Annotated in this window: 48 protein-coding genes, 1 tRNA gene and 3 pseudogenes; 12 read left to right on the forward strand and 40 right to left on the reverse strand. The window is 72.3% G+C overall.

Annotated features, from left to right (window positions below; all coding sequences use genetic code 11):
• Positions 1 to 192, forward strand: a pseudogene (locus IE251_RS41400) (site-specific integrase); the annotation flags it as partial.
• 102 nt (positions 193 to 294) lie between these two features.
• Here IE251_RS41400 and IE251_RS35050 read toward each other — a convergent pair.
• A tRNA-Pro gene (locus IE251_RS35050) sits at positions 295 to 368 on the reverse strand.
• A 126-nt stretch (positions 369 to 494) separates the two neighbouring features.
• Here IE251_RS35050 and IE251_RS35055 point away from each other — a divergent pair.
• Together IE251_RS35055 and IE251_RS35060 are read left to right on the forward strand one after the other, a co-directional pair.
• The gene (locus tag IE251_RS35055) at positions 495 to 1,202 is read left to right on the forward strand and encodes a thiamine pyrophosphate-binding protein (RefSeq protein WP_189756979.1); all 708 of its coding nucleotides are present in this window, start codon (positions 495 to 497) and stop codon (positions 1,200 to 1,202) included.
• Between the two features lie 33 nt (positions 1,203 to 1,235).
• Positions 1,236 to 2,180, forward strand: a complete 945-nt coding sequence (locus IE251_RS35060) for a transketolase family protein (RefSeq protein ID WP_189756980.1) — start codon at positions 1,236 to 1,238, stop codon at positions 2,178 to 2,180.
• A gap of 65 nt (positions 2,181 to 2,245) precedes the next feature.
• Here IE251_RS35060 and IE251_RS35065 read toward each other — a convergent pair whose 3' ends face one another.
• From IE251_RS35065 to IE251_RS35135, 15 genes are all read right to left on the reverse strand, one after another.
• Positions 2,246 to 3,571, reverse strand: a complete 1,326-nt coding sequence (locus tag IE251_RS35065) for an MFS transporter (protein ID WP_229897065.1) — start codon at positions 3,569 to 3,571, stop codon at positions 2,246 to 2,248.
• A 149-nt stretch (positions 3,572 to 3,720) separates the two neighbouring features.
• A complete protein-coding gene (locus IE251_RS35070) occupies positions 3,721 to 4,080 on the reverse strand; it encodes an MmcQ/YjbR family DNA-binding protein (protein WP_189756981.1) in 360 nt (119 codons plus the stop codon).
• Between the two features lie 30 nt (positions 4,081 to 4,110).
• Complete coding sequence (locus IE251_RS35075; RefSeq protein ID WP_189757022.1) at positions 4,111 to 4,638, reverse strand: GNAT family N-acetyltransferase; 528 nt, start codon at positions 4,636 to 4,638, stop codon at positions 4,111 to 4,113.
• A 2-nt stretch (positions 4,639 to 4,640) separates the two neighbouring features.
• Positions 4,641 to 5,207, reverse strand: coding sequence for a helix-turn-helix domain-containing protein (locus tag IE251_RS35080; RefSeq protein WP_189756982.1), 567 nt, complete (start codon positions 5,205 to 5,207; stop codon positions 4,641 to 4,643).
• A 46-nt stretch (positions 5,208 to 5,253) separates the two neighbouring features.
• Entirely contained in the window at positions 5,254 to 6,156 is a 903-nt protein-coding gene (locus tag IE251_RS35085; RefSeq protein WP_189756983.1) for a LysR family transcriptional regulator, read from the reverse strand.
• Positions 6,157 to 6,187: 31 nt separating this feature from the next.
• A complete protein-coding gene (locus IE251_RS35090) occupies positions 6,188 to 7,381 on the reverse strand; it encodes a glycine C-acetyltransferase (protein ID WP_189756984.1) in 1,194 nt (397 codons plus the stop codon).
• A 35-nt stretch (positions 7,382 to 7,416) separates the two neighbouring features.
• Positions 7,417 to 8,445, reverse strand: coding sequence for an L-threonine 3-dehydrogenase (tdh, locus tag IE251_RS35095; RefSeq protein ID WP_189756985.1), 1,029 nt, complete (start codon positions 8,443 to 8,445; stop codon positions 7,417 to 7,419).
• Between the two features lie 219 nt (positions 8,446 to 8,664).
• Positions 8,665 to 9,237 carry a GAF domain-containing protein gene (locus tag IE251_RS35100; protein ID WP_189756986.1) on the reverse strand — a complete coding sequence of 191 codons (573 nt, stop codon included), beginning with the start codon at positions 9,235 to 9,237 and terminating at the stop codon, positions 8,665 to 8,667.
• A 62-nt stretch (positions 9,238 to 9,299) separates the two neighbouring features.
• A complete protein-coding gene (locus IE251_RS35105; RefSeq protein WP_030792750.1) occupies positions 9,300 to 9,899 on the reverse strand; it encodes a GTP-binding protein in 600 nt (199 codons plus the stop codon).
• Positions 9,877 to 10,248, reverse strand: a complete 372-nt coding sequence (locus IE251_RS35110) for a DUF742 domain-containing protein (protein ID WP_030792747.1) — start codon at positions 10,246 to 10,248, stop codon at positions 9,877 to 9,879. Before IE251_RS35110 ends, IE251_RS35105 begins: the two co-directional genes overlap by 23 nt.
• A gap of 2 nt (positions 10,249 to 10,250) precedes the next feature.
• Entirely contained in the window at positions 10,251 to 10,685 is a 435-nt protein-coding gene (locus IE251_RS35115; protein WP_189756987.1) for a roadblock/LC7 domain-containing protein, read from the reverse strand.
• A 95-nt stretch (positions 10,686 to 10,780) separates the two neighbouring features.
• On the reverse strand, positions 10,781 to 13,195 hold the full coding sequence (locus IE251_RS35120) for a sensor histidine kinase (protein ID WP_189756988.1): 2,415 nt from the start codon (positions 13,193 to 13,195) through the stop codon (positions 10,781 to 10,783).
• Between the two features lie 555 nt (positions 13,196 to 13,750).
• Positions 13,751 to 16,039: an ATP-binding protein gene (locus IE251_RS35125; RefSeq protein WP_189756989.1), complete on the reverse strand. Its 2,289-nt coding sequence runs from the start codon at positions 16,037 to 16,039 to the stop codon at positions 13,751 to 13,753.
• Between the two features lie 83 nt (positions 16,040 to 16,122).
• Positions 16,123 to 16,839: a GPR1/FUN34/YaaH family transporter gene (locus IE251_RS35130; protein WP_189756990.1), complete on the reverse strand. Its 717-nt coding sequence runs from the start codon at positions 16,837 to 16,839 to the stop codon at positions 16,123 to 16,125.
• Positions 16,840 to 17,107: 268 nt separating this feature from the next.
• Positions 17,108 to 18,079 (reverse strand): alpha/beta hydrolase, encoded by a 972-nt coding sequence (locus tag IE251_RS35135; protein WP_189756991.1) that lies wholly within the window; start codon positions 18,077 to 18,079, stop codon positions 17,108 to 17,110.
• Between the two features lie 507 nt (positions 18,080 to 18,586).
• Here IE251_RS35135 and IE251_RS35140 point away from each other — a divergent pair.
• The 6 genes and pseudogenes from IE251_RS35140 (at position 18,587) to IE251_RS35165 (ending at position 24,395) form a co-directional block, all read left to right on the forward strand.
• On the forward strand, positions 18,587 to 20,473 hold the full coding sequence (locus IE251_RS35140) for an amidohydrolase (RefSeq protein WP_189756992.1): 1,887 nt from the start codon (positions 18,587 to 18,589) through the stop codon (positions 20,471 to 20,473).
• A gap of 123 nt (positions 20,474 to 20,596) precedes the next feature.
• A complete protein-coding gene (locus tag IE251_RS35145) occupies positions 20,597 to 21,259 on the forward strand; it encodes a hydrolase (RefSeq protein ID WP_189756993.1) in 663 nt (220 codons plus the stop codon).
• A gap of 38 nt (positions 21,260 to 21,297) precedes the next feature.
• Positions 21,298 to 21,822 carry a DoxX family protein gene (locus IE251_RS35150; RefSeq protein WP_189757023.1) on the forward strand — a complete coding sequence of 175 codons (525 nt, stop codon included), beginning with the start codon at positions 21,298 to 21,300 and terminating at the stop codon, positions 21,820 to 21,822.
• Positions 21,823 to 21,975: 153 nt separating this feature from the next.
• Positions 21,976 to 23,628 (forward strand): MFS transporter, encoded by a 1,653-nt coding sequence (locus tag IE251_RS35155; protein WP_189756994.1) that lies wholly within the window; start codon positions 21,976 to 21,978, stop codon positions 23,626 to 23,628.
• Positions 23,595 to 23,807 (forward strand): annotated as a pseudogene (locus tag IE251_RS42230) (pirin family protein); the annotation flags it as partial. The gene IE251_RS35155 and the pseudogene IE251_RS42230, both read left to right, overlap by 34 nt.
• 231 nt (positions 23,808 to 24,038) lie before the next feature.
• Complete coding sequence (locus IE251_RS35165; RefSeq protein WP_189756996.1) at positions 24,039 to 24,395, forward strand: GNAT family N-acetyltransferase; 357 nt, start codon at positions 24,039 to 24,041, stop codon at positions 24,393 to 24,395.
• Positions 24,396 to 24,472: 77 nt separating this feature from the next.
• Here IE251_RS35165 and IE251_RS35170 read toward each other — a convergent pair whose 3' ends face one another.
• Positions 24,473 to 25,198, reverse strand: coding sequence for an alpha/beta fold hydrolase (locus tag IE251_RS35170; RefSeq protein WP_189756997.1), 726 nt, complete (start codon positions 25,196 to 25,198; stop codon positions 24,473 to 24,475).
• 436 nt (positions 25,199 to 25,634) lie between these two features.
• Here IE251_RS35170 and IE251_RS35175 point away from each other — a divergent pair, with 436 nt between their 5' ends.
• Entirely contained in the window at positions 25,635 to 26,690 is a 1,056-nt protein-coding gene (locus IE251_RS35175) for an AraC-like ligand-binding domain-containing protein (protein ID WP_189756998.1), read from the forward strand.
• The gene (locus IE251_RS35180; RefSeq protein ID WP_200692102.1) at positions 26,687 to 27,715 is read left to right on the forward strand and encodes an alpha/beta hydrolase; all 1,029 of its coding nucleotides are present in this window, start codon (positions 26,687 to 26,689) and stop codon (positions 27,713 to 27,715) included. The genes IE251_RS35175 and IE251_RS35180 overlap by 4 nt, the downstream gene beginning before the upstream one ends.
• A 31-nt stretch (positions 27,716 to 27,746) precedes the next feature.
• Here IE251_RS35180 and IE251_RS35185 read toward each other — a convergent pair whose 3' ends face one another.
• From IE251_RS35185 to IE251_RS35200, 4 genes are all read right to left on the reverse strand, one after another.
• Positions 27,747 to 28,583: an alpha/beta fold hydrolase gene (locus tag IE251_RS35185; protein WP_189756999.1), complete on the reverse strand. Its 837-nt coding sequence runs from the start codon at positions 28,581 to 28,583 to the stop codon at positions 27,747 to 27,749.
• Between the two features lie 150 nt (positions 28,584 to 28,733).
• A complete protein-coding gene (locus tag IE251_RS35190; protein WP_189757000.1) occupies positions 28,734 to 29,885 on the reverse strand; it encodes an MBL fold metallo-hydrolase in 1,152 nt (383 codons plus the stop codon).
• A 218-nt stretch (positions 29,886 to 30,103) separates the two neighbouring features.
• Complete coding sequence (locus IE251_RS35195; RefSeq protein ID WP_189757025.1) at positions 30,104 to 30,889, reverse strand: SGNH/GDSL hydrolase family protein; 786 nt, start codon at positions 30,887 to 30,889, stop codon at positions 30,104 to 30,106.
• Between the two features lie 176 nt (positions 30,890 to 31,065).
• Positions 31,066 to 33,138, reverse strand: coding sequence for an alpha-galactosidase (locus tag IE251_RS35200; protein WP_189757001.1), 2,073 nt, complete (start codon positions 33,136 to 33,138; stop codon positions 31,066 to 31,068).
• 173 nt (positions 33,139 to 33,311) lie between these two features.
• Between IE251_RS35200 and IE251_RS35205 the strand changes: the two genes are divergently transcribed.
• Positions 33,312 to 34,109 (forward strand): tyrosine-protein phosphatase, encoded by a 798-nt coding sequence (locus IE251_RS35205; RefSeq protein WP_189757002.1) that lies wholly within the window; start codon positions 33,312 to 33,314, stop codon positions 34,107 to 34,109.
• 14 nt (positions 34,110 to 34,123) lie between these two features.
• Here the strand turns inward: IE251_RS35205 and IE251_RS35210 are convergent, their stop codons facing one another.
• The 19 genes and pseudogenes from IE251_RS35210 to IE251_RS35295 all read right to left on the reverse strand — a co-directional run.
• Entirely contained in the window at positions 34,124 to 34,246 is a 123-nt protein-coding gene (locus IE251_RS35210; protein ID WP_037703104.1) for a DUF6126 family protein, read from the reverse strand.
• Positions 34,243 to 34,866 (reverse strand): helix-turn-helix domain-containing protein, encoded by a 624-nt coding sequence (locus IE251_RS35215; RefSeq protein ID WP_189757003.1) that lies wholly within the window; start codon positions 34,864 to 34,866, stop codon positions 34,243 to 34,245. The genes IE251_RS35210 and IE251_RS35215 overlap by 4 nt, the downstream gene beginning before the upstream one ends.
• A gap of 109 nt (positions 34,867 to 34,975) precedes the next feature.
• Positions 34,976 to 36,361 (reverse strand): aspartate aminotransferase family protein, encoded by a 1,386-nt coding sequence (locus IE251_RS35220; protein ID WP_189757004.1) that lies wholly within the window; start codon positions 36,359 to 36,361, stop codon positions 34,976 to 34,978.
• Entirely contained in the window at positions 36,358 to 38,256 is a 1,899-nt protein-coding gene (gene dxs / locus IE251_RS35225; RefSeq protein ID WP_189757005.1) for a 1-deoxy-D-xylulose-5-phosphate synthase, read from the reverse strand. Before dxs ends, IE251_RS35220 begins: the two co-directional genes overlap by 4 nt.
• Before the next feature lie 31 nt (positions 38,257 to 38,287).
• Positions 38,288 to 39,421, reverse strand: coding sequence for a flavodoxin-dependent (E)-4-hydroxy-3-methylbut-2-enyl-diphosphate synthase (gene ispG, locus IE251_RS35230; protein WP_189757006.1), 1,134 nt, complete (start codon positions 39,419 to 39,421; stop codon positions 38,288 to 38,290).
• A 5-nt stretch (positions 39,422 to 39,426) separates the two neighbouring features.
• Positions 39,427 to 40,449: an adenosyl-hopene transferase HpnH gene (hpnH, locus tag IE251_RS35235; RefSeq protein ID WP_030792682.1), complete on the reverse strand. Its 1,023-nt coding sequence runs from the start codon at positions 40,447 to 40,449 to the stop codon at positions 39,427 to 39,429.
• 5 nt (positions 40,450 to 40,454) lie between these two features.
• Positions 40,455 to 41,138 carry a phosphorylase family protein gene (locus tag IE251_RS35240; protein WP_189757007.1) on the reverse strand — a complete coding sequence of 228 codons (684 nt, stop codon included), beginning with the start codon at positions 41,136 to 41,138 and terminating at the stop codon, positions 40,455 to 40,457.
• 1 nt (position 41,139) lies between these two features.
• Positions 41,140 to 43,173 (reverse strand): squalene--hopene cyclase, encoded by a 2,034-nt coding sequence (gene shc, locus IE251_RS35245; RefSeq protein WP_189757008.1) that lies wholly within the window; start codon positions 43,171 to 43,173, stop codon positions 41,140 to 41,142.
• A 116-nt stretch (positions 43,174 to 43,289) separates the two neighbouring features.
• Entirely contained in the window at positions 43,290 to 44,363 is a 1,074-nt protein-coding gene (locus IE251_RS35250) for a polyprenyl synthetase family protein (protein ID WP_229897066.1), read from the reverse strand.
• Positions 44,364 to 44,421: 58 nt separating this feature from the next.
• Entirely contained in the window at positions 44,422 to 45,900 is a 1,479-nt protein-coding gene (gene hpnE / locus IE251_RS35255) for a hydroxysqualene dehydroxylase HpnE (RefSeq protein ID WP_189757009.1), read from the reverse strand.
• On the reverse strand, positions 45,897 to 46,166 hold the full coding sequence (locus tag IE251_RS42235) for a DUF6380 family protein (RefSeq protein WP_350967272.1): 270 nt from the start codon (positions 46,164 to 46,166) through the stop codon (positions 45,897 to 45,899). The genes hpnE and IE251_RS42235 overlap by 4 nt, the downstream gene beginning before the upstream one ends.
• Positions 46,166 to 47,116, reverse strand: coding sequence for a presqualene diphosphate synthase HpnD (gene hpnD, locus IE251_RS35260; protein WP_189757010.1), 951 nt, complete (start codon positions 47,114 to 47,116; stop codon positions 46,166 to 46,168). Before hpnD ends, IE251_RS42235 begins: the two co-directional genes overlap by 1 nt.
• On the reverse strand, positions 47,113 to 48,009 hold the full coding sequence (hpnC, locus tag IE251_RS35265) for a squalene synthase HpnC (RefSeq protein ID WP_189757011.1): 897 nt from the start codon (positions 48,007 to 48,009) through the stop codon (positions 47,113 to 47,115). The genes hpnD and hpnC overlap by 4 nt, the downstream gene beginning before the upstream one ends.
• Before the next feature lie 361 nt (positions 48,010 to 48,370).
• The gene (locus IE251_RS35270; protein WP_030792661.1) at positions 48,371 to 49,150 is read right to left on the reverse strand and encodes an ABC transporter ATP-binding protein; all 780 of its coding nucleotides are present in this window, start codon (positions 49,148 to 49,150) and stop codon (positions 48,371 to 48,373) included.
• The gene (locus IE251_RS35275) at positions 49,143 to 50,072 is read right to left on the reverse strand and encodes an ABC transporter permease (protein ID WP_189757012.1); all 930 of its coding nucleotides are present in this window, start codon (positions 50,070 to 50,072) and stop codon (positions 49,143 to 49,145) included. Before IE251_RS35275 ends, IE251_RS35270 begins: the two co-directional genes overlap by 8 nt.
• A gap of 90 nt (positions 50,073 to 50,162) precedes the next feature.
• Positions 50,163 to 51,035 (reverse strand): glycosyltransferase family 2 protein, encoded by an 873-nt coding sequence (locus IE251_RS35280; RefSeq protein ID WP_189757013.1) that lies wholly within the window; start codon positions 51,033 to 51,035, stop codon positions 50,163 to 50,165.
• 8 nt (positions 51,036 to 51,043) lie between these two features.
• Complete coding sequence (locus IE251_RS35285; RefSeq protein ID WP_189757014.1) at positions 51,044 to 51,823, reverse strand: CDP-alcohol phosphatidyltransferase family protein; 780 nt, start codon at positions 51,821 to 51,823, stop codon at positions 51,044 to 51,046.
• Positions 51,801 to 52,862 (reverse strand): iron-containing alcohol dehydrogenase family protein, encoded by a 1,062-nt coding sequence (locus IE251_RS35290; protein WP_030792650.1) that lies wholly within the window; start codon positions 52,860 to 52,862, stop codon positions 51,801 to 51,803. The genes IE251_RS35285 and IE251_RS35290 overlap by 23 nt, the downstream gene beginning before the upstream one ends.
• A pseudogene (locus IE251_RS35295) lies at positions 52,850 to 52,953 on the reverse strand (phosphocholine cytidylyltransferase family protein); the annotation flags it as partial. The gene IE251_RS35290 and the pseudogene IE251_RS35295, both read right to left, overlap by 13 nt.

The following is a 52,953-nucleotide window of genomic DNA, read 5'->3' on the forward strand; positions in this document are numbered from 1 at the left end:
TGGTTCGCCGACGCGGGAGTGCCGGTCCACGTCCTGCGGCGCATCGCCGGGCACGGCTCCCTCATGACCACCCAGCGCTACCTCCACCCCGACGTCCACAAGATCACGGCCGCCGGCGCAGCACTCTCCGCGCACCTCAGCGCGGTCCGCGCCCCCCGCTCGCTCCCGGGCCCGATCGTCATGACCCGCTGACACCGGTCAAGGGAGCCCTGGTCCCCAACTGGTCCCCAGAAACGGCCGAGGGCCGGTCTCGGATTGCTCCGAAACCGGCCCTCGGCCTGCGACTGTCTCCAGTCGGGACGACAGGATTTGAACCTGCGACCCCTTGACCCCCAGTCAAGTGCGCTACCAAGCTGCGCCACGTCCCGATGCACGGTCTGACCTGGGGTTTCCCCGGGTGAACGCGCAGGGAAACAATACCGCACTCGGGTCGGTGGTCGCGCGCCCCTTTCGCTATTGACCTCAAGTTTGGTTGAGGTTGCACGATCAACCGTATGACGACCGCAACGGATCAGGGCCGTACGTACGGCTACGACGACCTGCCCCGGCTGATGGGGCTGATGACGGGCGACGAGAAGCACGGCCCGGCCGCCACCTCCACGCTCGACGTGCTGTGGGTGCTCTACGACCGGGTGCTCAAGGTGACCCCGGAACGGCGCGCCGACCCCGCCCGGGACCGCTTCCTGCTCAGCAAGGGGCACGGCCCCATGGCGTACTACGCCGTGCTCGCCGCGAAGGGCTTTCTTCCCGTGGAGTGGCTGCCGGGGTTCGGCACGTACGACTCTCCGCTCGGGCACCACCCGGACCGGGTGCTGGTGCCGGGCGCCGAGATCGGCAGCGGGTCGCTCGGGCACGGGCTGCCGATCGCCGTGGGCACCGCGCTCGGCCTGCGCGCCCAGGGCCGCACCGAACCGGCGGTCTGGGTGCTGATCGGGGACGCCGAACTGGACGAGGGCAGCAACCACGAGGCGATCGCCTACGCCGGGCCCGCCGGACTGGACCGGCTGCACACCGTCGTGATCGACAACTCCTCCGCCAGCCACGCGCTGCCCGGCGGGATCGCGGCCCGGTTCGAGGCCGCCGGCTGGTCCGCCGTCACCGTGGACGGCCGCGACCACGCGGCGCTGTACGCGGCGTTCACCGCGCCGCACCCGGGCCGGCCGCATGTCGTCGTCGCCCGTGTCGAGCCGAAGAACGCCTGACCCTCCCCCCGCTCCCCGAAAGGGCACACCTCCATGGACACCATGCGTGACCGCTTCGCCCCCGTCGTCTCCCGGCTGCTGGACGAGGACCCGCGCCTCGCCGTCGTCCTCGCCGAGATCGGCCTCGACGGCTTCCGGGATGCCATGCGCCGCCATCCCGACCGGGTGATCAACGTCGGCATCCGCGAACAGCTGCTGGTCGGGGCGGCGGCGGGGCTGGCGCTCACCGGGCTGCGGCCCGTCGTGCACACCTTCGCCAGCTTTCTCGTGGAGCGGCCGTTCGAGCAGGTCAAACTGGACCTGGGGCACCAGGACACGGGCGCGGTGCTGGTGAGCGCCGCCGCCTCCTTCGACTGGCCGGCCGGCGGCTTCACCCACATGGCTCCGGGCGATGTGGCCCTCCTGGACACACTGGACGGCTGGACCGTGCATGTGCCCGGGCATCCGGACGAGGCCGAGACCCTGCTACGGCACGCCGTCGCGGCGGGCGACGACAAGGTGTACGTACGGTTGTCCGTGCAGTCCAACGGGCAGGGGCGGCCGGTCGGCGGGCGGCGCTTCGTCACCGTCCGCGAGGGCCGCTCGGGTGTCGTGGTCGCCGTCGGCCCGCTGCTGGACACGGTCCTCGCCGCCACGGAGGGCCTGGACGTGACCGTGCTGTACGCGACGACGGTACGGCCGTTCGACGCGGCCGGGCTGCGCCGGGCCACGGAGGCCGCCGGTACGGACGTCGTGCTGGTCGAGCCGTATCTGGCGGGGACCTCCCTGGCCGCGGCCGGCGAGGCGCTGTCCGATGTGCCGCACCGGGTGCTCGGCCTCGGCGTCGGCCGGCGCGAGCTGCGCCGCTACGGCACGATCGAGGAGCACGTGGCCGCGCACGGCCTGGACGCGGCCGGCCTGCGGGAGCGGATCGGCGGCTTCCTCGGAGCCGGAAGGGTGCCGGTGGGCGGACGCGGTCCGGTCTCCGTGGGCGGGTGAGCCACCGGCCCACCGGCCCCACCGGGCGGACGGGTCCGGGATCGGTCAGGCGGGCGGACGGGGCCTCAGCGGGCCGGTGCGGTCGCGCCCCCGTGGGCGGGCGCGGCCGGTTCGGCTCGGACCAGGTCGCGTATCGCCGGTACCGCCAGCAGGATCACCGCCACGAGCAGGCTCGCGGCGGCGGCGGTCAGCAGGACGCGGCCGGTGCCCAGTGCCCCCGCCGCCGGGCCGGCCAGGGCCTGGCCGACGGGCATCATGGCGAGCGAGCCGGCCACGTCGTAGGCGTGGATGCGGTTGAGGACGTCGGGCGGTACCTGCGTCTGCACGGTGGTCGCCCACATCACGCCCCAGAACGACATGCCGGCACCGGCGAGCGCGGCCCCCGCCGCCATGGCCGGCACCCCGAGGCCCGCTCCGACGGCCGCCGGGAAGCCGAAGAAGGCGAAGAGGGACAGCGCCCCCGCGCGGAGCATGCGGCGCGGGCGCAGCCGCAGGGCGAGCAGGCCGCCGATCACCGTGCCCGCGCCGAGGGCCGAGTTGACCAGGCCGTAGGCGCCCGGGCCGTGCTGCCGGACGACCTCGGTCGCGACCAGCGGGACGGTCGGGCCCCATACGGCGATCATGTAGAGGCACCAGACGGCGATCACGCCCCACAGCCAGGCGCGGGAGCGGAACTCCCGCCAGCCGTCGACGAGATCGGCGCGGAAGGCGCGCAGGGCGGAGCCGGCGGCGGCCCGGGGGCCCGCGGGGAGCGGGGGCAGCCGGAGCAGCAGCAGGCACAGGGCGCTGAGCGCGTAGGTGGCGGCGTGCGCGGCGAAGACGCCCCCGGCCGAGGCGAGGCCGACCAGGACGCCGGCGACGGCGGGGCCGGCGAGCTGGGCGGCGGACTCGGCGATCCGTATCGCGCCGTTGGCGCCCTGGACGTCCGCGGCGAGGCGGGGCACGGTGCTGGCCACGCCCGGCTGGAAGACCGCGCCGGCCACGCCGTTGACGATGCCGACGGCGCAGATCTGCCACAGCACCACGTGCCCGGCGAAGAACAGACCGGCGGCGACGGACTGGGTGACGAGCCGGACGAGGTCCGCGCCGATCATCAGCCTGCGGGTGCTGAACCGGTCGGCGACGACCCCGCCGAAGACGACCAGCCCCGCGAACGCGGCGGCGGTGGCGGCCATGGCGAGACCGACCGCGCCCGCGCCGTACCCGTGCTCCAGCAGGCCGGCGGCGAGGGCGACGGGCAGCATGGTGTCACCGAGCCGGGCGACGGCCCGGGCCACGAAGAACAGCGCGAAGTCCCGCGACCACACGGCCGGGGCACCGGCCGCGGCCCCCCGCGTCCCCCGCGCCCGCCGTGCGCCGAGGGCGCGCCGCGCGTCCGTTCTTGCGGTCATCCGAGTGCTCCCCTCCCTGTCACCGGCGCGTCCGGCGGCTCGGGCGGCCTCGATGTCCACGCCGGTGCCGTCACCGGCGGGCGCACGCCGTCCCGTACCGCCTCCGTCGCGGGATGATGCCACCCCGCCGGCCGCCCCCACCGGGTTTTTCAGCCCCCGGACGGCAGCCCCAACCCGGGGTGGGCGTCCAGGAGCCGGGGCGGGGCGGCCTGGCGCCAGGAGTCGGCCAGGATGTCCCGCAGCTCCTGCTCGTCCTCCAGGGCGGCCAGTCTCGCTCGCACCCAGGCGAACTGGGCCTCGTGGCCGGCGATCCAGAACTTGTCCGGCTCGGCCAGCACCAGTTCGTCGCGCTCGTCCTTGGGGCAGCGCACGGCGATGGACGTCTCGTCCTCGGGCAGGGTCGCGAACATCTTCCCGGCCACCCGGAACGTGGGCATGCTCCAGGCCACCTTCTCCGTGGTGTCCGGCAGGGACAGGGCGATTCGGCGTACGTCTTCTGCGTCCGGCATGACACGCAAGGTAGCCCCCGCCACTGACAATCAGCCTTCGGGCCTGCCACCGAGCCGCTTGTAGTACAGCGTCGTCGGCCGCAGTTCGCCCGTCGGATCCGCCGCGTAGTCGGGGAGAGTGCCGGCCACGGTCCAGCCGGCCGAGCGGTACAGCCGCTCGGCGGGGCTGCCGGTCTCGGTGTCGAGGTGGAGCAGGGTGCGCCCGTCGGCCGCGGCGGCCCGCTCGGCGGTGGTCAGCAGCCGGCGGCCGAGCCCCTGCCCGCGCGCGCTCCGGTGCACCATCAGTTTGACCAGCTCGGCCCGGTGCCGGCTGTTCGGCTTGTCCGGGAAGTCCAGGCCGACGGTTCCGGTGACCCGGTCCGTGGCGTCCAGGGCCGCCCAGACGGCGAGCCGGCCGGCCGCCGCGGCGCCGGCCCGCTCCCGCCACCAGGCGACCGCCTCGGCGTGGCCGAGCGGTGCGAGGAAGCCCACGGAGGCGCCCGAGGCCACGGTGTCGGTCAGCAGCGCCGCCAGGCCGTCGGCCCGCGCGCGTATCCGGTCGCCGTCCCAGCGCTCGATCCTCACGGCCGTACCACCGCCAGGACGTAGCGCGCCGGGTCCGGGCCGGCGCAGCGGAACCGGGTCGCGCCGGTCACCCGCATCCGCAGGCAGTCCCCCGTGTCGAGCCGGTGGGCCTGTTCGCCGACGGTGACCTCCAGGGCCCCCGCGAGGAGCCACAGGTGCTGTTCCAGGCCCGGCACGGGCGGGCGGTCGTAGGCGAGGTCCGCGCCCGGGGCGAGCCGGCCCTCGACGAGTTCGCCGCGCAGTCCGGTGTGCGGCGGGGACACCGACCGGCGGACGAAGCCGGCGGCGCGGTCCTCCCACACCTGCTGCTCGGCGGCGCGGACCAGCGGGGCCGGGGCCGCCTCGACCTCGCCGAGCAGCTGGGACATGGTGCGGCCGTAGACATGGCAGAGCCGGTTCAGGACGGCGGCGGTGGCGCTGGTCTCCGCGCGTTCGGCGCGGGACAGGGTGGACCGGCTGACTCCGCTGCGCTCCGCCAGCTCGCCCAGGGACCAGCCGTGCTCGGCGCGCAGCTCGGCCAGCCGGGCGCCGATGAGGAGATCGACAGGATCCTCGCTTCTCATATCCGGGACGCTATCCCTGATATGAGACGGCCCTGTTACGGACGCCTCACATCCGGGCCGCCTCGCCGAGCGCCTCCAGCACCGGCCGGATCAGCGGGTGGCCCTCGGCTCCCCGGCGTACGGCGGCGAAGACCCGGCGGGTGGGGGCGACTCCGTCGACGGGGCGTACGACCACGCCGGCGAGGTCCATGCCGCACAGCGCGGAGCGCGGTACGAGGGCGACGCCCGCGTCGGCGGCGGCGAGCGCGACGACGGCCCGGAAGTCGTCGGAGGAGTGCTCCAGGCGGGGCTGGAAGCCGGCGCTCTCGCAGGCGAGGACGACCACGTCGTGGCAGGGGTTGCCGGGATAGGGCCCGATCCAGGCGTCCTTGGCCAGCTCGGCCAGGGGAACCTCGGCGGTGTCCGCCAGCCGGTGCCCGAGCGGGACGACCGCGTCGAACGGCTCGGCGTAGAGCGGGACGTGGGTCAGGCGGGGGTCGTCGGCCGGCGGGGCGCCCCGGTACTCGACGGCGACCGCCACGTCCACCTGCCGGTCCAGGACCATGGGCAGGCTGGCGTCCCCCTCCGCGTCCCGGACCCGGATCCGTATGCCGGGTGCCTTGGCGGCGAGGCGGGCCACCGCCGGGGCCACGACCTGGGCTATGCCGGTCGCGAAGGCGGCCACGGTGACCGTGCCCGCCTCGCCCGAGCCGTAGGCGGCCAGCTCGGCCTCGGCCCGCTCCAGCTGGGCGAGGACCGCGTTGGTGTGGCCGAGCAGGATCTCGCCGGCCGGGGTGAGCCGTACGCCCTTGGCGCCGCGCTCCACCAGGCGGTGGCCGGTCTCCTGCTCCAGGGCCGTCAGCTGCTGGGAGACGGCGGAGGGGGTGAGGTACAGCGCGGCGGCCGCCGCGGTGACCGTGCGGTGGTCGGCCACCGCGCGGAGGATGTGGAGCCGCCGTGCCTCGATCATGTCCCCGATTATCCCAGCTCGTCCGGCCTGGTCAGGCCGCCAGTTCGGCGCGCGCCGCGACGAAGGCCTCGACCGCGCGGTGGACGTCGTCCGTGGAGTGCGCGGCGGACAGCTGGACCCGGATGCGGGCCTGGCCCTGGGGGACGACCGGGTAGGAGAAGCCGATCACGTACACCCCGCGCTCCAGCAGCAGTTCGGCCATGCGGGCCGCCTTCGCCGCGTCACCGATCATGACGGGGGCGATGGCGTGGTCCCCGGGGAGGATGTCGAAGCCCTCCTCGGTCATCCGGCGGCGGAACAGCGCCGTGTTCTCGGCCAGCCGCACGCGCAGGTCGTCGGCGGACTCCAGCAGGTCGAGGACCTTCAGGGAGGCGGCGGCGATCACCGGGGCGAGGGTGTTGGAGAACAGGTAGGGGCGGGAGCGCTGGCGCAGCAGGGCGACGATCTCGGCGCGGGCGGCGACATAGCCGCCGGACGCGCCGCCGAGGGCCTTGCCGAGGGTGCCGGTGATGATGTCGACACGGTCCATGACGCCGTGCAGTTCGGGGGTGCCCCGGCCGGTCGGGCCGACGAAGCCGACGGCGTGCGAGTCGTCGACCATGACCATCGCGTCGTAGCGGTCGGCGAGGTCGCAGATCTCGCGCAGCGGCGCCACGTAGCCGTCCATGGAGAAGACGCCGTCGGTGACGATCAGCCGGCGGCGGGCGTCGGACGCCTCCTTCAGCTTGGCCTCCAGGTCCGCGAGGTCGCGGTTGGCGTAGCGGAACCGGCGGGCCTTGGACAGGCGGATGCCGTCGATGATGGAGGCGTGGTTGAGGGCGTCGGAGATCACCGCGTCCTGTTCGCCGAGCAGGGTCTCGAAGACACCGCCGTTGGCGTCGAAGCAGGAGGAGTACAGGATGGTGTCCTCCTGGCCGAGGAACGCCGACAGCCTGGCCTCCAGTTCCTTGTGCACCTCCTGGGTGCCGCAGATGAAGCGGACGGAGGCCATGCCGTAGCCCCAGCGGTCCAGGGCCTCGTGGGCGGCGGCGATCACCTCGGGGTGGTCGGCGAGGCCGAGGTAGTTGTTGGCGCAGAAGTTGAGGACCTCGCCGGGGCGGCCGCCGGCGGTGACGTTCACGGTCGCGGACTGCGGGGTGCCGATGACCCTCTCGGGCTTGTGCAGGCCGGCGGCGCGGATCTCGTCGAGGGTGGCGCGCAGGTCGTCGCGGACGGTGTCGAACATGGGGGGCTCCTGAAGGTGCTCGCGGTTGCAGGGGGTCAGGCGGTCCAGTCGAGGATGACCTTGCCGCCCTTGCCGCTCGCGGCGTCGGCGAAGGCGGCCTCGAAGTCGCGGTAGCCGTACCGGCCGGTGATCACGGGGGCGAGGTCGAGGCCGCCCTCCAGCAGCACCGACATCGCGTACCAGGTCTCGAACATCTCGCGGCCGTAAATGCCCTTGATGGTGATCATCGAGGTGACGATCCGGGCCCAGTCGACGGGGAACTCCTCGGCGGGCAGGCCGAGCATGGCGATCCGGCCGCCGTGGGTCATGTTGGCGATCATGTCGCGCATCGCCTCGGGGCGGCCGGACATCTCCAGGCCGATGTCGAAGCCCTCGCGCAGGCCCAGGGTGCGCTGGCCGTCGGCGATGGTCGTCCCGGCGACGTTCAGGGCGAGGCTCACGCCGATCTTGCGGGCCAGGTCCAGGCGCTCCTCGCTGACGTCGGTGATGACGACGTTGCGGGCGCCCGCGTGCCGGGCCACGGCGGCGGCCATCAGGCCGATCGGTCCGGCGCCGGTGATCAGGACGTCCTCGCCGACCAGCGGGAAGGAGAGCGCGGTGTGCACCGCGTTGCCGAACGGGTCGAAGATCGCGGCCACGTCGAGGTCGACGGGGACCCGGTGCACCCAGACGTTGGACGCGGGCAGGGCCACGTACTCGGCGAACGCGCCGTCGCGGCCGACGCCGAGGCCGACGGTGGCCCGGCACAGGTGGCGGCGGCCGGCCAGGCAGTTGCGGCACTTGCCGCAGACCAGGTGGCCCTCGCCGCTGACCCGGTCGCCGACGCGGACGTCGGTCACGTCCCGGCCGGTCTCCACGACCTGCCCGACGAACTCGTGGCCGACCACGAGCGGGGTGCTGATGGTCTGCCGGGCCCAGCCGTCCCAGGCCCGGATGTGCAGGTCGGTGCCGCAGATACCGGTGCGCATGACCTTGATGAGGACATCACCGGGGCCGATGGCGGGCTCCGGGACGTCCGTCAGCCAGAGTCCCGGCTCCGCCTTCTCCTTGACCAGCGCCTTCAACGCTACGGCTCCTGTGGGTGAGGCCCGGCCCGCGGGCACGCCGAAGGAGCCCGCACCGGGTCAGAGGGGTGGAATCACCCCGCAATCTGCCCTATGCGCGCGCCGGGGTCCATCGAGCTTTTCTTAACCGGCGCCTCAGCTTTCCTTCAGGCCCCGCGGGTGTCCCTCATGTCCCTTGTGCCGCGCCGTCCTCGAGCCCGGCTCCGGCGGGGCGGTGCCTCAGAGCGGCAGGCCGTCCAGCGCGCTCCGTTCGAGGCGTACGACGAGATCGGCCGCCAGCGCCTTGATGGTGTCCAGGCCGGCCCTGCCCCAGGCACGCGGGGATGTGTCGGCGGCACACACCGTGCCGAGCGCCATGCCGGAGGCGTCGATGAGCGGGGCGCCGAGATAGGAGCGGATGCCGAACTCGTCGACGACCGGGTTGCCCGCGAACCGCGGAAAGTCGCGCACGTCGTCCAGGACCAGCGCCTTGTGCCGTACCACCACATGGGGGCAGAACCCATGGTCGCGCGGCAGTACCCGGCCCATCTCGGCCCTGCTGCCGTCCTCGCGGACGACCGGGGCGGCCGGGGCGCTCAGGCCCGCGAAGAACTGGTGGTCCTCGCCGATGAAGTTGACCATGGCGTAGCTCGCGCCGGTGAGATGGGCGAGGTGCCCTGCGAAGGCGTCGAGCGCGGGGTCGGGCCGGTCCGCCAGACCCAGCCGGCGCAGCCGCCGGACGCGGGCGGGCGCCTCCTTGTCCTCGGGGGTGAGCAGCAGACCCCGGACCGGCCGGGGCGGCTGGTAGCTCATCGCCGGGCTCCGGCGCTGTGGGTGTACCTCATACAGGAACTCCGTGGACGGTGGGTCTTCGATCACCTGTGGGCGCCCTGGCCGGGCGTGGCCGCCGGGGCGAGGGCCAGCAGATGGCGTACGAGGGTGAGCAGGGTCTGGACGCCGGAGCTGGAGATCCGCGCGTCGCAGCGCACCACCGGGATCTCCGGGCCTAGGTCGATGGCGGCCCGCACCTCGTCGGGTGCGTAGCGGTGGGCGCCGTCGAACTCGTTGACGGCGACGATGAAGGCGAGGCCGCGCTCCTCGAAGAAGTCGACGGCGGCGAAGCAGTCCTGCAGGCGCCGGGTGTCGGCGAGGATCACCGCGCCGAGCGCGCCCTCGGACAGTTCGTCCCACATGAACCAGAACCGCTCCTGCCCCGGCGTGCCGAACAGGTACAGCACGTGTTCCGGATCGAGGGTGATCCGGCCGAAGTCCATGGCGACGGTGGTCTCCATCTTGTTCTCGACACCGTCGAGGCTGTCCGTGCCGACGCCGACCGTGGTGAGCAGCTCCTCCGTGCTGAGCGGCGCGATCTCGCTGACCGCGCCCACGAAGGTCGTCTTGCCGACCCCGAACCCGCCCGCGACCAGGATCTTGAGCGCGGTGGGGAAGGGGTCAGAGCTGTCGTCGTAGTCCATCGAGCACTGCCTCCAGCAGAGACCGGTCAGTGGGAGTGTGGTGGTAGGCGGGCGGCTTGGTGGTCAGCGCGCCGCAGTCGACCAGGTCCGACAGCAGCACCTTGGTGACCACCGCGGGCAGCTTCAGCTGGGCGGCGACCTCGGCGACCGGGACGGGCGCGCGGCACAGGTCGAGGGCCTGCGCGTGCTCGGGGCCGAGATAGCCGAGCGGGGTGACGCCGGTGGCCATCACCTGCGACATCAGGTCGAGGGCGATGGTGGGCTCGGTGCGGCCGTCGCTGACCGTGAACGGCCGCACCAGCCGCCCGGCCGCCTCGTCCAGCCAGGGCCCGTCGCCGGCTGCGGCCACGCTCAAGGCCTCGTCGCCGCGGGGTCCGCGGTCTGCTGCCGGGGAGCGGTCACCAGGTAGGGGCGCACGCTCTTGACCAGCATCGCCATCTCGTAGCCGAGCACGGCGGCGTCGGCCTCGCGGCCGGCCAGCACGGCGAGACAGGTGCCGGAGCCGGCGGTGGTGACGAAGAGCAGGGTCGCGTCGAGTTCGACCACGACCTGGCGCACGTCGCCGCCGTCGCCGAACCGGACGCCCGCGCTGCGGCCGAGGGAGTACAGGCCGCAGGCCAGCGCCGCCATGTGGTCGGCGCTGTCGGCGTCCAGGCCGTGCACGGACTTCACCAGCCCGTCGGAGGAGAGGAGCACCGCGCTGGTGGTGTGCGGTACGCGCTGCACGAGGCCGCTCAGCAGCCAGTCGAGGTCGGATGCGGGGATGGTCGGCGCATCGCTCGCCATGGTGGATCGACTCCTTGGGGTACGAAGATCTGCGGGAGCGCTGGGGGTGGGGGTACGACGTGCGGGGGCGGGGACGGGGGCCCGAGCGGGTACGGTCATCCGGTCGGGGCGCTCCCGTCGGCTCGGCCGGTACCGCGAGCGCCGTCCGGCGCGGGCAGGTGGGCGCGCGCCTGGGGTATGGCGGCTGGGGCCGGTAGTTGCTCGGGGGTGGTGTGGTCCGGATCCATGTGCTCTGAGCCCATGTGGGGTGCGTCCATGTGGGCGGAGGACGTGTGGGGTGCGTCCATGTGGGCCGAGGCCGTGTGCTCGGACGCCATGTGCGCGGAACCCGTGTGGGCGGGAGCTGTGTGCTCGGGCGCCATGTGCGCAGAAGCTGTGTGGGGAGCCCCCATGTGCGGGGCGTTCATGTGGGGCGGATCCATGGGGCCATGGGCGGGGTTCGCGTACGCCGCTTCGCCGAAGGCCCTGTACGTCCTCCCCTCCCCCGTCGTTACCCCGTACTCCCGCTCTTCCCGCCCCGGCTCCCCGTACCCGGACTCCAGGTGCTGCTGGGCCTCGGCGAGTCCGAACCCGCGCTGGAAGGCGGCCATCAGGCCGGGGTCGTGGCCGGCGACGGTGCCGGCGTCCTGGCGCGGTGCCGGGCCGCCGCGCAGTTGGGGCGCGATGTGTTCCTGGGCGCGCCTGCGGGGCAGTTCGGGCTTGTCCGTGGTGTCGCGCGCCATGTCGACGCGGGGGGTGGGCGGCAGATGCGTGTGTGCCTCCACCACCGGCCGGTCCTCGGCGCTGACGCCGGGCACGGCGTCGGCGGGGTTGGGCCGGGTCCCCTGGGCGCCGCGGACCGGCAGCGGGGGCGGGGCGCCTGCGCCACGGCGTCCGCGCGTACCGTTCTCGGCGTCGCGCCGCCCGGAGCCGCGCTGCGCGTGCCGCCGCCGCCCGGTACCCGGCGCCGGTCCGGCACCGGCACCGGCACCGGTCGTCCCGTCCTCGGCCGAGGTGCCGCCGGTTCCGGTCCGTCCGCCCTCGGTCCCTCCGCCCCCGGTCCCCGTGCCGGTGACCAGCGCGGAACCGTTTCCGGCGCCGCCCCCGCCACCCTGCCCGGTCGTGTCCAGGCGCGCGTCCCCGGGCGAGGACGCGGACACCGGCACCCGGGGCTGCGGCACGGCGACGACCTCGGTGCCCGGGCCCGCGCCCGCGCCCGTGTGCTCACCCGATCCCGATCCCGATCCCGACAGCGGCACCGGCACCGGTCCCGCCCCCTCATCCGGTCCCGTACCGGCGTCCGTGTCCGCGCCCGGCACGACCCGGTCCTGCCCCAGCAAGGCCTGGGGGACGACGAGGACGGCCTGGACACCGCCGTAGATGTTGGTCTGCAGGCGTACCTGGATGCCGTGCCGGCGGGCGAGCTGGGAGACGACGTAGAGGCCGATGCGGCCGTCGGCCAGCAGGCTGGCGACGTTGACCTGGTCCGGGTCGGCGAGCAGGGCGTTCATCCGGTTCTGCTCGGCGACGGGCATCCCCAGCCCGCGGTCCTCGACCTCCACGGCGAGCCCGGAGGTGACGAGGCCGGCGCGGAGCAGCACCTGGGTGTGCGGGGCGGAGAACACCGTGGCGTTCTCGATGAGTTCGGCGAGCAGGTGGATGACGTCGGCGACGGCGTGGCCGCGCAGCTCGCCGTCGACGGGCGGCACCAGCCTGACCCGGGAGTACTGCTCGACCTCGGCGATGGCGGAGCGCAGCACCTCGGTCATGCTGACCGGGTTGCTCCACTGGCGGCGGGAGACGGCGCCGCCGAGCACGGCGAGGTTCTCCGCGTGCCGCCGGATCCGGGTGGCCAGGTGATCGACGTGGAAGAGGCCCTTGAGCAGCCCGGGGTCCTCGATGTCGTTCTCCAGGTCGTCGAGGATCGAGATCTCCCGGTGCACGAGGGACTGAAGCCGGCGCGCGAGGTTGACGAACACCTCCAGCTTCTGTTCGCTGCCCGTCTGGCTGGAGAGCTGGGCGGCCCGGACGACGGCGGTGACGGCGCCGTCGTACGCGCGGGCCAGGTCAGCGGCGAGCAGCTCGAAGTCGTCGGCGTCCGCGGGCGGCCCGCGGCGCCGGCCGCGCTGGGGCGGGGCCTCGCCCTGCCGGAGCGCGTCGACCAGGGCGTGCAGGTCGGCCTCGACCCGCGCGGCGGTGCGCCGGAGCGCGTCGACGCGGTCGGCGATCGAGCGGGCGGCGCGGTCGGCGGCCACGGCGGCGATGAGGATGCCGGCGACGGTCACGCCCGCAGCCGCGGCGACCATGGCCCACAGCAGGGGCCCGGTGTGCGTCCCGGCGGAGCGGACGCTGAACAGCACCGCGGCGCCGGCGCCGAGCGCGACCGCGAGGGGCGGCAGGACGGCGAGCCGCATCAACTGGGGCCGTATGTGCGTCTCGGGCAGTGCGGGAGCGGGTCGGGCGACCGGCCGCCCGTGCCGGCCGCCCTCGCGACGGTCGGCGCGGGCGGCCGGCGCTCGGAGGTGAGACATCTGCGTCCTCGTACTGGTCCGTCGGGCTTGTGGTCCTCGTGCGGTGCGCGCTGCGGGCATGCGTCGATGCGGGCACGCGTCATCGCGGTGTCGGCCGACGGGACCGGGGAATCCGGCCGCATGCCGCCCGACGGACACTCACAGTAGTTGCCCGCGCATCCTGTGTGGTGGGCAGTTGACAAAGTCCCCCGAGGAGCGTCCCGCTCTGGTATGAGGAGCCGTACGACAGACCGATAACCCGGCCGAGTTTCCCCCGGACGGGGCGAAAAAGACCGGTGCGACCTGGTCGGAAGCGATCAGAAAGCAAGACCGGGGGCGGCTGAGGCACGACCGGGGGCGGCGGGCCGATCCGGCCCGCCGCCCCCGGTCGGGTGTGAACACACGAACGCCAGTACCCCCCGGCCGACCGCCGGGTCGGCCTCCCTCACGGGGGCCGCCCTGGCGAATGTCACCGAGAGTGGTCGCCTTGGCCTGGAGTCGTCGAACGACATCGGCGGAGCCGCGGGCGGCAAGGCCGGCGGCGCCTTCGGGCCAGGACTTCTCCGCCGCCCGTGTTCACCGGTTGTCCAGTTCGGCGAGGCGTTCCCGGGCCTCGGTGAGGCTGTTGGGGTCGGCCGTCACGCCGAGGGCACGGCACCGGGAGAAGGCGTCCCGGGCCTCGGCACGGTGCCCGGCGGCCAGCAGGCTGTTGCCGAGGTGGACCAGAACACGGCTCTCCATGGCCGTGTTGCCGCCGGCGCGGCACAGTTCCGCGGCGACGCTCAGGTGCTCGACGGCCGCGTCCCAGTTCCCGAGGCGGGCGTGTGCGCCGCCGAGGACCGTCCGCAGGTTCATGCGGGTGAACTCGGCGACGTGCGGCTCGATGCGGTCACCGGCCTGGTCGAGGAAGGAGAGCGTGCTCAGGGTCGCCGTGATGGCTTCCTCCAGGCGTCCTCCGTCCACCAGGAGCTGATCGTGCTCGACCCTGGACTGGAGGGCGCCGTGGAGGTCGCCGGCGGTCTCGAAGAGCGCGGCCCCCTCGCTGTTGTGTCGCGCCGCCTCGGCGTGTTCGCCGAGCAGCCGGAGGGCCCAGGCGGCGTACTTGTGGGACCAGCCCTGCTGGGAGAGGTCGCCGGCGCGCCGGGCCGCGGCCAGGGCCTCGGCGGAGCGGTCGAGGCTGTCGTGGGGGCGGCCTTCGCAGACGAGCAGGGCCCAGGCGTGGTAGTTGATCTGGGTGGCTTCCAGGAGGGGATCGCCAAGGGCCTGCGCGGACCGGGCGGCGGTGGCGAAGACCTCGGTCCAGTGGCCCCAGAAGATCCACTGGTCGGAGAACCAGTGCAGGGCCTCGGCCACCTCGACCACGGTGGCGTGGTCGCCGGCGGCAGCGGCCGCGCGCAGGGCGGCCAGCCAGTTGAGGCCCTCGTCCTGGAGCCACTGCCGGGCGTGATCGGCGGTGGAAAGGTCGACGTCGCTCTGCCAGGTGACGGGCGGGGCCCCGTGGTCGGGTTCGTACCAACGGCCGGCCATGACCGTGGTCTCCAGCAGCCAGCGGTGCAGTGCCGAGCGGGCCGCCTCGGCCACTCCGGCCGGTTCCTCGGCCCGGAGCCGGCCGCGGGCGTACAGGCGCAGCAGGTCGTGGAAGCGGTAGCGGTCCCGGTCCGTGCCCAGGAGGCCGGTCTCGACCAGTTCCTCGAGGGTGTCCTCGGCGTCGAACAGGGACTGCCCCGTCAGCCGGGCGGCTCCGGCGGCGCCGGCGTCGGGGCCGTCGACGAGGGACAGCAGCCGGAACATGCGGGCGGCGGCGGGAGTGAGCTGGCGGTAGGACAGGTTGAAGGCCGCCGGCAGTTGGAGGTCGCCGGCGGTCAGGGTGTCCAGGCGGCGTTCTTCCAGCGCGAGACGGTCGGCGAGGCGGCGTACCGACCAACCGGTGCGCGTGGCCAGCCAGTTGCCCGCCACCCGCAGGGCCAGCGGCAGGTTGCCGCAGTGGCCGGCCACCTCGGCCAGCGCGCCCGGGTCCGCTTCCGCCCGCTCCCGGCCCACCAAGGCGGTCAGAAAGGCGGAGGCCTCGACCGGGGAGAGCTCGTCGAGGGTCAGACGGTGCACGCTCTCCAGGCCGGTGAGCATGCGCCGGCTGGTCACCAGCACCATCCCCGCGCCCGCGCCGGGCAGCAGCGGGCGGACCTGGGCTTCGTCGCGGGCGTTGTCCAGCACCAGCAGGCAGCGCCGGTCGGCCAGCACCTGCCGGTACAGCTCGGGGTGCCCCTGCGGACCGGCCTTCGCCAGGTCCCGGTCGGCCACGCCGAAGGCCTTGAGGACACCCAGCAACAGCTCGGGCGGCTCGGGCGGGACGTCGTCCATTCCCCGCAGGTCCACCATCAGCTGCCCGTCCGGGAACCGGTCGGCCAGCTCCCGCGCGGCGTGCAGCGCCAGGGTGGTCTTGCCCGTTCCCGGCGGCCCGGACACCGTCACCACCACCGGACGTCCGTGCCCGGCGGCCCTGGGCCCCGCCCGGCCGGCGGAGCCGTACTCGGCGGCGAGCTCCGCCAGCCGGCCCAACTCCTTCTCCCGGCCCACGAAGTCGTCGATGCCGCGGGGGAAGGCGCGTACGCCCAACGGGCTGTAGCCCCGGTCACGACCGGACCGGGCGGCGGCCAGCAGTCGCTCCCGCTCCGCCTCGCCGAGTCCCAGGCCCTCGGCGAGCGCGGCCACCGTTCCCCGCTGCGGTGCCGCTCGCCGGCCCCGTTCGAGATCGCCGATCCCCCGCACACTCACCCCCGACGCGGCGGACAGAGCCTCGATCGTCAGCGACGCCTCCAGCCGCAATTCCCGCAGCAGCGCCCCGAACGCCGTACTCTCACCGGCCACTCCGCCTCCAGGCTCCCCACTCGAGCGGGATGCCCGAGCACGTCCGGGGCATTTTAACGTGCAACTAAATTGTCGTTACCGGCTCACAGCGTCCGTCGTACCCCCGCCTGCCGCTCCAGGTCGCGCAGCTGCACCGCCAGGTTGCCTTCCACGGCTTGGTGGGCGGGACCGCGACGTCCGACGGGCAGGACCTCCTCGCCCCGCATGTCCTCGAGCATGAGGGCGAACGCCGCGTACAGCGCGGCGACCGCCAGGAGCAGTCCGAGCGCTCCGGAGAGGTAACCGGCCCAGGTGGCGCCGGTGAAGTTGAAGAGCGCCGCCACGGTGAACCTCGGCACGGCGACGCACAGCACCAGCCACATCGACCGCTTGCGGTGCGCGACGGACGCCATCATGAGGGCGAAGAGGGCGAACACGAGGTTGAGTACGCCGAGCACGCGGGCACCCGAGGGCGCGTCGAACGCCAGGACGAGGGAACTCGCCAGCCAGGTGCCGGAGAAGCAGGCCATCAGCGTCGCGGCGAGCACGTCCCTCGCTCCGAAGGCCAGGATGCTGACGACGAGTTGCAGGACGAAGGCCGGAAGAATGGTCAGCGCCACGGCCAGGTGGGCCTCGTCGCCCAGGAAGCCCAGTTGCAGGGTTCCGACGATGACCGAGGCGATCGCCACCGCGAAGAATCCGACCGGCATCGGGGAGGCAATGGGGCGGAGGTTGATGCGGGTCATCGGACGCAGGTCCGGCTCGAAGTGCCGGGCGGCCTGGGGGGTCTGCTGTTCGGGGGGTTCGGAGCCGTGGTTCATGTGGTTCTCCTGTGAGTCGTTCTTCTACCTGCCAGACCGGCGTCGTGCACCTCACGCCAAGTACCGGCGAAGGGCGGAGTCCGCCCATCGGCGCATGTGCGGGTGCCTTTCGGCGCACGGCACGCCGGACCTGCGCAGGCGTTCGGTCCTGAGCGAGTCCTTGTGCGCCGAGGCGCATGAGAACGAGCAGGCCGAGACAGAGCCGCGCGGACGGACCCGGTTCGTCCGCGCAGCCGGTTCCTGCCGTCCCGGCTGAGGTTCCTCGTGGTCAGACGCTGTGCAGGGCGACGTGCAGGGTGTCGGCCGCCAGCGTGATGGCGGCGGTGGCCGCGTGGGTCTCGCGCAGGGCGTCGAGCATGACGAAGTCGTGGATGATGCCCTGGAAGCGCACGGCGACGACGGGGACGCCGGCCGCGCGGAGTCTGCCCGCGTAGGCTTCGCCCTCGTCGCGCAGCACGTCGGCTTCCGCCGTGATCACCAGGGCGGGGGGAAGGCCGGTGAGTTGCTCGGTGGTCGCGCGCAGCGGGGACGCGGTGATCTCCGCGCGTTCCGCCTCGTCCGTCGTGTACTGGTCCCAGAACCACTGCATTCCGTCGCGGCGCAGGAAGTACCCCGTGGCGAACTGGTGGTAGGAGCCGGTGTCGAAGGCGGCGTCGGTGACGGGGTAGAACAGCACCTGCTGCACCAGCGGGACACCGCCGCGTTCCTTGGCCATCAAGGTCAGCGCGGCCGTCATGTTGCCGCCGACCGAGTCACCCGCGACCGCGATACGGCCGGTGTCCAGCCCGTTCGCGGCGCCGTGCTCGACGACCCAGCGGGCCACGGTGAAGTTCTGCTCGATGGCGACCGGATAACGGGCCTCCGGCGAGAGGTCGTACTCCGGGAAGACCACCGCGGCATCGGCGCCGACGGCCAGCTCACGGACCAGGCGGTCGTGGGTGTGGGCGTTACCGAAGACCCAGCCGGCGCCGTGGATGTAGATGATGACCGGGAGCGGGCCCTCGGTGCCGGCCGGCTTGACGATCCGGGCGCGGACGCTGCCCGTCGGGCCGCCCGGGACAGTGACCCACTCCTCGTCGATCGCCGGCTTGTCGATCGCGCCGGACTGGACCTCGTCCACGGCCTTCCGGCCCTCCGCCGGCGGGAGGTCGAACAGGTAGGGCGGGTTGGCGGTGGCCTTGGCGAAGGCGGCTGCCGCGGGTTCCAGCACAGGCTGAACCGGCTCGGTGGCATCAGACACAGCGGTCTCCAGGAGGTACGGAGCATGCCGGCGCTTCCGGCATGACGGTCCGGGCGCCGCCCGAGGCGCCCGACGTGACGTCCGGTGACGCTAGTTCCGTCGGCCCGGATGACTTCTCCGACAGCGCACCGGTTCTTTCCCCGCCGTGCACTCGTCGCCTGCCCCTTTTCCCGCCTCTTCCTGTCACCTTCCTGTCTCCTCCTGTCTCCTCCCGTCACCTTCCTGTCTCCGCTGACGAGGTCGGGAAGCACAGTGCACGGTGAGGCAAAGTCCTGTGCGCTCGGGTGTAATCCCGCCGGAGACACCGTGCCTATCGTGGTGACGCAGCGGTCGCCGCCGAACGACACCGGTCAGATCCCGGTGTTCCCCAGACATGACACGTACCGGCAGGCGGCTCGCCGTCCGATTCCGACGGCGGTGCGTTCATCGGGTGACGCGGTTGCCGAAGTCCGCCTTCGCAGGCCCATGGCTGGGGCCGAAGTCGTTTTCCAGAGGGAGTCGCAGAAGATGTCAACAATGCCCGTCGGCGGGCTGGTTCCGCATCCCGCCGCCGACGCCGCCGATCTGGTCGTCCGCAATGCCAGGATCCACACCGGAGACCCGTCGCGGCCGCACGCCGAGGCACTCGGCATCCGGGACGGTGTCATCACGGTCATCGGCGACGACAGGGACATGGCCAGCCACATCGGCCCGGACACAAAGGTGGTCGACGCACTCGGACGACGGGTGGTCCCGGGCCTCAACGACTCCCATCTGCACGTGATCCGCGGGGGCCTCAACTACGTGCTGGAACTGCGCTGGGACGGCGTGCGCAGTCTGCGCCAGGGGCTGGCGATGCTGCGTGAGCAGGCGGCCCGTACTCCCAAGGGCCAGTGGGTCCGGGTGGTCGGCGGATGGTCGGCGGAGCAGTTCGCCGAGCGACGGCTGCCGACCGTCGCCGAACTGAACGCGGCCGCCCCCGACACTCCCGTGTTCGTCCTGCACCTGTACCAGTCGGCCGTCCTGAACCGGGCGGCGCTCAGGGCGGCCGGCTTCACCAAGGACACCCCCGATCCCCAAGGGGGCCAGATCGTGCGGGGCCGCGACGGCGAGCCGACCGGCATGCTGCTGGCCGCGCCGAGCGCCCTGATCCTGTACTCGACCCTCGCCAAGGCGCCGACGCTGGAAGGCGAGGACAAGAAGACGTCCACCCGGCATTTCCTGCGCGAACTCAACAGGTTCGGGCTCACGTCGGCGATCGACGCCGCCGGGGGATTCCAGAACTTCCCCGACAATTACGCGACCGTCATCGAACTGGCCAAGGAGGGCCGGCTTTCGCTGCGCATCTCCTATCATCTCTTTCCGCAGACCGCGGGCCAGGAGATCGACGACCTCGCGCGCTGGATCGAGACGGTCCGGCCCGAGGACGGCGACGAATGGCTCCGCCTCAACGGCGCCGGCGAGAATCTCACCTGGGCGGCCGCCGACTTCGAGAACTTCACCCAGCCGCGCCCGGAACTTTCTCCCGACTACGAGGTGGAATTCGAGAAGGCGGTCCGTCTCCTCATGGAGAACGGGTGGGGCTTCCGGCTGCACGCCACCTACGACGAGACCATCCGCCGTGATCTCGGCGTGTTCGAGAAGCTCGCCGCGGAAGGGCTGTTCCCGGCCGGGAACCGGTGGCTCTTCGACCACGCCGAGACCGTCTCCGCGGAAAGCCTCGACCGCATCGGCGCCCTCGGTGGCGCGCTGTCCGTACAGAACCGTCTCTCCTTCCAGGGCGAGGCGTTCCTGCGGCGCTACGGGCCGGGGGCCGCCGCCGATGCCCCGCCGATCCGGGCGATGCTGGACCGCGGCCTGACCGTGGGCGCCGGTACCGACGCCACCCGGGTCTCCACCTACAACCCCTGGGTCGCCCTGCACTGGCTCGTCAGCGGCCGTTCCGTCGGCGATCTCGCGCTGCGGCCGCCGGCCAACCGCGTCGACCGGCGGACGGCGTTGACGATGTTCACCCACGCCGGGGCGAAGCTGACCGGCGAGGACGACGTCAAGGGCGTCCTCAGACCCGGCTGCTACGGAGACCTCGCGGTGCTGTCCGACGACTACTTCACCGTGCCCGAACCGGAGATCGCCGGCATCGAGTCGCTCCTGACCGTGACGGGCGGCCGCATCGTCTACGCCGCCGCCGAGTACGAAGGTCTGGACGAGGAGCTCCCGCCGGTCCCGGCCTGGAGCCCGGTCGCGCGGTTCGGCGGCTACCAGGCTTCCCGCCGTACGCCCCTCGCCGGCGCCCGCCAGGCGGAGCTGCTCGGCGAAGCCGTCGCCGAGTCGGAGCGGCACCGCAGGTGGCGCACGGCCCGTGGCCTGACCCCCGAAGCGGTGGGCACCTCCTTCGACCCCTGCTTCGACCTCTGAACCTCCGGAAGTCCCCGGCCTTCGCCGCACTCCTTCCGGCACCGAGTCTCCGTCCGAGCGGACGGTCCAGCACGGCCCGGGCAGCGGTCCGCGCCGTCGTTCTTTCGAGAAAGGCACCTCATCATGGTCAACATCGCCCAGGTCACCGCCGCCCCCAGCCCCGACCTGCTCACGCCGGACAACTGCGCGGTGCTGTTCGTCGACCACCAGCCGCAGATGTTCTTCGGCACCGGCAGCAGTGACCGCACCGCCATCATCAACTCCACCGTGGGCCTGGCCAAGGCCGCCAAGGTCTTCGACGTGCCGGTCGTGCTGAGCACGGTGGCCGCCGAGTCCTTCTCGGGCCCGCTCCTGCCGCAGCTGGCCGAGGTCTTCCCCGAGCAGAAGATCATCGACCGCAGCACCATGAACGCCTGGGAGGACGTGAACTTCGTCGAGGCGGTCAAGGCCACCGGCCGCGAGAAGCTCGTCATCGCCGGTCTGTGGACCGAGGTGTGCGTGGTCCTGCCCGCCCTCTCCGCCATCGCCCAGGGCTACGAGGTCTACGTCGTCACCGACGCGTCCGGTGGCGTCAGCCCGCAGGCCCACGAGCACGCCGTGCAGCGCATGATCCAGGCCGGCGCCGTCCCGGTCACCTGGGTGCAGGTGCTCCTGGAGCTCCAGCGCGACTGGGCCCGTACCGGGACGTACGCCGCGGTGGGCGACGTGGTCAAGGCGCACGGCGGCGCCTACGGCCTCGGCATGGTCTACGCGCAGGCCGTCATCGGCGCCCACGCCGCGGGCTGACCCTCACCACGGACACATCGGGAACAGGCAGGGACATGATGGACGCTGGACTTTTGATCCTGCGGCTCGTGGCCGGACTCCTCATCGCCGGGCACGGGGTGCAGAAGGTGAGCTTCCGCCTCGGAGGAAAAGGACTCGCAGGCGGGACCGAGGAATTCCGGGGGGACGGATTCCGCGGTGGCCGGCTGACCGCGCTCACCGCGGGAGCCAGCCAGATCGGTTCCGGTCTGTTCCTGGCGGCCGGCCTGCTCACCCCCCTGGCCGCGATGGCCGCCATGGGTGTGATGACGGTCGCCGGCACCGTGAAGTGGTCCAAGGGGCTCTGGGTGCAGAACGACGGCTACGAGTACCCCCTGGTCCTCGTCGTCGCCTCCGCCGCACTGGCCCTGACCGGGCCGGGGCGGTGGTCCGCGGACCACGCCCTGGCCCTCACCCCCTGGCCGGTGTGGATCTCCGTGACCGTGATCGTCCTGGGGCCGGCGAGCGGCCTGCTGACGCGCGTGGTGCTGCACCGGGCCGCCCCGGCACGAGAAGCCACCCCTCACCCACGCTCCGCCCGCTGACGAGCCGGCACCGCGCGGAGCACGACGGCACGGCCCGGACGCCTCCTTCGGCGGGGCCGGTGGGCCGGCCGTCGCCGTGCGGGCATCTCCCGGCCCACCGCCCTCGCGTCACCGCCCTGGAGCGGACGCGTTCGTACTCCCGCAGGGACACGCATGAACCCCACGCTCCCTTCCCCGCCCGTCCGGCCCGCACGGCAGGAGTCGGCCTGGGCCCCTCTCGCGGCACGCGTGTTCCGCGCCCTGTGGATCGCCCAGCTGGTCTCCAACATCGGCAGCTGGATGCAGATGGTCGGGGCCCAGTGGCTGCTGATCGGGCACGACCCGGCTCTGGTGACACTGGTCCAGACGGCGTCGAGCCTTCCCGTCGTGCTCCTCGCCCTGCCGGCCGGTGTGGTGGCCGATCGCCACGACCGCCGGAGGGTGCTGCTGGTCACACAGGGCGCGCTGTTCGCGGTGTCCGGCGTGCTGACCGCGTTGACGTTCGCGGATCTCCTCACCCCCGTGCTGCTGCTCGTCCTCACCTTCCTGCTGGGGTGTGGGACGGCGCTGATGGGGCCGGCCTGGCAGGCGATCCAGCCCGAGCTGGTGGAGCGCCGCCAGCTGGGACAGGCCGCCGCCCTCGGCGGTGTCAACATGAACCTGGCTCGTGCCGTCGGGCCGGCCGTGGGCGGCGCGGTGGTGGCGGCGGCGGATCCGGCCTGGGTCTTCGCCTTCAACGCCGTGTCGTACCTCGGCATCGGCGTCGTCCTGCTGCTCTGGCGACGCCCTGGGCCGCACACTCCTGTGCCGCACGGTGAGAAGTGGCCGGCCGCCCTCGACGCGGGCCGGCGCTTCGTATGGCACGCCCCGGGCATTCGCCGTGTCCTCCTCCGTACGCTTCTCTTCGTTCCCGGTGGCGCCGCTCTGTGGGCGCTGCTGCCGGTCGTCGCAAACCGCTCCCTGCGCCTGGGCTCGGGGGGTTACGGGCTGCTGCTGGGGGCCGTGGGCGTCGGGGCGGTGGCGGGCGCCTTCGTCCTGCCGCGCAGCAACCGGAAGCTGGGCGCGAACCGGACCCTGGGCTGCGGCGCCCTGCTCTTCGCGGGGGTCCTGGTCGTCCTGGCCACCGTACGCGAACCCTGGCTGGTCACGCTCGCGCTGCTGTTCGCCGGTCTGGCGTGGATCGCCGTCCTGTCCACGCTCAACGCGGCCATGCAGACGCGGCTCCCCGGCTGGGTCCGGGCCCGCGGACTCGCCGTCTACCTCCTTGTCTTCCAGGGCGGACAGGCACTCGCGGCACCGCTGTGGGGCACGCTCGCCGCCGCCCTGGGCGTCACCGTTCCGCTGCTGTCCGCCGCGGCGCTGCTGGTCGTCTGCGCCGTCAGCCTGCGGCGCTGGCCCCTGCGGGACGGGGAGGAGACCGACCCCTCCCCCTCCGCTCACTGGCCCGCCCCGCCCCTGGTGTTCGCTCCGGGGCCGGCCACGGGCCCCGTTCTGGTCACCGTCTCCTACCGGGTCGCCCCGGAGAACGGCACGGCCTTCACGGAGCGCATGGAGCACGTCGGCCGGGCCCGCCGGCGCACCGGCGCCCTCACCTGGGGCCTGTACCAGGACGGGCAGGACCCGGCCCGCTTCGTCGAGAACTACCTCGTGGCCTCCTGGTCGGAGCATCTCGCCCAGCACGAAGTCAGGCTCACTCTCGCCGACCGGCACCACGAGGACCGGGCCCGTCTCCTCCTCGTTCCCGGCACCCGCCCGGAAGTCACCCACGCCTTCGACACGTCCGCGGGCCCTGTCGTCCCGTCCTCCCCGGCGGCGCGCGTGCCATGAAGGTGCGGCGCACTCTGCCGCAGCGTGCCCAGCCCCTGACCGGCGGCATGAACGTCCCGCTCCACCCGCACATCGGACTACAGACGGTGAGTCGGCTGTTCAGTGACGAGATCGAGTACCGGGACAGCCTCGGCAACCACACGCTCGTGAGGCCCGGCGAACCGAACCTCATGACAGGCCGGTCCGCCTGGGCGACACCCTGCTGCCACCCGCCGAGTTGGGCTACGCCGCCGAGGGCGACACCGCTTTGACGCTGACCAACGCGTCCGGAGAGAGAGCGCATCGGCACGATTCGGCACCGTCGAGGGATACGACGGTGAACGGCTTTCGGCCCCCTCCCTCCCGAACACCGTCATCGGACCACGCGGAAACCCCCGCGTCACCGCACCACGTCAACCGGAGGAATCACCATGACCGACACTCCCACCACGCCGACCGTCGAACGCGTCGACGCCCGGCACCGCTACGAGATACGTGTCGACGGACAGCGGGCCGGCCTGACCGCCTACCGTGACCGAGGCGAGCAACGGGTCTTCTTCCACACGGAGATCGACCCCGCGTACGCCGGCCAGGGACTGGCCTCGCAGCTGATCCGGGCCGCGCTCGGCGATGTGCGCTCCTCGGGCGGACGCGTCGTCCCCGTCTGCCCCTTCGTGGCCGCCTACCTGTCGAAACACGACGACTACGACGACCTCACCGATCCCGTGACGCCCGAGGTTCTCCAGTGGCTGGACGCCGAGCTGAAGCGCGCCCCTGGACGGTCCTAGGCCGGCGCTCGTAAGCCGGAGGGGCGGCGCCGTGGTTCGGCGCCGCCCCTTTGGTGTGCCCTGCCCAACGAGGGCGGTCAGGAGCGGGCGGCCCGGACGGCTTCCTCGATCAGCTCGACCACGCGCTGGGGGTGGGAGAGCATCACCAGGTGGGAGGAGTCGACCTCGGTGGTGGTCATGCCGGCCCGCTGGTAGCCGTAGCGCACGACGTCCGGGTTGATGGTGTGGTCGGAGGAAGCCACCAGGCCCCAGGAAGGCTTGGTCTTCCAGGCGGCGGCCGGGGCCGCGTCGGCGAACGCCTGGGCGGCGAGGGGGCGCTGGGAGACGGCGAGGACCTCGGCGAGGCGGGGGTCGACGTCGGCGGCGAAGATCGCCGGGAATGCGTCGGGCCGGACCGACACGTCGGTGCCGGTCTCGGCGGAGCCTTCGACGGGGAAGGGGGTGTAGACCAGGGCGGCGGCGAGGTCGGAGTCCGGGAAGCGGCCCTGCAGTTCGCCGAGGCTCTCGCCCTTCTCCAGGGCGTAACCGGCGAGGTAGACCAGCGCCTCGACGTTGTCCTCGGTACCGGCGACCGTGATGACGGCGCCTCCGTACGAATGGCCCACCAGGACGACAGGGCCGGGTATCTGCCGGACGACCGAGGCGATGTAGGCGGCGTCGCCGATCAGGCTCCGGTTGGGGACGGCCGGCGCGACCACGTCCAGGCCGCGGGCGATGAGCCGCGGGATCACCTGTGCGTAGCTGGAGGCGTCGGCGAACGCGCCGTGGACGAGGACGACGGTCGGCTCGGGGGAACGGGACATGGGGGAACTCCTCTTCGTGTCGGGGCCGGTGCGCGGTGCCGTTCAGCGAACACGCGGGGCGGGATGCCGCGGGGTTCGCAACGGTAGCGACGGACCGCGCGGCTCATTTGCCTCTCAGCGTCCCGGTTGTGGCCTGACCGTGCCCACCCGGCGGCGCGCGGGACGGCCGTTCGCAGGAGACCGGTCCGGCGGGCCACCGGCAGGTTTTTTCTGCCTCTGTTGTGCCTGGGACCGACGCCCGCGGGGTGTTTGGCTATTCCCAGAGAGCGAGAACCCGCAGGTCAGTGCCGGTACACAAGCCTGTCCTCGGGTAATGCCGCCCGGACGGGCGGCAGAACGGTACCGCCGGCTTCGGTCCTGCCTTCCGCAGAGGCACTCCCCCTTCGCCGCCGCCTCGCCCTCAGTCCTTGAGACCCATCCCTGAGTGGAGGCCAGCTTGAGCGTGGTGCTGACGACCGACTCCGTGCCGGATCAGGAGAAGGTGACGTACTGGAACGAGGTGTTGAGCAGAACGCTGGTCCCGATGACGGTGTCCCCTCGGGGCACCGGCCCGTTCGACGGCAGGATCGCCACCCACCGCATCGGGTATCTCCAGGTCTCGACCGTGGAGGCCGACGCGAAACGCGTCAGCCGTACACCGGCGCTCATCACCCCGTCCTGTGAGGCGCTGGTGGCGGTGGGAGTGCAGATATCAGGCACGGCCACCTTCGCGCAGGGCGGCCGGACGACGGAGGTGAGTGAAGGGGACCTGGTGGTGTACGAGACGGGACGGCCGTACTCCTTCGACTACCCGCGGCGGTTCACCACGCACGTCTTCCAGCTGCCCCGGCGCACCTTGTCCGTGCCCGACGGCGACATCCGCCGGATCGCGGGCAACGCCATCCACACCGGCGGCGGCGTCGGAGCGATGCTCTTCCTCTTCCTGTCCTCGCTGACCTCCATGGCCGGTGGCCACCCCCCGGTCATCGCACGCAGACTGGCCGATGTCTTCGTCGATCTGCTCAGCACCCTGATCACCGAACGGGCACACCCGTACGGCACGGAACCGGACACCGTTTCCGGCACCCTCCTGGTGCGCATCCGCGAGCACATCGACCGCAACCTGGGGGACCCGGACCTGTCGCCGGAGAGCATCGCCCAGGCACACGGCATGTCGGTGCGCTACCTCCACCGGCTGTTCGAAGGCGAGGAGACCACCGTCTGCCGACTCATCCAGCGACGGCGCCTGGAGGAATGCAGCCGGGAACTGGCCCGCCGCGGCAGGGCGACCCCCAGTGTGTCGGCGGTCGCCCACCGGTGGGGCTTCAGCAGTCCCGCCCACTTCAGCCGGGTCTTCCGCGCCGCTTACGGCGTCCCCCCTCGCGAGTGGCGCGCGCTGCACACCGCCCCGGACCGGCTCCTCGCGGCTCCCGCCGGCCTGTCGACGACGCCATCGGCCCCGATGCCCGGCGGTCCGCGGCACCTCAGGTCCTCGCGGCTGGAGAGCAGGTGAGCGACCTTCCTCCCCCGTCACGTCCCCGCACCGTGCTGGACCGGCCCACCCGGGAGTTCGTGAACCAGGGCCCCGCCTCCCCGGCGTCGTACCGGCTCGAGCCGCGCTCCGGGCAGGCGGATCCCGTCCTCGACGAGGACGCCACGTCCACGGAGTGGTTCCTGCTGCCCGGCGGGCCCACCGGTCACGTACGGGTGGAGGTGGTCAGGCCCGCCGGCGGCAGGGTCGGGGCGATGCCCGTCGTCCTGTTCCTGCACGGCCTGGGCTGCGTCCTCGGGGACACCGGCACCCGTACCTCGCCCCGGACCCATGTCGGGCGCCTGGTGCGCGCGTTCGCGCTCGGTACGGACGCGGCCGTCGTCCTCGTCGACTACGCGCCCGCTCCCGAGGCCGCGTATCCGGTCGCCGTCGAGCAGTGCTACGCCGTCGCGAGATGGCTCGGCGAACGGGGCGGGGACATCGGACTGGACGGAAGCCGGATAGCCGCCGTCGGTGATTCGGCCGGCGGCAACCTGGTGGCGGCGCTGACCCTGCTCGCGAAGGAACGGGGTGGGATACGGCTGGTGCAGCAAGTGCTGCTGTGCCCCGTCACCGACGCCGATTTCGGCACATCCTCCTACCGGGAGTTCGCCGAGGGGTACTTCGTCGGCCGCGACACGATGCGGCGGTTCTGGGACCGGTACGTACCCGACGTCCAGCAGCGCGGTCTGGCCACCGTATCGCCTTTGCGGGCGACGCTGGAGCAGCTCGCGGGACTCCCGCCGGCCCTGGTGGTGACCAGTGAGGCCGACGTCGTCCGTGACGAGGGAGAGGCGTACTCGGCCAGGCTCCGCGCGGCGGGTGTGGAGGTGGTTTCGATGCGGTACCACGGCACGATCCACGGCTTCATGGTCCTCGACCGGCTCCGTGACACGGAATCCGCCCGCGCCGCGCTCGTCCACACGCTCGACGTCGTCCACGTGGCCCTGCACACCCGCCGCGACCGGGCACCGGTCCCACCGCTGCGGCAGGCCTCCGATCGGTGACGCCCGGTCACCGATCGGAGGCCGGTGCGGCTTACTTCCGCAGGAAGGCCAGGAGGGCCTCGTTGACCTCTTCCGCGTGGGTCCACAGCAGTCCGTGCGGGGCGCCCTCGATCTCGACGTAGTCGGCGGAGGGCAGCGCCTTGTGGAAGGGGCGGGCGGTGCCCTCGGCGGGCAGGATGCGGTCGGCCGTGCCGTGCAGGATGAGCGCCGGCACGTCGATGGCGGGGATGTCGGCGCGGAAGTCGGTGTACCAGGTCGACGGCGCGGCGGAGGCGGCGAAGGAGCCGCCGCCGGCGGCGACGTTCCAGCTGTTGCGGACGGCCTCCTCGCTGATCCGGGTGCCGAGGTTCTCGTCGAGGTTGTAGAAGTCCTGGTAGAAGGCGGTGTAGTAGGCGTAGCGGTCGGCCTTCACCGCGGCGACGACTCCGTCGAAGAACTCCTTCGGGGCGACGCCGTCGGGGTTGTCGTCGGTCTTGAGCAGGCAGGGCTCCAGCGAGGCCAGGAAGGCGACCTTGGCGACGCGGGCGGAGCCGTACGTGGACACGTAGCGGGCGACCTCCCCGGTGCCCATGGAGAAGCCGACGAGGACGGCGTCGTTCAGGTCGAGGGTCTCCAGCACGGTGTGCAGGTCGGCCGCGAAGGTGTCGTAGTCGTAGCCGGTCGTCGGCTGCGAAGACTGCCCGAAACCGCGGCGGTCGTAGGTGATCACCCGGTAGCCGGCTTCCAGGAGGGCGGCGCTCTGCCGTTCCCAGGAGTGCCCGTCGAGCGGGAAGCCGTGGATGAGGACGACCGGCTGCCCGGTGCCGTGGTCCTCGTAGTAGAGGTCGACGGTGGTGGAGTTCTCCTGGCCCACGGTGATGAACGGCATGCGCTGGTACCTCGTTTCCGAATGTCTTTCAGGGAACTCCGTGACGCTATGCCGGACACGGCACCCCGGTTTGCCGCGCAGCGCACCGCTTGTTGACCACGGGCGCAACGGCGGCCGGCACCATGCCGTCGGAGCGCCGGGTGAGGGCGGTCAGTAGCCGGGTCTCGGGGACGGGCGGCGCCACGGCTGGGCGATCGGAGGCGTGACAGTCCGCCACCACGGCTCGCCGGGCAGCTTCCCCGCGGCCTCGAACGGCTCGCCCGGGCGGGGGAATGCCACCGCCTGGCCGGCCTCCTCGGCCTCGTACTTCGTCCACTCCCCCGGCTCCGCCCAGGCATGCGGGGCCAGGTTGAAGGTCGCCCAGTGGATGGGCAGCAGCACGCCGTGCGGCGTCCCGCCCTGGAGGTCGAGGTGGGCGCGCAGGCCCTCCTGCGGCGTCATGTGAATGTCGGTCCAGAACTCGCTGTAGGCACCGATCTGGATCATCGTGGCGTCGAACGGGCCGTGCGCGGCGCCGATCTCCCGGAAGCCGTCGAAGTAGCCGGTGTCACCACTGTGGTAGATCCGGTGCTCCTCGCCGGCGACGACCCAGGACGCCCAGAGGGTGTGCTGGGTGTTGCGCAGGCCCCGGCCGCAGAAGTGGCGGGCCGGGGTGGCGGTGAGGGTGAGTCCGCCGATCCGGGTGGACTCGTGCCAGTCCAGTTCGCGCAGCCGGTCCGGGGCGACGCCCCAGCGCTCCAGGTGGGCGCCGACGCCGAGCGGCACGGCGAACAGGGTGTCGGTGCCGGCCAGCGCCTTGACGGTGGGCAGGTCCAGGTGGTCGTAGTGATCGTGCGAGATGACGACGACGTCGACCGGGCCGAGCGCGGCCAGGGGCAGCGGGGCCGGATGCAGCCGCTTGGGGCCGGCGAAGGGGAACGGGGAGCAGCGCTCGCCCCAGACGGGGTCGAACAGCACGCGGTGGCCGTCGATCTCGGCGAGCACGCTGGAGTGGCCCATCCAGGTCAGCCGCAGTCCGGTGGCGGGCGGCTCGGCCAGGTCGGCGTAGGTGGTGGGGTGCACCGGGAGGGTGCCGTGGGGCGAGCGCAGCGGCCGGGTGTCCTTGTCCAGGAACACCTTGGCGAGGTCCAGTGCCGAGGCGCTGGGCCGGGTGCGGGCTGGGCCGCCGGGGTTCTGGAAGACACCGTCCTTGAAGTGCGGCGAGCGGCGGATGCGCGCCAGGCGGGCGCCGCCCGGTTCCGCTCCGAACGCGGCGGGCCGCAGGGCACGCGGCCCGGAGCCCGGAGAACGCAAACCGGTCACGGTACCTCCCGGTGGAATGGGGTGAGGCCCTCCATTATGGTCGGCACCTCCGACAGCCCGGGCAGGGCGGGGTCCCTCTCTCGCAGAGGGCCCGTCGGCGACGGTCGCAGCGGCTGCCGCGAACGGCGCTTGTCACGGCGGACGTTGCTGGGGCGGCAAGAGACGCGGGCCGCGTCCTGGGCCGCCCGTACGGGCAGTCCAGGACGCGGTCGGCGGCGTCAGGCCACGGACGCGATGCGCATCTTGATGTCGTCCGGCGAGAGCGTGCCCTTGGCGGTCACATGGTCGCCGGAGGACTCGCCGCGCAGCCGGCGTCCGATCCAGGGCACGAGGAACTCGCGCGCCCAGTGGACGTCGTCGCGGCGGACCTCCAGGGTGCCCCGGGGCGGCAGCGGCGGCCACGGCTGCTCGGGGTCGGCCGGTACGTCGAGGCCGAGGACCTGTCCGGCCCGCAGCGCCACGCGCGTGTGTCCCTCGGGCGACAGGTGCAGACGGTCGCTGTCCCAGGCCCGGCGGTCCTGTACCGACTTCAGGGACCACAGGTCGAGCACGGGGCAGCCGTAGCGGTCGGCGATGGCACGGACGTGCCCGTTGTACGTGGCGATCTTGCCGCGCAGGTGCTTGAGCACGGGCACGCCACGGGTGTCGAAGCCGGTCGTCACCATCACCGTGCCGGCGACCGCGGTCAGCCGGGCCACGGCCCGTTCGAAGCGCTCGGCCACCTCGTCGGGGTCGGTGCCCGGACGGATGATGTCGTTGCCCCCGGCGCAGAAGGAGACCAGGTCGGGTGCCAGCTCGACGGCCTGCGGGAGCTGGTCGGCCACGATCTGGTCGAGCAGCTTCCCGCGCACGGCGAGGTTGGTGTACTGGAAGTCGCCCTCGGGACGCCGGTCGGCGAGCAGCACCGCGAACCGGTCGGCCCAGCCGACGAACGCCCCGTCGGGCCCGGGGTCGCCGACGCCCTCGGTGAAGCTGTCCCCCACCGCCACGTACGACCCGATCACTGATCTGCTGTCACTCTTCGAATCGTCTGCCACGTCGGACCATGATTCACCTTCGGATGTGACCTACGCGACCGTAGGCAGGGGTTGACTAACGGTGAGATGAGCCACTCTTAAAGACTTTGCAATACAGGAATAAAGGAGGCTTGAACCGATGGCTTCGGTTTTCTCCGGGTGCTTCATACGCGGCGCAACCGGAGGACCGTCGCGTCCAAGTCGCCCTTGAGCCCGGTGCGCAGCCCGTGGTGCAGCAGGACCGCCCCCCGGTGCACTTTGCCCGTTTCGCGGCATTCGTACGATGCCGTCGGGTCGAGTTCGCGCAGCCGTACCGCCGGCACCGGCTCGCCGTAGTGCTGCGCCTGGAGCCAGGCGAGGACGACGGTCTCCGCGCCCCGGAGGTACTGGACGGCGCTCAGGCCGCCCGTCGGGGGCCGCAGCCGGTACAGCTCGCCGTGCTGCACGAGCGGCCGGATCTCCTTGTAGAGTTCCACCCACCGCCGGGCCTCGGCCCGTTCCTCCGGGCTCCACCGGGTGAGGTCGCCGCCGACCCCGAGCACGCCCGCCATGGCGCTGACGAACCGGAAGCGCAGCGAGCTGGCCCGCCCGTTGAGCTGGGTGTTGGGGCTGTCGGTGACCCAGGCCGCCATCACGCGCGCGGGATGGAGCTGGGTGAAGCCGTGCTGGATGGCGAGCCGGTCCAGCGGGTCGGTGTTGTCGGAGGTCCACACCTGGTCGGTGCGGCCGAGCACCCCGAGGTCGATCCGGCCGCCGCCGCCCGAGCAGGACTCGAAGGCGACCCGCGGGTGGGCGGCCCGCAGCCGGTCCAGCAGGGCGTACAGGGCGCGCACATGGTCCACCCACAGGCGCTGCGGGTAGGGCTCCCCAGGCCAGCCGGCGTCGGTGAAGCAGCGGTTGAAGTCCCACTTCACGTAGTCGATCGGGGCGCTGGAGAGCAGGGTGTCCAATTGCTCCCGGAGGTACTCCTGGACATCCTCGCGGGCGAGGTTGAGGACGAGCTGGTTGCGCAGTTCCGTGCGCGTGCGGCCGGGGTGGTGCTGCACCCAGTCGGGGTGGGCGCGGTACAGCTCGCTGTCCGGGTTGACCATCTCGGGTTCGACCCAGATCCCGAACCGCATGCCGAGCGCGTGCACGTGGTCGGCGAGGGGCTTCAGGCCGCGCGGGAAGCGGTCCGGGCTGGGCGTCCAGTCGCCGAGGCCGGCGCGGTCGCTGGTGCGGGCGCCGAACCAGCCGTCGTCCACGACGAACAGCTCGACGCCGATCTCGGCGGCCCGGCGGGCGAGGGCGGCCTGCTGCTCCTCGGAGATGTCGAAGTACGTCGCCTCCCAGGAGTTGAACAGCACGGGCCGGTCCCGTTCGGCGTCCGGGATGACGTGGGCACGCTGGTAGGCGTGCCAGGCGCGGCTCGCGCCCCCGAAGCCGCCGTCGCTCCACAGGCCCGCGAAGACCGGGGTGGTGTACGACTCCCCGGGCGCCAGGAGCAGCAGGCCCGAGTCGTCGTGTCCGGCGCCGCCGGTGATCTGCACGCGCGCGTCCGGGAGTTGGGCGACCGTGATGCGCCAGGAGCCGGACCAGCCGAGCGCGCAGCCGTAGACCTCGCCGCGCTCCTCGGTGGCGTCGGTGTCGAGGGCGACCCAGGGCAGGTGCTGGTGTCCGGTGTGGCCGCGGCGGCTGCCGATGACCTTCTCGCCGTAGGTGAGGGGGGCGGTGGTCAGCCGGGACTCGGCGGCCCACCGGCCGTGCAGCTGGGACAGCCGCCAGCCCTCGCGGTCGGGCAGCGTCCAGGTGGCCGCGTCGGCGCGCAGCAGTTCCACGGGCTCGGGACCGCCGTTGGCGACGGTCGCCCAGCGCTCGACCACGTCGCCGCGCATCCGGTAGTGCAGCGTGACGCCCAGGCCGTCGTCGTCGAACCGCAGTCGCAGGGTGCCGTCCGCCACGTCGTACGCCACGAAGCGCCACTCGGTGCCGCGCCGCAGGCCGGTGCGCACGGACAGGGCGGGGCGGACGAAGCGGGGGCCGCCCTCGACGGGGTACTCCTCGCGGCCGTCGAGCGGGGACTCGAAGGGCCAGGGGCCGGGCAGCGGGCGCTTCGCCAGTTCCTCGGCGTCGGCGAGCGCGATCGGCGGCCCCCAGTGCAGGTGGAGCAGTTCGTCCGCGTCGGTGAGATGCAGGGCGTAGCCGCTGCCGGGGCCCGACAGCAGCCACGTACGACCGTTTTCGGCGATGTCCACCATCGAGACCTCACAGGGGTCAACAGTTCCGCGCAGGTCTCAACATCATCGAGGGCTTCGGGGCTGCCTGACAATGCCTGTGGATAACTCATTGCCCGAGGAAATCGATGCCGTATGGTCGGTCTCAGTGCCCGCCGGCGAGCCGCGACGGCGGGGAACGACCGGGAGGAGCCCCCGTGACGCAGCAGGTCCCGTCGACCGAGCCGGAGCTGGCAGGAGTGCGCAATTTCCGTGACGTGGGCGGGCTGCCGACCGTGGACGGGCGGCGCGTGCGCCACGGAGTGCTGTTCCGCAGCGGGCACCTCGCGCACGCGACCGAGGAGGACGCGGCCTTCCTCGCCTCCCTGGGGCTGCACACGGTCTTCGACTTCCGCAACGCGGCCGACCAGAAGCTGGAGGGCCCCGATGTCGAGCTGCCCGGCGTGCGCAATGTGAACCTGCCGCTGAGCGACCCGGCGGACGGCGCCGAGTTCTGGAAGATGGTCCGCGACGGCGACCTCGACCAGCTGCGCGCGATCCTCTCCGACGGCAAGGGGGCGGCCCGGATGATCGCTTCCTACCGGTCGATGGTCAAGCACCGCACCGCCGAGCACTCCCGGGTGCTGCACGCCCTCGCCGACGACAGCGTCCCCGCGCTGATGCACTGCGCGGCCGGAAAGGACCGCGCGGGCGTGTCCGTCGCCGTCACGCTGCTCGCGCTGGGCGTGGAGCGCGAGGCGATCGTGGCCGACTATCTGGAGTCCGGCGCCAAGCACCGCCGCTACAAGGTCCGGCGCAGCGGCAGCGCGGAGACGGCGTACACGCCGGAGGTGATGGAGCTGCTGGACCCGCTCTTCGACGCTCGCGCGGAGTATCTCCAGGCCGCGTTCGCGAGCATCGAGGACACCTGGGGCGACGTCGACACCTATCTGACCCAGGGCCTGAAGTTCGCTCCCGAGGCGCGTGAGCGGCTGCGCGAACGCCTGCTGGACTGAGGCGGGCGGGGCGGTCAGCCCTTGCCGCCCACCGCGAACAGCAGGTAGAGGAAGGCGGCCAGGACGTGCCCGAGGGCGATGTAGATGATCAGCCGGATCCACAGGGAACGGGGGAACTTCGTCTCGAAGTTGCTCATGGCAGCTCTCCGGTCGGCGAGCCCAGGCACAGCGAGGCCGTGGGGCTCTGCAGCAGGGTGTGGACGAACAGCAGCTCCACGCCGTCGTGGTCGTCGGCGGCGAGGCGGTGCGGGGTGAGCGAGTCGAAGTGCGCGCTGTCGCCGGGGCCGAGCAGATGCGCGGTGTCCCCGAGCCGCAGCCGCAGCCGTCCCTGAAGGACGTAGAGCCACTCCTCGCCGGGGTGGACGCGCACGATGTCGCCCTGGGAGCCGTAGGGCACCCGCACTCGCAGGGCCTGCATGCCACGGCCGGGCGCCCCGGCCTGGACGTACGTCCAGCCGCCCGCCCGGGTCGGTTCCATGTCGGCGGCGCGCACGATGGCGTCCCGGTCGGCGACCGTCTCGCCGAGCAGTTCGGAGACGGTCGTACCGTAGATACGGGCGAGCGCGAGGAGCATCGGCAGCGACGGCTGCCGGTGTCCGGTCTCCAGGCGGGAGAGGTGGGCCGGGGAGAGGCCGGCGGAGCGGGCCGCGGCCTCCAGGGTGAGGCCGGCGCGCCGGCGCAGGGCGCGCAGCTGGGGTGCGACGGCGGGCAGGCCGCCGTCCGCAGCCGCCGACGGTGCGGCGTCCGAGGCGTTCATGCCTCTATTGAGCCCCACCGTTGCCCGTGGGGCAATTTTCTTGCCTCTGAGGCAAGAGGAGGGCGCCTCGGCGTTCACCGCCGTAGGCGCCCCGCCTTCCGGACGGCCGTCAGCGGTTGGCCACGGCCTGCTTGATCAGGGTCTTGCCGAAGTCCCACATCAGGCCGCCGCCGCTGTGCGCGTCGTCCATCACCGCGGTGAAGGCGTCCACGAACCGGTCCACGTCGGCCTCGTCGATGACCAGCGGCGGAATGAGCTTGATCACCTCCAGGTGATCGCCGGAGACCTGGGTGAGGATCCGGTGCTTCTGCAGCAGCGGTACGACGACCATCTGGGCGAACAGGCCCTTGCGGGCCGCTTGGAGCATGGTCCAGCGACCGCGCAGCTTCAGCGAGGACGGCTTGCCGAACTCGATGCCGATCATCAGGCCCCGGCCGCGTACGTCGGCGAGCAGCTCGTACTTGTCGATCAGCGCGGTCAGCCGGGACTTCAGCAGCTCGCCCGTGCGGCGCACGCCGGCGACGATCTGCTCGTTCTCCATGACCGACAGCACGGCGAGGCCGCACGCCATGGCCTGGGCGTTGGAGCCGAAGCTCGCCGAGTGCACCAGGACCCGGTCCATGGACGAGTAGACCTTCTTGAAGATCCACTCCTTGCCGAGGGTGGCGCCCACCGGCACATAGCCGCCGGACAGGGCCTTGGCCACGCACACCAGGTCGGGTTCGACGCCGTCCTCGTGCTGGTAGGCGTAGAAGTCACCGGTGCGGCCGAGGCCGGTCTGCACCTCGTCGGCGATGAGCAGCGCCTTGTGCTTGTGCAGCAGCTCCTGCGCGGCCCGCAGATAGCCGGGGGGTGCCTCGTGGACGCCCTTGCCCTGGATCGGCTCCACGATCAGCGCGGCGACGTCCCCCTTCCTCAACTCCCGGGCGAGGGCCTCCAGATCGCCGAGGGGGACGGCGGTGTCGGGCAGCAGCGGGGCGAACCCGTCGCGGAAGCCGTCCTCGCCGTTGACCGACAGCGAGCCCGTGGTCAGGCCGTGGAAGGCGTGGTCGCAGTACAGCACGCGGGGCTTGCCGGTGGCGTACCGGGCGAACTTCAGGGCGGTCTCGACCGCCTCGGTGCCGCTGTTGCCGAAGAACACCCGGTCCAGGTGCGGGCTGTGGGCGAGGAGCCGTTCGGCGAGCAGGCCGGGCAGCGGCTGGCAGTCGAAGCGGGTGAGGTCGGCGAGGTCGAGGTCCAGGACGTCGTGCAGCGCCTTGCGGACGACCGGGTGGTGGCGGCCCAGGCCCATCACACCGAACCCGGCGAGCATGTCCAGGTAGTCGTTGCCGTCCGCGTCGAAGAAGTGCGCTCCCTCGGCACGCTCGTAGACCTTGTCGAAGCCGATGGTGTGCAGCATCCGCGGCAGCTGCGGGTTGAGATGCCTCGCGTGCAGCTCGTAGCGTTCGGCTCCGCGCTCGGCGAGCAGGGCGCCGAGGTCGAACTCGGTGGTCATTCACTCTCCTTGACTGTGCCGTCGACGTCCTTGACGGCCAGACTCGCGCTGATCCGCCCGGCGATCTCGACGGGGGTGAGGCCTATGTCGGCCAGCACCTCGCTGCGCTTGGCGTGCGCGAGGAACTGCTCGGGGATGCCGAACCGCCGTACCGGCACGTCCACGTCGGCGTCGCCGAGGGCCAGCGCGACGGCCGAACCGACGCCGGCGGAGCGGCTGTTGTCCTCCACCACGGCCACCAGCCGGTGTCCGGCGGCGAGCCGGGGCAGGGCGGGGTCGACGGGTTTGACCCAGCGCGGGTCGACCACCGTGCAGCCGATGCCGCGGGCCTCGAGCAGTTCGGCGGTCTGCAGGCACACCGTGGCCATCACGCCGACGGCCACCAGCAGCACCTCGGGGTCTTCGGCCCGGTGCAGGACGTCCATGCCGCCGACCCGGTCGACGGCGGGGACGCGCGGGCCGGCGGTCTCCTTGGGGAAGCGGACCAGCGTGGGCGCGTCGTCCACGGCGACCGCCTCGCGCAGCTGGGCGCGCAGCTGGTCGGCGTCGCGCGGCGCGGCGATCCTGAGGCCGGGGACGACCTGGAGGATGGACATGTCCCACATGCCGTTGTGGGAGGCCCCGTCGGTGCCGGTGACGCCGGCCCGGTCCAGCACGAAGGTGACCCCGCAGCGGTGCAGGGCGACGTCCATCAGCAGCTGGTCGAAGGCCCGGTTGAGGAAGGTGGCGTAGACGGCGACGACCGGGTGCAGTCCGCCGGTGGCGAGCCCGGCCGCGGAGACCGCCGCGTGCTGCTCGGCGATGCCGACGTCCCAGACGCGGTCGGGGAAGCGTTCGGCGAACTCGGCGAGGCCGACCGGGTGCAGCATGGCCGCCGTGACCGCCACGACGTCCTCGCGCTCCTCCCCGATCCGGACGATCTCCTCGCCGAACACCGAGGTCCACGAGGGCCCCTTGGACGGGGCGAGGGGCTCGCAGGTGAGCGGGTCCATCACACCGACGGAGTGGAAGTGGTCCTCCTCGTGCGCGAGGGCGGGTTCGTAGCCGCGGCCCTTCTCGGTGAGGCAGTGGACCAGGACGGGGCCGTGGAAGCGTTTGGCGCGGCGCAGCGCCGACTCGACGGCCTTGATGTCGTGGCCGTCGATCGGGCCGAGGTACTTCAGGCCCAGGTCCTCGAACATGCCCTGCGGGGCGAAGGCGTCCTTGAAGCCCTTCTTCGCGCCGTGCAGGGACTCGTAGAGCGTGTTACCGACGACCGGGGTGCGCTGGAGCACCTCCTTGCCCCAGGCGAGGACCTTCTCGTAGCCGTCGGTGGTGCGCAGCGTGGCCAGGTGGTTGGCCAGGCCGCCGATGGTGGGGGCGTAGGAGCGTTCGTTGTCGTTGACGACGATGATCAGCGGCCGGTCCCGGGCGGCGGCGATGTTGTTCAGCGCCTCCCAGGCCATGCCGCCGGTCAGCGCGCCGTCGCCGATGACGGCGACCACATGGCCCTTCTCCCCTTGGACCTGGTTGGCCTTGGCGAGGCCGTCGGCCCAGCCGAGCGCCGTGGACGCGTGGCTGTTCTCGATGACGTCGTGCTCGGACTCCTCGCGCGAGGGGTAGCCGGACAGTCCGCCCTTGCCGCGCAGCTTCGAGAAGTCCTGACGGCCGGTCAGCAGTTTGTGGACGTAACTCTGGTGGCCGGTGTCCCACAGGATGCGGTCGACCGGTGACTCGAAGACCCGGTGGAGCGCGATGGTGAGTTCCACCACGCCCAGGTTGGGCCCGAGGTGACCGCCGGTTCTCGAAACCGCGTGCACCAGGAACTCACGTATTTCTCCGGACAGTTCCCCGAGTTCCGCCTCGGACAGCGCCTTGACGTCGCGTGGTCCCCGGATGCTCTCCAGAATGGTCACTCTCGGGCCCCCTCTCGTTGCGTGCCTTGCCTCAACTCACCTGGTCCGACGGGCTCTTGCTCTCGGCGAGCTTCATGGCCTCCTCGATCAGGGTCTCCACGATCCTCGACTCGGGGACGGTCTTGACGACCTCGCCCTTGACGAAGATCTGCCCCTTGCCGTTGCCGGAGGCCACCCCGAGGTCGGCCTCGCGGGCCTCGCCCGGACCGTTGACCACACACCCCATCACCGCGACCCGCAGCGGCACCTCCATGCCGTCCAGGCCGGCCGTCACCTCCTCGGCGAGCTTGTAGACGTCCACCTGGGCCCGGCCGCAGGACGGGCAGGAGACGATCTCCAGTCGGCGCTGCCTCAGTCCCAGGGACTCCAGGATCTGGATGCCGACCTTGACCTCCTCCACCGGCGGCGCGCTCAGCGACACGCGGATGGTGTCGCCGATGCCCCGCGACAGCAGCGCGCCGAAGGCGACCGCCGACTTGATCGTGCCCTGGAAGGCGGGGCCGGCCTCGGTCACGCCGAGGTGCAGCGGGTAGTCGCACTGCTCGGCGAGCTGGCGGTAGGCCTCGATCATGACGACCGGGTCGTTGTGCTTGACGGAGATCTTGATGTCCCGGAAGCCGTGCTCCTCGAAGAGGGACGCCTCCCACAACGCCGACTCCACCAGTGCCTCGGGCGTCGCCTTGCCGTACTTCTGGAGCAGACGGCGGTCCAGGGAACCGGCGTTGACGCCGATCCGGATCGGGGTGCCGTGGTCCTTGGCGGCCTTGGCGATCTCCTCGACCTTGTCGTCGAACTGCTTGATGTTGCCCGGGTTGACGCGGACCGCGGCGCAGCCGGCCTCGATGGCCGCGAACACGTACTTCGGCTGGAAGTGGATGTCCGCGATCACCGGGATCTGCGACTTCCTCGCGATGGTCGCCAGGGCGTCCGCGTCGTCCTGCGTAGGGCAGGCGACGCGGACGATCTGGCAGCCGGACGCGGTGAGTTCGGCGATCTGCTGGAGGGTGGCGCCGATGTCGGACGTACGGGTCGTCGTCATCGACTGCACCGACACCGGGGCCCCGCCCCCGACCGGTACCGGCCCGACCTGGATCTGCCGCGACTGCCGCCGCGGCGCGACCGGACGGGCCGGTACCTCGGGGACGCCCAGGGGGACGGCGGTCACCGCCGTCACTCCCGGTTCCCGGCGACCGTCTCGCGCATGGCCCGCAGGGACTCCTTCAGGGAACCCATGGTGGCGAGGACGGCGGTCGGCTCGTAGCCGCAGTGCGCCATGCAGTTGTCGCAGCGCGGGTCCTTGCCGCGGCCGTACTTGTCCCAGTCGGTCTTCTCCACCAGTTCGCGGTACGTGGGCACGTACCCGTCGCTCATCAGGTAGCAGGGCCGCTGCCAGCCGAAGAGCGAGTAGTTCGGGATCGCCCACGCGGTGCACGGGAAGTCGACCTTGCCCTCCAGGAAGTCCAGGAAGAGCGGGGAGTGGTTGAGCCGCCACTTGCGCCGGTTGCCGCCCGCGAAGGCCTTCCTGAACAGCTCCCGGGTCTGCTCCACGCCGAGGAAGTGGTCCTGGTCCGGGGCCTTCTCGTAGGCGTAGGCGGGCGAGATCATCATCTCGTCGACCTTGAGGTCGTCGTTGAGGAAGTTGAGCACCTCGATGATGGTCTGCGGGGTGTCGGTGTTGAAGAAGGTCGAGTTGGTGGTCACCCGGAAGCCGCGCCGCTTGGCCTCCTTGATGGCGGCCACGGCCTCGTCGAACACGCCCTCCTTCGCGACGGATTCGTCGTGCCGCTCACGCAGCCCGTCGATGTGCACCGCGAACGCGAAGTAGGGCGAGGGGGTGAACTTGTCCATCTTCTTGCGCAGCAGCATCGCGTTGGTGCACAGGAAGACGTACTTCCTCTTGGCCACCAACTGCCGCACGATCTCGTCGATCTGAGGGTGCATCAGCGGCTCGCCGCCGGCGATGGAGACCATCGGCGCACCGGACTCCAGCACGGCGCCCACGGCCTGGGCGACCGGCATGCGCTGCTTGAGCACACCGGCGGGGTGCTGGATCTTGCCGCAGCCCTCACACTTCAGATTGCAGGCGAAGAGCGGTTCCAGCTCGACAATGAGCGGGAACTTGTCCCGCCTGCGGAGCTTCTGTTCAGCCAGGTATGTAGCGACCTTGATGGACTGGCGCAGCGGCATGGCCATCTGGCTCACCTCCGGGGGAGCAGCAAAGAACGGTGCCAATCGAAAAATGCGGGAAGGATGGAACGGAGAACGCGGAAGGCCGATATCCCACCGCGCAGGGTGCCGATCCGGACGAGTTCGTGTTCGGGAGCGTCCACGACGACCCGGACGGCGGCCACCGGACGTTCGCCGGTGCGGACGGCGGCCAGCAGCGTGGCCGCCGACTCCATGTCCACGGCGATCGCGCCGGTGGCGAGCAGATCGGATCGCTCGGGGCCCCGGACGACGTGGTCGGAGCCGGTGAGCGGGCCGGTGTGGACGGTGCGTCCGGGCAGCAGGCGCGCGAGTTCCTTGGCCAGGAGCTCGGTGCCCACGCACGGCACGGTACCGCGCGGGTCCCGGGTCTCCTCGGCGACCACCAGGTCGCCGGGGTGCATCCCGGGGGCCAGCCCGGCGCAGAAGCCGGTGGCCAGGACGGCCGTGCCGGCGGGTGCCGGGCCGGTCAGGAGCCGGGTGACGGAGCGTTCCGCCGCGCGGGGTCCCATGCCCGTGCGGACGAAGGTCACCGGCCCGCCGGCCCCCCGCCCCGCGCCCCGCGGCACCGGCGCGCCCGACCTGCGCGCCCGGCGGTCGCCGGTGCGCAGGGCGAGGTGCTCGATGCCGAGCGCGCAGGCGATCAGCAGCGGAGCCGGAGCGGGCTGGTGGCTCACATCAGTCTCCCTCGGCCCGTGCGGAGACCTTCCCGGCCGGGGCGGTGAGCAGCTTGCGCTCGAAGGGGTCCCCGTGCAGGTACCGGCCGAGCGCGGTGAGCGGGAACACCTGCCGGTACAGGTGGTAGTTGATGGAGAAGTCCCAGGGGAAGCCGGTGCCGGTGAAGTACGGCTCGTCCCAGCCGCCGTCCTCCCGCTGGGTGTCGGCCAGCCACCGCACGCCGCGCTCGACGGCCGCGGAGCCCTTCTCCCCCGCCGCGAGCAGCGCCATCAGCGCCCACGCGGTCTGTGAGGCGGTGGAGGCGCCCCGGCCGCTCCATTCCTTGGCGTCCTTGTAGGAGCGCAGGTCCTCGCCCCAGCCGCCGTCGTCGTTCTGGACGCTCTCCAGCCAGGCCACGGCCCGCCGGATCGCCGGGTGCGAGGTGGGCAGTCCGGCCGCGGTGAGCGCGGGGACCACCGAGCCGGTGCCGTAGATGTAGTTGACGCCCCAGCGGCCGAACCAGGAGCCGTTCGGCTCCTGTTCGGCGAGCAGCCAGTCGATGCCGCGCCGGGTGCGCGGGTCGTCGGCCAGGCCCTCGGCGGCGAGCATCTCCACCACGTGCGCGGTGACGTCGGCGGACGGCGGGTCGATCACCTCGCCGAAGTCGCAGAACGGCAGCCGGTTCGGGAACGGGCTGGTGTTGTCCACGTCGAAGGCGCCCCAGGCGCCGTTCTTCGACTGCATGCCCAGGTTCCAGCGGACGGCGCGGCCGATGGCCCGGTCCACGTGCTCGGGGTCGTGGTGGCGGACCCGGCGCAGCGCGAGCGCGACCTCGGCGGTGTCGTCGATGTCGGGGTAGTTGTCGTTGTGGAACTCGAACGCCCAGCCGCCCGGGGGCAGTTCGGGCCGGCGCACGGCCCAGTCGCCGGGCCGGGCGATCTCCTCGCCGAGCATCCAGTCGGCCGCCTTGACCAGTTGCGGGTGGTCCGCGGGCAGTCCGGCGTCCACGAGGGCGATGGTGGCCAGGCAGGTGTCCCACACCGGGGACTGGCATGCCTCGATCATCCGGGCGCCGTCCTCGCGCCAGACGGCGAAGCGGTCCAGGGAGGCGAGGCCCTCGCGCAGCACCGGGTGCTTCAGGTCGTAGCCGAGCAGGTGCAGGGCGATGACCGAGTACACGGCCGGGGGCTGGATGCCGCCCCAGCAGCCGTCGTTCTCCTGCCGCTCGATGATCCAGCGGGCCGCCGCGTTCATCGCGGCCTTGCGCAGCCTGCGCACGGCGACCTTGCGGTAGCCGCGGACCACCTTGTCCAGCCGCTGGAAGACCCCGTCCCAGCTCGCCACCGGGGCGAGCGGCTGCGGCGGGTTGGGGTTGGCCGGATCGGTGTGCAGCTCGTCCAGCGCGAACGGGGCCGGGCGCACCGGGCGCTTGGCGGAGACGATGGTGAGCGGCACGATGGTCTGCCGCGCCCAGCATCCGAAGTCGTAGATGTTGAGCGGGAACCAGGTGGGGAAGAAGATCAGCTCCGGCGGGAGTTCGGGCAGGTCCTCCCACTTCCACCAGCCGAACAGGGCGAGCCAGATCCGGGTGAAGACCCGGGCGGCGGCGATGCCGCCCTGCTCACGGATCCAGGCCGATGCCTTCGCCATGTGCGGCGCGTCGGGCGCGTCGCCGGCCAGGCGCAGGGCGACGTACGCCTCCACGGTGGCGGACAGGTCGCCGGGACCGCCGTAGAAGGTGGCCCAGGTGCCGTCCTCGCTCTGCTCGCCGCGGATGAACTTCGCGGCGGCCCGCGTGGTGGTCTCGTCCAGGATGCCCAGGAACTGACGGAGCAGCAGATCCTCGGCGTCCATGGTGACGTTGGTCTCCAGGTCGCCTTTCCACCAGCCCTCGGTGTCCTGCCGGGCGAGCAGGAAATCGGTGGCGCGCTGGACGGCGCGCGCGGCGGCTTCTTGTACCCCGGCCGTCTCGGGGATGGTGAGGGTGGAGTCGCTGGCCGCGGCAGCCCGGGACGGCAAGATGGCCCCGGTGCTTCCGTCGGTCGTCGCTGTCATGGCTTCCCCTTCGTGCAGTCGTGCGAGTCGTGCTGCTGTGGGTCCGCCGTCGGCCGGTGTCCTTGGCTTGGCGACACCGGCCGGCGACTACGCGAGGCTTATCCAGCCAATGGTGATCATCTCTTTCGTACGACGACGAAGTCGGCGAGCGCCGTGAAGGAGGCCCGTACCCGGACGGGCATGTCCACGGCGTCGAGGGCTTCGATGGCGATGGTGTGCTGACGGCGCGCTTCGGCGGCCGTCCACTCGCGGCCTCCGGCCTCCTCGATGAGGGCGGCGCGGGCCGCGAACTCCTCCTCGGAGAAGTTCTCGAAGTCGCTGCTCTTGGCGTCCGCGGCGAGGATCTCGCCGAGCTGTTCGGAGGCGGGGCCGCCGGCCGCGAGGGCGGCCACGACCGGCAGGGACTTCTTGCGCTGGCGCAGGTCGCTCCAGGTCTGCTTGCCGGTGGCCTCCGGGTCGCCCCAGATGCCGAGCAGGTCGTCCACGGCCTGGAAGGCGAGGCCGAGGTGGTAGCCGTAGCGCTCCAGGGCGTCGGCGGTGGTGTCGTCGGCGCCGCCGAGGACCGCGCCGATGGAGGAGGCGCAGGCGAGCAGGGAACCGGTCTTGTTGCCCTCCATCTCCAGGCACTCCTCGACGCTGACCCGGTCGCGGTGCTCGTAGGAGATGTCCTGGGCCTGGCCGTCGATCAGGGCGCGGGTGGCCGCGGTCAGCCGGCGGGCGGCGCGGCCTGCCTCGACCGTGCCGAGCTCCAGCAGGACCTCGCCGGCGAGGGCGAACAGGGCGTCGCCGACCAGGATGGCCTGGGCCGGGCCGTGCACCTTCCAGACGGTGTCGCGGTGCCGGCGCTGCTCGTCGCCGTCCATCAGGTCGTCGTGCAGCAGGGAGAAGTTGTGCACGAGTTCGACGGCGACCGCGCCGGGCACACCCGCCTCGGGCGCGGCACCGGTGACCTCGGCGGACAGCACGGCCAGCGCGGGGCGGACGGCCTTGCCGCCGTCGCCGTCCACGGGGTTGCCGGCGGCGTCGATCCAGCCGAAGTGGTAGGCGGCCACGGTGTCCATGGGCGGGGCCAGGCGGTCGACGGCCGCCCGCAGCACCGGTGTGGCCAGGTTCCTGCCGCGCTCCAGGAGCGCGGTCACGTCCACCGCGGGCCTCCGAGCGGGCGTCGCGGCCGGGGGCACAGTGGGCACAATCTCTCCTCTGGTTGCGGTACCGGGGGTGCGGGGGCGTTCGCCCTCCGACCGGGCATCAGGCCGCCTCCTCGAACTCGAAGAGGTGGCGGGGTCGGGGCCGGCCCAGGGTGCCGAGCACGGCGTCGGCCGCGCTCACTCCGCTGCGGACCGCACTCTCCATGGTCGCGGGCCACCCGGTGGCGGTCCACGCTCCGGCCAGGTACAGGCCGGGGGCCTTGGTCCGGGCGCCGGGCCTGAGGCGTCCGACGCCGGGGGTGGGGGCGAACGTGGCCGTGCGCTCCCGGGTCACGAAGAAGTCCTTCACCTCGGCGGCGCGGGTGCCGGGGATGAGCCGCTCCAGCTCGGGCAGGTAGCGCTCACGAAGTTCGGCCACCGGCGTGTCGATCTCGTCCTGCGCGGCCGACTGGGACAGCGCGAGGTATTGGCCCGCCCGTCGCCCGCCACCACCCTTGTTCGGAGGCCCTTCGGGCCCGCCTTTCAGCAGTCCGGAGGCGTCGGTGCGGTCGAACACCCACTGCACCGGGGTGCCGAGCGCCGCGAGGAAGGGGCGCGCGAGCACCTTGCGGTCGTAGACGACATGGACGTTGAGGATGGGCGCGGTGCCGATCTCCAGCAGCCGCTCGGGCGCGTCCAGGGCGCCGGGCGGGAGCAGGTCGTGGGCCTCGCGCTGGGGCACGGCCAGAACGACGGCGTCCGCGGAAAGTGTCTCGCCGGGAACTCGGACGCTCCACCCGCCGTTGTCGTTGGTGGAGACGGAGGTGACGCGTGTACGGACCTCGGTACGGACGCCCGCGGAGTCGAGCGCCTTGCGGGCCAGCCGGTCGTGCAGTTCGCCCAGCGGGACGCGGGCCCAGCCGATGTCGGCCGCGCCCGGGTCGGACAGCAGACCGGTCTTGAACACCATCGCGGCGAGCCCCAGCGAGGCGTCGCCCGCGACCGCGTTGAGGGTGGCGACCCCGACCAGGTCCCACAGGGCCTCGATGGCGCGCGCGGACTGGCCGTGCGCGGCCAGCCAGCTGCCGAAGTCCTGGGTGTCCAGGGTCGGATCGGCGAGGTCGAGCCCCTTCAGCGCGAGCGCGGCCCGCCCGACGGCGGCGCGCTCGGCGAGCGAGAGGTGCGGATAGGCGGCCAGGCTGCGTCCCAGGTGGAGGGGGACGGGCAGCGGGTCGCGCCGCAGTCTGCCGAGCCGCCGGCCCACGGGCTTGGCGACGTCGACGACGGGCACGTCCAGGCGGTCCTGCAGCGGTGCCAGCGCCGCGCCCTGGATCCGGTCGAGGAACCAGCGGTAGGCGGTGCAGCAGCGCAGGTACACGTGCTGGCCGTTGTCGACGGTCAGTTCGCCGCGCTGGAAGGAGAAGGCGAGGCCGCCCAGCCTGGGCCTGCCTTCGAGCAGGGTGACGCGGATGCCCGCGTCGGCGAGGGCGAGCGCCGCGGTGATCCCGGCGAGTCCGCCACCGACCACGACCGCGCTGCGGGCCGCCGTCGGCGAGGGGGCGGCCGGTGCCGGTGCGTGGTGGGGTGAGCCGTCGCTCATCGTGCGTCCTTCCGTGCGAGCACTGCGCGGGCCGAACCGGTGCGGGCCGTCCTTCGTCCGCGGCTTCGTCGTGGCCGGCCGTGCGGGCGGTCCTGCCCACGCGCCTGGGGCCGCGCGCCGGACACGGCCGCGCGCCCTCGCGGGGCGCGGGCATGCCGGGCACGGGGCGCGCGGTCGGCCGCCGCAGTCAGGGACGCCGCGCCGGGGTGGAGGGTTGCCTGGCGCGTGCCGTCCGGTCCGGCCGGCTCCGGTTCGGTGCGCTGCATCAGGCGCGCCTCCGGACGGCGCCCCGGGCGACATGGCGGGTGTCGAGGCCGGACAGGCCGCGCACGGCGACGTAGGCCTTCTCGTGTCCGGGCAGCGAGACCCGGCCGCGCAGCACGGCCTCCGGGTCGCGCTCGATGCGGTCGAGCAGCCGGCGGTAGATGCCGGCCATCGCGGCGACGCAAGCACCGCTGCGCCGGTCGAGCATGGGCAGCAGCCGGTAGCCCTCGGCGAAAAGGGCCCGGGCGCGCCGTACTTCGAAGTGGACGAGGCCGGCGAAGTCGGAGCCCTCCGGCGGGGTCGGCGCGCGGAAGCCGGCCGAGCAGCCGAACTTGGCGAGGTCGTCGGCGGGCAGGTAGGTGCGGCCGCCGAGCGCGTCCTCGCGGACGTCGCGGAGGATGTTGGTGAGCTGGAGGGCGAGGCCGAGGGTGTCGGCGTACTCGGCCGCGCGTTCGGCGCCGCGCGCGCCGGGTCCGGTGCCGAACACGCCGAGCGAGAGGCGGCCGATGGCACCGGCGACACACCGGCAGTACAGCTTGAGGTCGTCCCAGGTCTCGTAGGTCTCCCCGCGCACGTCCATCTGGACGCCGTCGATCAGTTCGTCCAGGCCGCCGAGCGGGATCGGGAAGGCCCGCGCGGCGTGGCTGAGGGCGACGGCCACCGGGTCGGTGTCGTCCTCCTCGACCTCTCCGGCGCGGATCCGGGCGAGCAGCGCCCGGGTGTCCTCCAGCCGCGTCAGCTTGACCTCGTCGGCCAGGCCGCCGTCGCCGATGTCGTCCACGCGCCGGGAGAACGCGTACAGCGCCGACATGGCGCGGCGCTTGGCCGCCGGCAGCAGCCGGATGCCGTACGCGAAGTTACGGGCCTGCTGCCCGGTGACGGCCTCGCAGTAGCTGTAGGCGGCGAGTACCGGTGCGGACACGTGCGGCGCAGACTCCACGGTCCGGATCACCCCTCTCCTCGCAGGATCACGCCCACCTCACGCAGCAACTGGACCTTGCCGGGTCTGGGCGGGCCAGGAAGTACGTCGAATCCGGCGGCGGTGATCGCTTCAATCGCCGCCCTTCCCCCCGCCACGAACCCCGCGAGCAGCAGCTTCAGCCTGCCGTGGACGCTACCCACCAGGGGAGCGCCTTCATCCAGCAGATCGCGGGCGCGTTGTGCTTCGTATGCAACCAGGGCGCGCACCGATGCGCCCGCGCTTTTTTGGCCAAGATCAGCTTCTTGGACGTGGAAGCGCTTCATGTCCTCGGCCGGCAGATAGATCCGGTCGCGGCCGAGGTCCTCGGCGACGTCCTGGAGGTGCTCCACGATCTGCAGCGCGGTACAGATCGCGTCGGACAGCCGGATCCGCTCGGGGGTGGAGGTGCCGGTGACGCCGAGGACGAGGCGGCCGACGGGGTTGGCCGACAGCGCGCAGTAGGCGAGGAGGTCGTCGTAGGTCTCGTACCGGGCGACGAGCTGGTCCTGGCGGTTGGCGGCGATCAGCCCGAGGAACGGCTCGGGGGTGAGGGCGCGGCGCCGGACGGTGGGCTGCAGGCGGCGCAGCAGCGGGTGGTGCGGTGTGCCGTCGAAGACGCGGCGCAGGTCCTCTTCGAAGGCGTCGAGGAGGAGCAGCCGGTCGGTGGCCTCGGCGGGCGACACGCCGAGCGCGCGGGCGTCGGCGCCGCCGGGGGCGAGGTCGCCGTCGCCGATGTCGTCCACGAGGCGGGCGAAGCCGTACACCGCCATGAGGTCGGCGCGCCAGGCCCGCGGCAGGAAGAAGGGGGCCACCGGGAAGTTCTCGCTCGCGGCCTTGTCCAGGGTGGCGCGTTCCAGGCCGGACGCCGTTTCGGTGGCCGTCATCGGACGCTGCCCGGGGCGGGGACGGCACACGCTGCGTTGAGCTGGGGCGTTTCCGTAGCCATTGCCGTCACATCTCCCGTTCTACACTGCCGACCCAATACACACTATTTCGGACACGCCGCCCCGCAATGCGCGAAGACACCTCCGTGAGGGAAGGCGCGCATTATCGCCGCACTTGCCGGTTTCCGGCACCGGTACAGCTTACGTTGTACAACGTGGCGCCCATCGTCGGGGTGTCCCGCACATCACAACAACACACCGATTGGCTCCAAGATTCCTGGAGCTGGGCCGAGTTGACGTTTCCTTTGCAGTGGAAGGGCCCCGCCGGACGAAATTCCGACGGGGCCCTGGCCGAAACGGGTCACTTGCCCGTGAACTTCTCGTACTCCTTCAGGACCTCGTCGGTGGGCCCGTCCATCCGCAGTTCACCGCGCTCCAGCCACAACACGCGGTTGCAGGTGTCGCGGATCGACTTGTTGTTGTGACTGACCAGAAAGACCGTTCCGGCCTCTTTGCGCAGTTCCCGGATGCGTTCCTCGGAGCGCTGCTGGAACTTGCGGTCACCGGTGGCCAGCGCCTCGTCGATCATCAGGACGTCGTGGTCCTTGGCGGCGGCGATGGAGAAACGCAGCCGGGCCGCCATACCGGAGGAGTAGGTGCGCATCGGCAGGGTGATGAAGTCGCCCTTCTCGTTGATGCCGGAGAAGTCGACGATGTCCTGGTAACGCTCCTTGATCTGCTCCCGGGACATGCCCATGGCCAGGCCGCCCAGGATGACGTTCCGCTCGCCGGTGAGGTCGTTCATCAGGGCCGCGTTCACGCCCAGCAGGGACGGCTGGCCGTCGGTGTAGACCTTGCCCTTCTCCGCGGGCAGCAGGCCGGCCACGGCGCGCAGCAGGGTCGACTTGCCGGAGCCGTTGGAGCCGATCAGGCCGATGGCCTCGCCGCGGTAGGCGACGAAGGACACGCCGCGCACGGCGTGCACCTTGCGCACGCCCCGCTCCTCGCCGCGCCGGAGGATGCGGCTGAGGGCCGCCGTCGCGCTGCCCTTGCCGGACTTGGCTCCGTTGACCCGGTAGACGATGTGCAGGTCGTCCGCGATGACCGTCGGGCGCCGGTCCTGGTTGTGCTGCTCAGCCACGGCCGTACCGCTCCTCCGCCTTCCAGAAGTACACGAAGCCGCCGGCGAAGAAGACCACGGCCCAGAACAGGGCGATGGCCCACACGTGCGGCGGCAGATGCGACGAGCCGTAGCCGTCGATCAGGGCGAACCGCATCAGGTCCATGTAGATCGCGACCGGGTTGACCTGGAGCACCCGGACGATCCACTCGGGGCGGCCCGCCAGCATGTTGTTGATCGAGAACATGACACCGGAGGCGTACATCCAGGTACGCAGCAGGAACGGCATCAGCTGCGCGAGGTCCGGCGTCTTGGCGCCCATGCGGGCCACGATCAGCGCCAGCCCGGTGTTGAACAGGAACTGGAGCACCAGCACCGGCACGATCAGCAGCCAGGACAGGCCGGGGTAGCTGCCGAAGCCGATCGACACGGCGAACAGCACCAGCATCGAGAACAGCAGCTGCTGGAGCTGCTGGAGCGAGAAGGAGATGGGCAGCGAGGCGCGTGGGAAGTGCAGGGCGCGCACCAGGCCGAGGTTGCCGGAGATCGCGCGGACGCCCGACATCACCGAACTCTGGGTGAAGGTGAACACGAACACGCCGGTGACCAGGAACGGGATGTACACGTCCTGGGACATGCCGCGGCTGGCGTGCAGGATCAGCCCGAAGATGAAGAAGTACACGGCCGCGTTCAGCAGGGGCGTGGCCACCTGCCAGAGCTGGCCGAGTTTGGCCTGGCTGTACTGGGCGGTCAGCTTGGCCTGGGAGAAGGCCAGGATGAAGTGGCGACGGCCCCACAGCTGTCGGACGTACTCCACGAGCGAGGGCCGGGCGCCGCTCACGGAGAGCCCGTACTTGGCGGCCAGCTCGGCCGCCGTCAGTCCCGCGTCGGGCGACGCGGCCGCGGTCACCGCGACCGTGCCGTCGTGCATGGTCTCACTCACAGGTGGAAACTTTCGTCTTCGGGTACGCGTGTCTGGTTCGTCCTGCGGGCGGCCGCGCGCGGCGGCACCGGCCCGTCGGGGACGAGCTTGTCAGATGACCGGGGGGCGGCCCAGTCGGGTGAGTCGCCATACCGTACGCCAGCGCATCGGGCGGCGGGGACCGCACGGCGTGGTCCAGCCTTCCCGGAAGCCGCCGAACCACGCCTTCAGGGCAGGTCGCGAGGGGCGGCGGGCCAGGGTGAGCAGCAGCCAGACGCCGAGGTAGACCGGGACCAGGGGGGCGGGCAGGTTGCGGCGGGCGAGCCAGACCCGGTTGCGGGCGACCATGCGGTGGTAGACGGCGTGCCGCGACGGCGCGGTCGTCGGGTGGTACAGCACCATGTCGGACCGGTAGTCGATCATCCAGCCCGCGTCCAGCGCCCGCCAGGCCAGGTCGGTCTCCTCGTGCGCGTAGAAGAACTCGCCGGGCAGGACGCCGACCTCCGCGAAGACGCGGGTGCGCACGGCGTTGGCGCCGCCGAGGAAGGTGGTGACCCGGGAGGAGCGCATCGGGTCGGAGGCGCGCAGCCGGGGGACGTGCCGGCGCTGGGTCACGCCGGTGTCGGGGTCGGCGATGCGGAAGCTGATGATGCCCAGCTCGGGGTCCGCGGCGAAGGCCTCGCGGCACAGCTCGGCGGTGTCGTGGCGGGCGAGCAGGCCGTCGTCGTCGAGGAAGAGCAATATGTCGACATCGCGGCCGCCGGGCCCGAAGGCCTCTATGCCGACGTTGCGCCCGCCGGGGATGCCCAGGTTCTCGGGCACCTCCACGGTCCGCACGCCCTCGGGCACCTCCGGGACGGGCGAGCCGTTGCCGACGACGACGACCTCGACCGGGTCGCCGTCCTGCTTGGCGACGGAGTCGAGCAGGGCCCGCAGCTCCTCGGGCCGGTTGCCCATGGTGATGATGACGGCACCGACCTTCATGGGCGCGCTCACTTCAGCCTGCTGGAGGCGAGGATGGACACCAGGTGCAGCAGGGTCTGCAGCAGGGCGATGCCGGCCAGCACGGCGGTGCCGAGACGGGTGAAGAACAGGTCGCCGCGGGCCTGGTCCACGATCGCGAGGACGAGGATGAGCAGCGATGCCTCGATGCCGAGGATCAGCCGGTGGAACTTCAGCGCCGAGGCGGCCCGCCGGGCCAGCGCCATGCCGGAGGAACGGAGCTCGGACGCGGCCTCCTGCACCGGGGGCTTGCCGGTCTGGTGCCGGGCGACGCCGACCAGGTCGGTCTCGGCCTTGATCAGGATGGCACCGAGCGCGGCGAGGGTGCCGAGGAAGGCCCACAGCCAGTCGATCCGGCCGGTGCCCCACAGGTCGGCGGCGCGCAGACCGAGGCCGACCAGCACGGCCGCGTCGGTGAGGTAGGCGCCGACCCGGTCCAGGTAGACCCCGCCCAGCGAGTACTGCTGCTTCCAGCGGGCGACCTCGCCGTCCACGCAGTCCAGCAGCAGGTACAGCTGGGTGGCGACCACGCCGAGCACCGCGCCCGGGATCCCCGGCACCAGCAGGGCCGGGGTCGCGAGCACGCCGCAGACGGTCATCAGGTACGTGAGCTGGTTGGGCGTGACCCTGGTGTTGACCAGGTAGCGGTCGACGCGCAGGGACACCTCGCGCATGTAGAGGCGTCCCGCCCAGTGCTCACCGCTGCGCCGGTCCTTCACCCCCGCGGGGTGGACGACCGGACGGAGTTCAGCTACCGATGGCCTTGACATAGTCGGCGTAGATGTCCTTGATCTGGTTCGTCTTGAGGTCGAGGTGTTCGAGGATCGTGTAGCGGCCGGGCCGGGTCTCCGGGGCGAACTCGACCGCGCGGACGAACTCGTCCACCGTGAAGCCGATCTCCTCCGGCAGGACCGGGAGCCCGTGCCGGCGCAGCACCTCGGCCATGTACGCCGACTCCTCGTGGGCGCCGCGCAGATACATCGCGAAGGCGGCACCGAGGCCGCACTGCTCGCCGTGGGCGGCGGCGCGCTTGGGGTAGAGCAGGTCGAAGGCGTGGTTGATCTCGTGGCAGGCGCCGGAGGACGGGCGGGAGTCGCCCGACACGGACATGGCGATACCGGTGAGCACCAGCGCCTCGGCCAGCACCTGGAGGAAGCCGTCCTCGCCGACTCCGCCGGGGTGCCGCAGCACCGCCTCGCCGGCCTGGCGGGCCATGGCGGCGGCCAGGCCGTCGACCTTCTCGCCGTTGACCTGGTGGGACAGCTCCCAGTCCGCGACGGCGGAGATGTTGGAGATGGCGTCGCCGATGCCGGAGCGGACGAACCGGACGGGTGCCTCGCGGATCACGTCGAGGTCGATGATGACCGCGATCGGGTTGGGCACGCCGTAGGAGCCGCGGCCCGCGTCGTTGTCGAGGGTCGCGACCGGTGAGCACAGGCCGTCGTGGGCGAGGTTGGTGGCGACGGCGACCAGCGGCAGGCCGACGCGGGACGCCGCGAACTTGGCACAGTCGATGATCTTGCCGCCGCCGAGGCCGACGACCGCGTCGTAGTGACCGGCCTTGATGTCGCCGGCCAGCCGGATGGCGTCGTCCAGGGTGCCGCCGCCGACCTCGTACCAGGTGGCGCCGGGCAGGGTGGGGGCGATGCGCTCGCGCAGCCGGGCGCCGGAGCCGCCGCTGACGGCGATGGCGAGCCGGCCCGACTGCGAGATGCGTTCGTCGGCGAGCACACAGGCCAGGTCGTCCAGGGCACCCGGGCGGATGTCCACGACGACCGGCGAGGGGATCAGCCTGGTCAGTACCGGCACGCGATCTCCCGTCCCCGGGCGAGGTCGTCGTGGTTGTCGATCTCGACCCAGTCGACCTCGCCGATCGGCGCCACGTCGATGCGGAAGCCCC

It is taken from the genome of Streptomyces eurythermus (genome assembly GCF_014649115.1).
GTDB classification, from domain to species: Bacteria; Actinomycetota; Actinomycetes; order Streptomycetales; family Streptomycetaceae; genus Streptomyces; species Streptomyces eurythermus.

What these genes read in the sequence shown, in the direction of transcription:
- hpnE (WP_189757009.1), bottom strand. Translation starts at nt 45,900, where the DNA reads ATGAGCGACGGCTCACCCCACCACGCACCGGCACCGGCCGCCCCCTCG.
- IE251_RS35210 (WP_037703104.1), bottom strand. Translation starts at nt 34,246, where the DNA reads ATGAGCAACTTCGAGACGAAGTTCCCCCGTTCCCTGTGGATCCGGCTG.
- IE251_RS35200 (WP_189757001.1), bottom strand. Translation starts at nt 33,138, where the DNA reads ATGGTGGACATCGCCGAAAACGGTCGTACGTGGCTGCTGTCGGGCCCC.
- IE251_RS35070 (WP_189756981.1), bottom strand. Translation starts at nt 4,080, where the DNA reads ATGCCGGACGCAGAAGACGTACGCCGAATCGCCCTGTCCCTGCCGGAC.
- IE251_RS35165 (WP_189756996.1), top strand. Translation starts at nt 24,039, where the DNA reads ATGACCGACACTCCCACCACGCCGACCGTCGAACGCGTCGACGCCCGG.
- IE251_RS35145 (WP_189756993.1), top strand. Translation starts at nt 20,597, where the DNA reads ATGGTCAACATCGCCCAGGTCACCGCCGCCCCCAGCCCCGACCTGCTC.
- IE251_RS35140 (WP_189756992.1), top strand. Translation starts at nt 18,587, where the DNA reads ATGTCAACAATGCCCGTCGGCGGGCTGGTTCCGCATCCCGCCGCCGAC.
- IE251_RS35060 (WP_189756980.1), top strand. Translation starts at nt 1,236, where the DNA reads ATGGACACCATGCGTGACCGCTTCGCCCCCGTCGTCTCCCGGCTGCTG.
- hpnH (WP_030792682.1), bottom strand. Translation starts at nt 40,449, where the DNA reads ATGGCCATGCCGCTGCGCCAGTCCATCAAGGTCGCTACATACCTGGCT.
- IE251_RS35100 (WP_189756986.1), bottom strand. Translation starts at nt 9,237, where the DNA reads ATGAGCTACCAGCCGCCCCGGCCGGTCCGGGGTCTGCTGCTCACCCCC.
- IE251_RS35105 (WP_030792750.1), bottom strand. Translation starts at nt 9,899, where the DNA reads ATGGACTACGACGACAGCTCTGACCCCTTCCCCACCGCGCTCAAGATC.
- IE251_RS35065 (WP_229897065.1), bottom strand. Translation starts at nt 3,571, where the DNA reads ATGACCGCAAGAACGGACGCGCGGCGCGCCCTCGGCGCACGGCGGGCG.
- shc (WP_189757008.1), bottom strand. Translation starts at nt 43,173, where the DNA reads ATGACAGCGACGACCGACGGAAGCACCGGGGCCATCTTGCCGTCCCGG.
- IE251_RS42235 (WP_350967272.1), bottom strand. Translation starts at nt 46,166, where the DNA reads ATGCAGCGCACCGAACCGGAGCCGGCCGGACCGGACGGCACGCGCCAG.
- IE251_RS35155 (WP_189756994.1), top strand. Translation starts at nt 21,976, where the DNA reads ATGAACCCCACGCTCCCTTCCCCGCCCGTCCGGCCCGCACGGCAGGAG.
- IE251_RS35080 (WP_189756982.1), bottom strand. Translation starts at nt 5,207, where the DNA reads ATGAGAAGCGAGGATCCTGTCGATCTCCTCATCGGCGCCCGGCTGGCC.
- IE251_RS35120 (WP_189756988.1), bottom strand. Translation starts at nt 13,195, where the DNA reads ATGTCTCACCTCCGAGCGCCGGCCGCCCGCGCCGACCGTCGCGAGGGC.
- IE251_RS35130 (WP_189756990.1), bottom strand. Translation starts at nt 16,839, where the DNA reads ATGAACCACGGCTCCGAACCCCCCGAACAGCAGACCCCCCAGGCCGCC.
- IE251_RS35185 (WP_189756999.1), bottom strand. Translation starts at nt 28,583, where the DNA reads ATGCCGTTCATCACCGTGGGCCAGGAGAACTCCACCACCGTCGACCTC.
- IE251_RS35170 (WP_189756997.1), bottom strand. Translation starts at nt 25,198, where the DNA reads ATGTCCCGTTCCCCCGAGCCGACCGTCGTCCTCGTCCACGGCGCGTTC.
- IE251_RS35220 (WP_189757004.1), bottom strand. Translation starts at nt 36,361, where the DNA reads ATGACCACCGAGTTCGACCTCGGCGCCCTGCTCGCCGAGCGCGGAGCC.
- IE251_RS35090 (WP_189756984.1), bottom strand. Translation starts at nt 7,381, where the DNA reads ATGTTCGACACCGTCCGCGACGACCTGCGCGCCACCCTCGACGAGATC.
- IE251_RS35055 (WP_189756979.1), top strand. Translation starts at nt 495, where the DNA reads ATGACGACCGCAACGGATCAGGGCCGTACGTACGGCTACGACGACCTG.
- IE251_RS35115 (WP_189756987.1), bottom strand. Translation starts at nt 10,685, where the DNA reads ATGGCGAGCGATGCGCCGACCATCCCCGCATCCGACCTCGACTGGCTG.
- IE251_RS35150 (WP_189757023.1), top strand. Translation starts at nt 21,298, where the DNA reads ATGGACGCTGGACTTTTGATCCTGCGGCTCGTGGCCGGACTCCTCATC.
- IE251_RS35280 (WP_189757013.1), bottom strand. Translation starts at nt 51,035, where the DNA reads ATGAAGGTCGGTGCCGTCATCATCACCATGGGCAACCGGCCCGAGGAG.
- IE251_RS35285 (WP_189757014.1), bottom strand. Translation starts at nt 51,823, where the DNA reads ATGTCAAGGCCATCGGTAGCTGAACTCCGTCCGGTCGTCCACCCCGCG.
- IE251_RS35085 (WP_189756983.1), bottom strand. Translation starts at nt 6,156, where the DNA reads ATGATCGAGGCACGGCGGCTCCACATCCTCCGCGCGGTGGCCGACCAC.
- hpnC (WP_189757011.1), bottom strand. Translation starts at nt 48,009, where the DNA reads ATGACGGCCACCGAAACGGCGTCCGGCCTGGAACGCGCCACCCTGGAC.
- IE251_RS35215 (WP_189757003.1), bottom strand. Translation starts at nt 34,866, where the DNA reads ATGAACGCCTCGGACGCCGCACCGTCGGCGGCTGCGGACGGCGGCCTG.